Origin of the sequence: Nocardia mexicana NBRC 108244 (assembly GCF_001613165.1) — a bacterium.
Taxonomy (GTDB): domain Bacteria; phylum Actinomycetota; class Actinomycetes; order Mycobacteriales; family Mycobacteriaceae; genus Nocardia; species Nocardia mexicana.
In genome coordinates, this window is the sequence record NZ_BDBV01000007.1 from 57672 (window position 1) to 101974 (window position 44303).

The window sequence follows — 44303 nt, forward strand, 5'->3', positions numbered from 1 at the left end:
GACCGTCGAGATGATGCGGCCGCTGTTCGAGACCAACGTCTTCGGCCTGGTGCGAGTCACCCGCGCCTTCCTGCCGCTACTGCAGCGATCCACCGCACCGGTCGTGGTCAACGTCAGCAGCGGAACGGCCTCCCTGACCCGCGCCACCACCCCGGGCGCCCCCGCCTACGACTACCCCGGCGTCGCCTATCCGGCATCGAAGGTCGCGGTCAACCTGATCACCGTGAAGTACGCCAAGGCATTCCCGTCCCTCCGGATCAACGCCGTGGAACCCGGCTACACCGCCACGGACCTCAACGGTTTCGCGGGCACCCAAACGGTGGAGCAGGGCGCCGAGATCATCGTCCGCATGGCCCGGATCACCCCCGACGGCCCCACCGGCGGTTACTTCGACACCACCGGTCCCCTCCCCTGGTAAGCAGCGGCAAGACGAGCAGTGTGCAGTGCGGTTTTCACGCCGAACAGGACATGTGAGAGAAGTCCACTGTGCATTCATGGAACGAGCTGTGGCGCAATGTGATCGCGAGGACGGTTCCGACAGTCAGGGACCTGTCGGCCGTTTTCAAGAGCGAGTACGACGACACCGCCTTCACGCTGCGCGGAACCGCCGAATCGTTGTCGCACGTGGATCAGGCCGGCAGGCGGTTGATCGACAGCTGTGACGGACCGGAAGTCGGCTCGGGGGCAACCGGATCGCGATTGCGGGTGATAGCCGCCCGGCCCCATCATGAACTGAACACGCTGCTGTCCAAGTACGCCTACTCCGACGACGACGGCTGGACCGGCGGTGACAGTACCTATGTGCGGCGGCTACCCGACGGCCGCCACGTGATGATGTTCTCCGACACGTTCCTGGGGCGGGTGGCGGCCGACGGCACACGGGTGCGCGAAACCCCCTTCGTGAGCAACAGTTTCGTCGTGATCGAGCGCAGCGGAGAGATGCGGACGGTGCTCGGCAGAACACCCGGCGGCCAACTGCGGGCGGTATTGCCACCGGAGGGCGACCAGTTCCATTGGCTCGGCGGGTCCCATGTCACCCGCAGAAACACCCTCGACGTGATGTTCCTGCGTTTCACCGGCGATTCACGGGTCACTGACACCGGCGGCGACTTCGATGCCGAACGCCTCCGGACTGCCCTGATACCGGGAGGACAGGGCGAACTGGAGCACCGGGCGAATCTGCTCGCTCGTTTCGACGCACGGGATCTGAGGCTGCTCGATGTGACTCCGATGCCCTCGGATACCGGGGTGCACTGGGCGTCGTGGGTGGAGCACGACCCCCGCACCGATCATTCCTATGTCTACGGCGTGACGGACGCGGGGGCCGACAAATACATGCACATCGCGCGTGTCCCGGGTGACGACCTCCGGCAACAGTGGGAGTTCTTCGACGGGCAGGGCGGGTGGTCCCCGCGGGAGGCCGACTCGGCACCGCTGATGTCCGGCGTTGCCAACGAGTACAGCGTGGCCCGGTTGGATGACAAGCGCTTCCTACTCGTCACCCAGGACACCACCAGCCCCTACAGCCCGGACATCGTGGGTTACCTGTCGGATTCTCCTACCGGGCCGTTCACCTCGCCGACCCTGTTGTACCGGACGACCGAGTCCGGCCCCCTCGGCTTCTTCGGAGACGGCGACGTTGTCGTCTACAACGCTCACGAGCAGCCCGATCTGCGCAGGGGCAATGAATTGACCATCACCTACAACCTCAACAGCAGTGTCCAGGGTGTGCTCGATGACAGCGCGAAGTATCGCCCGAACGCAGTCAACGTCAAATTCGAACTCGATTAGGGCAGCCCTGGGACATCTCTATGGAACGACGACCTCGAGCGAAGCCGGGATATTGGCCTTGTCCGTTCGCAGGGTGAGCTGGACCCGGCCGGGGCCGGTTTCGGCGAGGACGATGGCCGGGGACAGGCGCTGGCCCGCGGGGACGAAGCGGCTCACGCTGCCCGACTGCCCGGTGTCGAGGTTGCGCCAGTCGACGATCGCGGTCACGTCGCAGGCCAGCAGTTGCGGGCCCCACTCACCCACCGGCGAGAAGCCCTGGGTGATGCACAAGACGACCGAATGCGAGGCCCCGGGCGCCTCGGAGTACTGGTAGAGCGGGCCGTCGAAGGCGGTGCCCCCGGCCGACATCATGCCCGCGCACACGCCGTTCCCGAGCGTGAAGACCGGGCTGAGGTTGAAGTCGGTCTTCACGCACGTCCGCGGTCCGACGTTGGACCAGCCGAGCTGGCACGGCTCGCCGTCGTCGGCGGAGGCGGGTGCGGCCACTGCCAGACCCGCGCCGATGAATGCGGCGGTGGCCGCGCCCAGGAACGTGCGTTTCATTCGTCGTACTCCCTTGTCCAGGCCAGTAGTTCACGAAAAGCATTGCCATGCTAGCGATACCGAGACCAGTGCTGCCGAGGTGTCTCGCTACTTATTGGCAAATCGCACGATTCCGTTACAACAAAGCCCGGGCAGGGTCTGCCCTCCCACCGCCGACGCCGCCGAATTTCAGGAAGCGGTCACCGCGGGCTCGACGATCGCGTCCGGCACGATGGCACGGGTCGGACCCGTTCCGACCGCCGTGGCGTGCGCGTCGATATCCACCACCTCCGCGCCCCGGATCGCCCGCTCGCAGCGGCGTGCCAAGTCGTGACGGTCGGGACCGGGACCTTCGATGGGCAGCAGAACCACCTCGGCGACAACGCCTTTCGAGCGCAGCACGCGACGGGCGGAGTCGGCGAAGGTGTCCAGCCCGACGAAGCCCGGCACCGTCGACAACTCGCCGTCGCGGTCGAGGTAGCGCACCCGGATCGGCTGCACCGGCGTCGCGGTATCGACGGCGGCCTGGAACAGGGCCGGGCGCAACCGGCCGTGCGCACGGCCGCACCAGGTCGTGCCCTCGGGGAACAGGCCGACCCGCTCCCCCGCGGCCAGCCGCGCCGACATCGTGGCGACCACCTCGGGCAGTTGCCGGAGCCGTTCGCGGTCGATCGGGATCACCCGCATCAACCGGGCGAGGGCACCCAGCACCGGCCAATCGATCAAGTCACCGCGGGCGACGAATCCCATGGGTTGCACGGCCGCCAGTGCGAGTACGTCGGTCCAGCCCACATGCCCCGCCACCACGAGCAGCCCCTCACCGGCTGCCCGCGGTGGCGCACCGTCCGCGCCGTCGGTGTCCGGTCGCGCAGGCTCTCGCTCGTCGATGATCCGCAAACGGATTCCGCAGCAATGCAATGCGGCGCGGGCGTAGCGCCGGTGCAGGCGGGTGCGCCGGCCGCGCGGGGTGGCCAGGTTGACCGCCGGGAAGCTGGCGAGCAGCGCGACCACGCCCAGCACCCGCGCCGTCGCGCGCACGGTCCCGGCCGTGGCGGACACATCGACGCAGCGGGGCCCGCACGGGCTCGACGGCATCCAGTCGTGTACCGGCGCGGCCGGTGGGCACGACAGTGCGGAGGAACCGGGTGCTACCAAGGCGGGCATCGCAATCACCGTCCGTCGAAGGTATTCGCGGCGCTCTGTAACCGATCCAGGTAGCGCCGGTTGATGGTCTCCATGCCGAGCAGCGCGACGAAATCCGCGACGCCGAAGTCCGGGTCGTGCGCGGGCTCGCCGCAGATCTCCGCGCCCAGGCGCAGGTATCCGCGCAGCAGCGGCGGAAGTTTCGGCCGCGCGGGCGGTTCCAGCTCGTCGAGGGTGCGGCCGTCGACGACCACCGGATTGCGCGGCAGCACCCGCCGCGCCGGATCGCCGCCGTGCTTGGCCAGCAACAGGTCTCGCACGCCGCGCACGTTCGCGCCGACCGGGTCGGCCGGGCCGTCCTGCATCGGCACCGACACGCAGCCCATCACCCAGTCGTAGCCGGTGAGCTGGATGTAGTGCAGGATGCCCGCCCACATCAGCGTCAGGGTGGAGCCGTTGCGGTGGTCGGGCACGACGCAGGCGCGGCCCATCTCCACGATCCGCTGGCCCTCGGGATCCATTGCGGTCAAATCGAATTCGGTGGCGGTGTAGTACCCGCCCGCGGCGGCCACCTTGTCCGGCGGCAGCATCCGGTAGCAGCCGACGAACTGATCGGTCAGCTCGTCGCGCACCAGTAGGTGGTCGCAGTGCTCGTCGAAACGGTCGGCGTCGAGACCGTCGGCGCTGTCGGGAACGGTGAACCCGGGCTCGGACGCGAACACCTGGTAGCGCAGCCGCTGCGCCGCGCGACGGTGCTCCGGGTCGGAGGATACGACCAGCGAATACTGCGGCCGCTCCACCCCTGTGTCCGTCGTGCGGGCCGGCGCTGTCAACACGGACATTGTTGTCATGTCCCGATGAAGCCAGCCGGAATCGGCCTCGGGGCTACCGCCGAGTGTCCTGCCGATGCCAGTCCGGTGAACGAGACGACGATCACACCCGGCGTTCACCGGCTCGATACGCCGGGTTCGCCCAGTTTGCGTGCCGCACACCTGACCAGCGGTCAGGGCAGCACAGTACCCCGGAACCCGGGCGCCGAGATGCGGCGGGTGTGCCCGACCAGGATGTCGGTGGTGCGGCGCACCCAGTCGATGATGGCCGCCAGCTCGGCGGGGCCGTATCGCGCGGCCAGCTCGGTCATGTCCTGGCCGAAGGGCACGAACACGGCCGCGAGCAACGCGTCGACCTCCGCATTGGGAACGAGCTCGACCAGCACCTTGCGGCGGTCGTGCGGGTCGCGGGTGCGGCGCGCGTATCCGGCCTTCTCCAGCCGGTCGACCAGGCCGGTGACGGCGCCCGTGGTGAGGCCCGTGTGCTCGGCGATCGTCCCGGCCGGAACCGGTCCCAGCAGGCGCAGCGTGTCCATGCACTTGCGATCGGAAGCGCTGAGCCCCAACAGTTTTCCCGTCGCCGCGTGGAAGTTCACCATGGCGGTCGCGAACTCGCGGCCGAACACGGTGGTGTCCGCCGGTGCTTCTTGCGTCATGTCTCCACCTTACCTTAGTCTCTAACTATCTTAGTACCTAAGATATTCTCGGCTGAGGCAAGGCTGAGCGCAGCATCCGCCGGACAGGAACAGGAGAATCCGATGCCGGATATCGACAAGCGCACCAAGGCGTTCTGGATCGCCACCGCCGTCGCCAACCTGGCGGTGGACATCCTGCTTCCGACGCTGGTCTTCGCACTCCTCGCGCCCACCGGGCTGCCCGCCACGCTGCGCCTGGCACTCGGTGGCACCCTGATCGCGGCCAAGGCGATGGGCGGGCGCATCGAGACCGGGCAGTTCCGCTGGCGGTTCGCGGCGGTCGCGGCGGTCGTGCCCACCGCCGCGATCATCGGCTGTCACCTGGCAGGCCGCACGGACACCGCCAGCATGGTCGCGGGTCCGGTCGCCGCCGCGGCGATCGTGGTCGCGGATCTGGCACGGAACCGATTCGGCAGCGGCACAGGGCAATCCATCGACGGGTTCGCCGTGCTGGTGCTCGCGGAGGTGGTGGCGGGCATCGTGCTGACCTCGATCAGCGGCGATCCCCGGTTCGTGCTCGCCCGCAGTTCGTTCTATCTCGCGCTGGCCGGGGCCTTCATCCTCGCGACCACCTGGACCCGGCGTCCGCTCATCCGAGAAGCCCTCAAACCTGTTACCGCGAACGGGGATCCACGGCGGGGCGCGGCCTTCGACCGGCTGTGGGACGAATCGAAGCGGTTCCGGAGGATCTACCGCTGGGTCAACGCCTCGCTCGGCGCGGCCCTGCTCGCCGACGCCGCGGTGCGCACGGCCGTGATCTACGGCTACCCCGCCGACGAGGTCGGGCGCGCCTCGCTCATGTCGCAGCTGCCGTTCGTGATCCTGATCGGCGGATGGTTCCTGATCAACCGCGGACTGGTGATTCCGCGGGCCGTCCGCCTGCTGGACGCGGAGATGTCCGGGCCCGCCGGGGTTCCGGCGGGCTCGGCACGGTAGTACAGCATCGAAAGCGACTGCGGCTCAGGCATTCTCGCGGGCGAAGCTACGGGCACCGATCACCATCAGGACCAGCGCCACGGCCAGGGTGAGGCCGGTCCCCCAGTAGACCTCCGAATCCCCGAAGTCGCCGCGGAACAGCGCACGAGCCGCTTCCACGGTGTGCGAGAACGGATTCACCGTCCCGATGGTCTGCAACCAGGTCGGGCCGACGCTCAGCGGCAGCAGGATGCCCGACAGCAGCATCAGCGGCACGGAGAGGCTGTTCAGCATCGAAGCGAGCGTCTCCTCCGAGCGCGCCCACAGCCCCAGGGCATAGGAGGCCGCCGCCAGACCGGCCCCCATCACCGCGATCAACAGCACCGACAGCACCAGGCCCAGCGGATCCGGCCGCAGACCGAACGCCAGCGCGGCCACCGCGACCAGCAGTAGCGCCTGCACGATCAGCACCGCCATATCCTTCAGCACGCGGCCGAGCAGCAGGGCGCCGCGGCTCGCCGGGGTCACCCGCTGCCGCTCCACGACGCCCGCCCGCAACTCCATGACGATGCCGAACCCGACGTAGATCGCGCCGAACAGGCCGATCTGAATGACCAGCGCCGGTGTCAACACCTCCCAGGGATCGGAATCCGGGCCCAGCGCGGGCGCGATGCCCTTCACCAGCGGGCCGAACAACACCAGATACAGCACCGGCTGCGACAGCCCGATCAGCACCCAGACCGGATTGCGCAGGTTCGCCCGCAGCTGGGACCAGAAGATCAGTCCGGTATCGCGCAGAAATGTCATGCTCGGCTCGCCTCCCGCAATGAGCGCCCGGTGATGGTGAGAAAGACGTCGTCGAGGCTGGGCCGCTTGACGGTGAGCGCGCCGGTCGCGATGCCGCGCTCGTCCAGGGCGCGCAGCAGCGGCACGACCGCGGCATCGCCCTGTTCGACGGTCAGGTGCACCAGCGTCGTCCCCGCCTCGCCCGGCGCCGGGGCACACATCCGCGAGCGGACGTCGAGCACCGATTCGGCCACCTCGAGCGCGAGATCGGCGTGCTCGTCGTCGATTTCGATGCTGACGACATCGCCGGAGATGCGCCGCTTGAGGTCGTCCGGGGAGCCCTCGGCGACGATGCGGCCGTGGTCCATCACGAGGATCCGGTCGCACAGCGCGTCGGCTTCCTCGAGGTAGTGCGTGGTGAGCACGATGGTGGTGCCGCGCGCCCGCAGCCCGCGGATGTGCTCCCACAGATTGGCCCGGCTCTGCGGATCCAGCCCGGTGGTGGGCTCGTCGAGGTAGATCAGCCGCGGGCCGTGCACGAGGCCGAGCGCGATATCGACGCGCCGCCGCTGCCCGCCGGACAGCTGGCCGCACTTGCGGCCGCCCAGGCCGTCCAGGTCCAGGGCGCCGAGCAGGGCCTCGGCATTGCGCCGCGCCGCCGCCCGGTCGAGCCCGAAAAGCCTTGCCTGCAAGACCAGTTCGTCGATCACCAGCTCGGACTCGTTGGTCGCTCCACCCTGCGCGACATAGCCGATGCGCGAACGTACCGTGCGCGGTTCGGTGCGCAGTTCGGCGTCGACGATCGTCGCCTCGCCCGCGGTGGGTGCGATCAGGGTGCTGAGCATGCGCAGCGTCGTGGTCTTGCCCGCGCCGTTGGGACCGAGCAGTCCGACGATCTCGCCGTCGTGCACGTCGAAGTCGACGCCCGCGACTGCCGCCACCGGACCTGTCTTCGTCTGAAACGTCCGCGCCAGCCCCCGAACTCGGATCACCGAGGTGCGGGTGTGGCCACGAAGCGTCGCCGTCGTTTCCATGCCGGTAACGGTAGAAACGACGAGCCAAATAGTCAAGCTTTACTATTCAGTCTTGATTAAGCTAGCCCCGCGCACCGTCCTCCGCCTCGCCACCGCCCACCCGCAGATGCCCCAGCACCTCGTAGGGCTCCCCCGACCACACATCCAATTCGCCGCTTTCGATGCGCTGCAGGGTCTTTCGCGACCACTCCAGATCCGCGCGGGTGTGGTCGGCGGCCAGCCGGATGTTGTCGGCGACGTGATACGGCTCGGCCTCGCGCGGATCGCCGCTGCCGGCCAGGATGCGATCCACCTCGCGCTCGAGATACACGAGATCGGCCTCGAACTTGAGGATCCGGCCCTGCAGCGCGGCGATCACGTCTTCGCGCGGCGCGTACGGGATCAGCGCCACCGCCGCGTAGTACGGATGCTTCGGCGGTTCGGTCGACCACAGCGCCTCGCGCAGCATGTCGCCGAACACCTTCTCCCCCTCGGAGGTCAGCCGGTAGGTGGTGCGCTCGGGCCGCGCCCCGTCCTGCCCCACGCCCTCGACGTCGATCAGCCCGTCCCGCTGCATCGTCTTCAGCGCGCCGTACACCGAACCGGGTTTGATATTCGCCCACTCGTCGGCATGCCACGACAGCAACTCCCGCCGCACGTCGTACCCGTGCACCGGTTGCAACAACCGCACTACCGCCAGAACCAGTAACCGCGTCGTAGGAACAGCCATGCCCGAATTCTGCCCCCACCACCGTGCCGGAGCCCGCACCGCCCGCCTCTGCGATCGATTCAGCGGTGGCGGGAACGGTAATTCGCGACGTTCACGCGATTGCCGCAGATCTCGGGCATACAGAAGCGACGCCGACCCGCCCGGCTGCTGTCGACGAATACGCCGTCGCACACCGGCGACGCACACCGCCGGAAGCGATCGTGCCCGAGAGCGTGCACCACACCGAGCAGACCGGCACCGGCCGCCATACCGATCTCCTCCGACAGCGACACATCGGGCCGGGACACGATCCACCACTGCCGGCGACCGGCCGCGTCGCGAAGCAGCTGCGGCCCGGCACAGCCCGCGGCCACCAGCGCGTTCGCGGCGTCCACCAGCTCATCCTCGGCGGATTCGATGATGGCGCGCAACAGCTTCCGGAGACGATGCACCTCGCGCACCTCGGCGGCGGCGACCCGGCGATCGCCCAGTTCATGAGCGGCGAGGAACTGCGCGAGCGCGGTCGGATCGGGCAGCGCCTCACCGGCGGTGCGGACTCGCGGATCGGTATTCACCAGGTCCGTGGCCAGCTGCGCGCCGGAGGTGTAATCGGATAAGAGTTGTTTCACACCTTACTCCAGAGTTACGGTAAGTGGAGAAATCTCAGTTTACCTATTACCTGGAGAGCGCTGTGCGAACTGCCTGGAACCTTGCGGAGCGAATTCACGTCACCGGCGGCGAGGTCGCCGCCGGCCGGTTCGGCGACGGTCCACCGGTGGTGCTGGTGCACGGCACACCGGCCTCGTCCTACCTGTGGCGCAATGTCGTTCCGGAATTGGCGCAACGGCACACCGTCTACGTGTGGGATCTGCTCGGATACGGAGATTCCCGGCTCGCCGCGGACGCGGCACCGTCGATCGCCCTGCAGGCCCGCACCCTCGCCGAACTGGTCGAGCACTGGGCACTGGACGCCCCGGCGCTGGTCGGTCACGACATCGGCGGTGGTGTCGTGATGCGCGCACACCTGGTCGAGCAGGTCCCGGCCCGGGGGCTCGCGCTACTGGACGCCGCCGTGCTCGGCCCGTGGAACACCGCGTTCACCGAACACATGCAGGGCCATGCGGAGGCGTATCGCACGATGCCACCGGACGTCTTCGCCGACATCATCGGCCCGCGCCTGCGCACGGCGACCCACCGCCCGCTCTCCGACGCCGACCTGTCGGCCTACCTCGCCCCGTGGCACGGTCCCGACGGCCAGCAGCGCTGGATCGATCAGGTGGTGGCCGTCGATCACACCGACACCGCCGCGGCGGTCGCCCGGCTCGGCGAGGTCACCGCGCCCACCCTGGTGCTGTGGGGCGAAAAGGACCGCTGGCTCACCCCGGACACCGGCGCGCGTCTGGCGACCGCCATCGCCGACGCCCGCTTCGAAACCATCCCGGGCGCAGGACATTTCATCGCCGAGGACCGACCTCGTGCCACCGCGACCGCCCTCACCCGATTCCTCGCCCTGCTCTCCGAGCCGATCGGGTGAATCGACACAGCCCGGCCGTGCGTGCCCGAGCAGTGCGCGACACAGCGAAAGCCGGTGCCGCCGAGAAAGTTTCAGAGGAGGTTGTTCGGATCTCGTTCGGGGAGGGGACGTTCCACGACGACCGGGCGGCCGAGCGGGTTGCGGACGCGGCGCTTGGCGGCCTGGTAGACCTGGATGGTCTCGGCGGCGACGACGTCCCAGGCGAAGTCGGCGTTGAGGTATTCGCGGGCGGCGTAGGCGCGCTGCTGGGCGGCGGGCTGGTCGTCGAGGACCGCACATACCGCCTCGACCAGGCCGTTCACGTCGGCCGGTGCGAAGGAGGCGCCGGTGATGCCGTCGATGACGAGCTCACCCAGACCACCGGCGGTGGAGGTCACCAGCGGCGTCCCGGCCGCGGCCGCCTCGAGGGCGACGATGCCGAACGGCTCGTAGCGGCTGGGCAGCACGATCGCGTCGGCGCCGTGCAGCCAGCCCAGCAACTCCGTATGGTCCAGGCGCCCGGTGAAATTCACCGCCCGCATCACCCGGTGTGCCCGGGCGCGCTCGCGCAGCCATTCGAACTGGGTGCCGACGCCCGCGACGGTCAGGGTCGTGCCGGGGTGCGCGCGGCGGATGCGCGGCAGCGCGGCGATCGCGTCCTGCACGCCCTTCTCGTATTCGAGCCGCCCGACATACAGCAGCCGTGGCGGCCCCGAGCGCGGGGCACGTTCGCGAAAGGCCCACGCGCCCACGTCGATTCCGTTGCGGATCACGGTCACCGGCACCAGCTCGGGACCGTAGAGCCGCTCCACCTCGTCCTGCATCGAGGTGGAACAGGTGATCAGCGCGTCGGATTCGCGCGCCAGCCACCACTCCACCGAATGCACCTGCCGGTTGACCCGCCCCGACACCCAGCCGCTGTGCCGACCGGCCTCGGTGGCGTGGATGGTCGACACCAGCGGCACGTCGTAGTGTTCGGCCAGCGCGATCGCCGGATGCGCGACCAGCCAGTCGTGGGCGTGCACCACGTCCGGGGTCCAGCCGTCGGCGATGCCCGGCTTGCTCAGCGCGATGCCCGCGCGCACCATCGCGTGCCCCATCGCCAGGGTCCAGGCGAGCATGTCCTCGCCGAAATCGAAGCACGGCGGATCCTCGGCCACGGCGACCACGAGGACCCGGTCCTCGATGAAGTTGTAGGTCGGATGGGTCGAGGAGTCGGTCCCCATCGGGCGGCGCGCCAGCACCACGACCTCGTGCCCGGCGGCGGCCAGCTCGGTGGCCAGGTGGTGTACGTGCCGACCCAGCCCGCCGACCACTACCGGTGGGTACTCCCACGACACCATCAGAATCTTCATGGACGTCCTTCTGTCACTGCGCGGCGTGCGTCCAGCGCCGGGAACAGCCCGTCGGCCGCGTACCATCCTGCCGCCAACTGCCGGGCTTTGGCGAGTTGGCCCGCACTGACGGCCCCGGAAATCTCCCGGACGGCGTGCGCGTGCTGATGCGCGCGGTCGCGGGCATAGCCGGCGGCGGAGTCCTTGCTGACCATGAACGCCCAGTCGCTGGACACGGTCAGCACCGCCTCGCGCAGCAGCTGGTCGGCCACCGGATCGCGCAGACCGTCGCTGTGCGCCCCCATCTTGTCCAGGGTGTCGAGGGCGAGGCGGACGATGTCGGCATTGAGATCCACCAGGTCCCGCACCTGGTCCCCGGCCCACACCCGCCAGTCCTTGCCCGAACCCCACGAGGAGTCCGCCAGCTGCACCGGTTCTCCGGTGAATCCGTTCGCGCGGGCGTCGGCGAGGGTGCCGACGGTGATCCCGGCCTCGGGCAGCGCGCGCAGCACCTGCTCGAGCCACTGCGGTCCCTCGTGCCACCAGTGCCCGAACAGTTCGGTATCGAACGCCGCGACCACCAGCGCGGGCCGCCCGATCCGCGCGGATTCATCGATCAGCCTGCGCCGCACCGTCTCCACGAAGTCCTCGACATCGCGGCGCACCGCCGTGGCGGCCAGGTCCGGGTCGTAGGGCGCCTTGTCCGGACCGGCGACCTGCTTGCCGGTGACCCGGGCGGGCTTGAGCCCGGTGTCGTGGTCGTAGTGGTGGAAGTCGCGGTAGGCGCCCTGGCCCGGATAGCCGGACTTCGGCGACCACACGCGGTAGCTGACCTGCAGATCCCGCCCGAAGGCGACGACGTCGGAGTCCCACACCGGCCGCCCGAGCGTGGTATCGCCGCGCAGGGCCGGTCCGTCGACCATGAAATGCGTCACATCCGCTGCGGCGTACCCGGTTTCCATCCCCGGCGTGAAGCCGCATTCCGGCGCCCAGATTCCCGACGGCGTATGTCCCCACCGGTGCCGCGCGTCGGCGAGTCCCTCGCCGAGCTCGAACCCGCGCAGCCGCGGATCCAGCAGCGGCTGGAACGGATGCGCCAGCGGACCGCCGAGCAGCTCGATCGCCTCGGCATCGATCAGCTCCCGCCACACCGGCGAGCCGCCGTGCCGCCAGTGCCGCTCGAAATCGGCGAGGGCCGCGGTGGCCAGCCGGTGCTCGTGCCGCCCGAGCGCGAGATTGCCCGCCATCGCCGCCTCGTCGGCGCGTAGTCGCCAGTTGCCCAGCCAGTGATGCATGCCCGACAGACAGTGCGGATCATCGAGCTGAGCGGCCAGCACCGGCGTGATCCCGAAGCTCAGCAGATGCGAACGCCCCTCCGCAGCAAGGGTTCTCAGAACCTTCGCGACGGGAATGTAAGAGGCGGCCCAGGATTGATACAGCCACTCCTCCCCCACCGGCCACCGCCCATGATGCGCCAGCCAGGGCAAATGGGAATGCAGCACCAACGTGAACTGGCCGGGTACACCGCCAGCCGCCCCACCACTTCTCCCGTCGCGAGGTGCCGCCCCAGGCATCCCGCTCTCATTCCCGGCCCCAGGCGCCCCACTTACATTCCCGGCCTCAGCCGCCCCACTTACATTCCCGGCATGCTTTTGGCCGGGATCCTCTCCTGCACTCAAGGCTTCACCGCGATGGCGACCAGGTCGAGACTCGCATCGATCTCCGGATCCCACGCGCCGCTCTCGTCACCGCTCCACAGCACGAAATCATCGGTACGAACCCCCGCGACGTCGACGGCCAGCTCCTCCGGCCACGGCTCGCCCGCCAGCGCGCGCTCGATCTGGGCGTCGATCAGCGATCCACCCCACTTGGCGTCCAGCGCGGCGAGTCCGGGCCCGTGATGCACACCCGCCATCAGGTCGACCCGGAAACCGGCCTCCACCAACAGTTCCGAGAGTTCCGCGCCGTTCAGCTCGCGCGTGTGGAAGGGGTTCAGCGGGGTATCGCGCCCCGGCGAGAACGTGATCCGGTTCGGCGTGCTGATCAGCAACTCCCCGCCCGGCCGCAGCACCCGCAGGCATTCGCGCAGGAACTGCGCCTGATCCCAGAGATGCTCGATGACCTGGAAGTTCACCACGACATCGACCGACGCGTCCTCGAACGGCAGCGCGGCCAGATTGCCCTGCACCATCTCCACGCGCGGATACGCCGCGCGCACGTGCTCGACCGCGCTCTCGTCGTAATCCAGACCGGTCACCTTGGCCGCCACCCCGGCAATCATGTTGGCGCCGTAGCCTTCTCCGGATCCGGCCTCAAGCACGTCCTTGTTCGCGCAGCGCTGCAGCAGGCGGGCGTAGACGATCTCGTGGCGGCGGAACCAGTAGTTCTCCTCCGCGATGCCCGGCACCGTCCGCTCGCCGGTCAGGGGCAGCGGGTCCACCGCGCTGGACTCCCCTGCGGCGGGGGAGAAAACGGCCTCACTCATTCACCCGACGTTAGCGGTTGCCCCTATCACACCGGCGCCCGGAGTGGTGATGCAGAACATCACACCCTAAGTTACCCACGAGTAACTTAACGTAGGGTAATGTCCCGAGCTGAGCTAATCGTGGACGTACGGCCACCCGATCGTGCGACCCCATCCTTACGTGCCATCCAGAACAGGAGGTCGACGAAGACCAATGCCGAACATCGTCGTACTGATCAAGCAGGTTCCCGACACCTGGTCCGAGCGCAAGCTGACCGATGGTGACTACACCCTCGACCGCGAGGCCGCCGACGCGATCCTGGACGAGATCAACGAGCGCGCCGTCGAAGAGGCCCTGCTGATCAAGGAAGCGCAGGGCGGCGAGGTCACCGTCCTGGCCATGGGGCCGGAGCGCGCGACCGAGGCCATCCGCAAGGCGCTGTCCATGGGCGCCGACAAGGCCATCCATGTCAAGGACGACGCGATCCACGGCTCCGACGCCGTGCAGACCGCGTGGGTCCTGGCCGGTGCGCTGGGCCAGATCGAGGGTGTCGAGCTGGTCATCGCCGGCAACGAGTCCACCGACGGCCGCGCGGGCGCGGTCCCGGCCATCATCGCCGAGTACCTGGGCATCCCGCAGCTGACGCACCTGCGCAAGCTGGCCGTCGACGGCGAGAAGATCTCCGGCGAGCGCGAGACCGACGAGGGCGTGTTCAAGCTCGAGGCCAGCCTCCCGGCCATCGTCTCGGTCACCGAGAAGATCAACGAGCCGCGCTTCCCCTCCTTCAAGGGCATCATGGCCGCGAAGAAGAAGGAAGTGCAGACCTTCACCCTCGCCGACCTGGGCATCGACCCGTCGACGGTCGGTGTGGGCAACGCGGGTTCCGCAGTCACCGGTGTCACCCCGAAGCCGCCGCGCACGGCGGGCGAGAAGATCGTCGACGAGGGTGAGGGCGGCCAGCAGATCGCCACCTACCTCGTCGGTCAGAAGATCATCTGATACGCCCCCGAGCCCAACGAACTTCAGGAGAAAGAGCAATGGCAGAAGTACTCGTGCTCGTGGAGCACGCCGACGGTGCGACCAAGAAGGTCACCACCGAACTCCTCACCGCCGCCCGCGCGCTGGGCACCCCGGCCGCGGTCGTGCTCGGCCCGGCCGGCACCGGTGACAAGCTGGCCGACGCGCTGTCCGCCGCCGGCGCCGAGAAGATCTACGTCGCCGAGTCCGACGACGTCGACGGCTACCTGGTGACCCCGAAGGTGGACGTGCTGGCCGGTCTGGCCGAATCCGCCTCCCCCGCCGCGATTCTCGTGGCCGCCTCCGCCGACGGCAAGGAGGTGTCGGGTCGCCTGGCCGCGCGCATCGGCTCCGGCCTGCTGGTCGACGCCATCGGCGTCGACGCCGACGGTTCGGTCACCGGCTCCATCTTCGGTGGCGCGTTCACCGTCGACTCCAAGGCCACCGGCGATGTGCCGGTGATCTCGGTGCGCCCCGGCGCCGTCGAGGCGGCCCCGCAGGCCGCCGCGGGCGAGAAGGTGACCGTCGAGGTTCCCGCGCAGGAAGAGGGCGTCACCAAGGTGACCTCCCGCGAGCCCGTGGTCGGCGGCGACCGGCCGGAGCTCACCGAGGCCACCATCGTGGTCTCCGGTGGCCGCGGCGTGGGCAGCGAGGACAACTTCCACAAGGTCGTCGAGCCCCTCGCGGACGCGCTGGGCGCCGCGGTCGGCGCCTCGCGTGCCGCCGTCGACTCGGGCTATTACCCGGGCCAGTTCCAGGTCGGCCAGACCGGTAAGACGGTCTCCCCGCAGCTGTACGTCGCCCTGGGCATCTCGGGCGCCATCCAGCACCGCGCGGGCATGCAGACCTCGAAGACCATCGTCGCCGTCAACAAGGACGAAGAGGCGCCGATCTTCGAGATCTCCGACTACGGCATCGTGGGCGACCTGTTCAACGTCGCCCCGCAGCTGACCGAGGCGGTCAAGACCCACAAGGGTTGAGGCTGATCCGCCTCTCCGCGATTTCTGCGGGTCGTCGAGCGCGCTGTGCGTTGCGCTGCGGGCCTGCGGAGATCGAGGGGCCGGGTCAGCCCGTCCCCGAGCAGAGTTACCCTCGACTCGCCAAATCCGGGGTTGCGTAGTGCAACCTCGGGTTTGGCGAGTTTTGTTTTCCGGCATGCTTTCGGCCGGAAACTAGTGCCGGTTGGTGAGGATGCCGATGGCGGTCGGGATGCACAGGGCCAAGCCCCAGGGGACCTCGACCCAGAACGGCCAGAAGTAGCCCATGCCGGTGGCCAGCCAGATCAGGATGCACAGCAGGTTGACGAATACCCAGGGGATCCACATGATCACCACCCAGGTCGGGATCCGGCTCTGGGACTTCGCCTCCGGCCCCCGCGAAACCCGTTGGGCGGGAAGGTCCGACAGCAGCGGCGCCAGTTCGCCGTAGGTTCTGGCGGCGTAGACCTGCTGCACCCGCTCGTCGAACTCGTGCAGGCTCAGGCGGCCCTCGTCCATCGCCAGGCGCAATCGGCCGACGTACTTCTCCCGATCGGCGTCCGACGCCCGCAGGTTCTCGTTCCCCACCCCGCCAGAGTAGGTGGGCGACTGTCTTTTCGCTGCCCGACCGGCGCGCGGGCGCAAATTGGTTTGCGGTTCGCGCCGCAGGCCGGAAGGCTGATCGAATGTCGATCACGCTGCCTCCGGAGGTAGAGGAGACCATTCGCACCGTCTTCGAGGAGCGGGGCGAGGACTGGCTGGCCGCGCTGCCCACGGTGGTGGAGAAGCTCTGCGGCGCCTGGGAACTGGAGCTGATCGGCGACTCGTTCTCCGGCGGCACGCACTCGTTCGTGGCCCCGGTCCGGCGCGCCGACGGCTCGGTCGCGGTCCTGAAGGTACCGGTGGTCGACGAGGAGAACGTCGGCGAGCCCGCCGGACTGTTCTGTTACGACGGCGACGGCGCCGTGCGGCTGTACCGATTCGACCCCGGCACCGGGGCCATGCTGCTGGAGTGGGCGCGGCCCGGCACACCGCTGCTGCGGCAGCCGGGCTTCCCGAGCCTGGAGGGACGCCCCGAACACGTGGACAAGATCGAGTCGGCGTGCCGGCTGTATCGCCGGCTGCGCCGCGAGCCGGTCGGCGTGCCGCCGGGCTTTCCGGCGCTGCCCGAGGCCGCCGCGATGGTGGCCGACTGGACCGAGATGTTCACCGATCCGGAACCCGAACTCGCCCAGGAGATCCCGGACGACCTGCTGCGACAGGCCGTCGCCTGGTGCCGCAGGCTCGCCGAACCGGACGGCCCGTTGCTGATCGTCAATCGCGACACCCACCTGGGCAACATCATTGCCGCCGAACGGGAGCCGTGGCTGCTCATCGATCCCAAGCCCTATCTGGGCGAGGCGGCGTTCGACGCGGGCTTCCTGGTCATGATCCAAACCCAGTGCGACCCCACCCCGTCGCACGCCCGCCGGGTCGTCGATCACACCGCCCGGGCGCTGGAGGTGGACGCGGATCGTTCCCGTGGCTGGGCATTCCTGCGCGCGCTGGAGGAGATCGCCTGGGCCGTGGAGGATGACGAGCCCGAGTTGCTGCGGTTGCACCGCGCCGTCGCACAGGCCCTCAGCGAGTAGGCGGCTAACGCCCGCGAGAGCGGAGAATTCAGAGGGACCGGTCGGTCTGCCACGGGAATTGGTGAGTTCCGGTATCCGGGACGGTCGCCCGATGTGCGAACCAGCGAATCTCCAGTTGCCCCTCGATTCGACCCTTCTCCTGGGCGAGTACTGCGAGAATGCCGTGATCGGCTACCGGGCAAGGCATTTGCAACCTTCGCATCGCCACCCACAGATCGCAATGTTGATAACGATTCGGTCGCTGCCACTCAGAATTGCTGATAATGTTTGCCGTCGTCGGGTGCTGGGGCCGATAGGGCCCCCGCCGGACGGGCAAGGTTCGTGCTGAAATCGCCTGTCCGGGAAGCAACTTCGAGGTCCGCCGGGTGGTTCTGACAGCCCGGCGCTGCTCCGGCGCCGACGCAAGCGTCATCCGACCCTGGTGTCTGGTGGTCGGCGAGTTGAGGAAGGACAAGGCGGCCGGGCAGCCGGCGACGAGGGAACCTGATGAATCAATCTACCGCCGTGACGATTTCGTGGATCCTCGCCGCAGTTCTCATATTGGCCGTCGCGGCGGCCGTGTATGCGGCGTACTACGCGCTCCACCAACGGTCCCGTGCCGAGGCAGCCGAACAGGCGCTGCGCGGCACCGAGGACGAGCTCGAGCACTTCACTGCCAGCACAATGCCTTTCGTGGCCGATTCGGTGCGCAGATCCGACGTCACGGTGGACATTCCGGTGGCAGGCGGGCATTCGCGCTTCTCGCAGGCGCTGCGCGCGGTCGCCGAGCGCTACGCCGGCGACCTTCGCCTGGTGCAGGCCGAAACCCGCGAGCGCATCCGCCGGGAGGCCGAGTACGAGGCGCAGCAGGCGATCTCCCGCGCGGAGGCGTCCGTGCGCTCCGAAACCGAGAACGCCTCGCGTGAGGCGACCAGCGCGGCCGTGCGCGCCTTCGGAACCTCCGTGGTCAGCCTCGGCACCGACGTCAGCCAGGTGGTGAGCACCGCGCTGCGCGAGCACCGCGGCGACGAGGTCTACGAGACCCTCACCCGCATCGACCACAGCGTCCAGCAGATGATCCGCCAGGCGCAGTCCTATGTGATCGTCTGTGGTGGTCTCCCCGGGCGGCGCTGGCCACAGCAGTCGCTCACCGATGTTGTCGGCGGTTCCGTCGGGCGTGTGCGCGACTTCACCCGCGTGCGGCCGCATCAGCTCGACCGCACCGTCATCAGTCGCGCGGTGGAGCCGCTGGTCCACACGCTGGCCACGCTGCTCGACAACGCGCTGCGGTACTCGCCGCCCACCTCGTTCGTCGACGTGTCCTTCCAGGAGGGCCATCACGGCGTCACGGTGATCGTCGACGACGCCGGCGTGCGGATGAACTCCGAACAGATGGAGGAGGCCCGCCAGGTGCTCGCCGGCGAGCGGGTCGTCGACATCCACCAGCTCGGACCGGCTCCGCGCGTGGGCTTCCCGGGCATCGCCTCGCTGGCCCGCCGCTACGGCTTCACCGTCTACATCGATGGCCCCAACGCCTACGGCGGTATGCGGGCGATGGTGTACGTCCCGGAGCAGCTGCTGTCGCCACGGGAGCGCACGCCGCAGATGGCCGCGCCCACAGTGATTTCCGCGGTCGCCGAATCGGACGCCACCACCTCGTCGACCCATCGCGCCTTCGGCGGCGACCCGGTGGGCTCCGGCCTGCAGCACGCCGGACCGACGGGAGCTTCGCAGACCGGAACGACCGGGCCGGGACAGGCCGGAACGACGGGGGCAACACACGCCGCAATGACGGGGACGACACAGGGCGGCGCGTCAGGATCCGCGCGCGCCGAGACGACGGAATCCGTATACGCCGCACCGACGACACCCGCACACCCCGGATCGCAGGCCGACGCCGCATCCTCCGCCCCCGAGGGCGCCCACGCCGCGTGGGCCGACAATGCGCGCGGCACGGCCGGGGCGCACGCCGCACCGGCGGAGAGCACGCGACCGCTGACCTCCGGGGGCGCGCACGCCGCACCGGCCGCCGATCCGGCGGATCCGGACGAGGACGCCGACGACTCCGAGTCCATGTCGACCGTCCACGAACTCACCCCGGGCGGATTACCGCGACGCCGCCGCCGCACCGTGGCGGTGTCCACGGTGTCACGCGGAGGCCCGGATACCGACACCGCACTTCCCCGACCCGACGTCGCCGCCGCTTGGCACAGCGGTACCCAGAGCGGCCGCTCCTCCGCCGCACACGAAAACACCGAAGGGATGACATCCTGATGAGCACACCCGGTATAGCCGTCTCCGACGGCAACAAGCTGGCCTGGATGCTCGAGGACCTCAACGTTGCCGGTGTACGGTTCGCCGTCCTACTCTCCGACGACGGGCTGCGCATCGCACAGGTCGGAGAGATCAGTGTCGACGACGCCGAGCGCTTCGCCGCCGCCTCCTCCGGGCTCCGATCGCTCGGCAAGGCTCTCGGCGAGTTCTGCGGGGCGGCGAATACGGTGCGGCAGAACATGACCGAGTACGACGACGGCATGATCTTCATCACCGCCGCCGGCGAGGGCGCGCTCATCGGTGTCTCCACCACCACGCAGGTCGATGTCAGCCTGATCGCGCACCGGATGAACGAACTCGCATTGCGCGTCGGCCGCGAACTCGGCAGCCTGCCGCGCCAGCGGTAACGGCCGCCATGAGTGAGCGCAGCGAGCGAACACATGGCACGGCTGGGCGCCTGCACGTGACGCCGCCGAGCGCTGACGAGGTGACGCATGAGTAGGCATCGGCGCGACCCCGATCTCGTCCGGGCATACGTGCGTACGGGCGGGCGTTCGCGCCCCACCCGGGAGCTGGATCTGGTATCTCTCGTTGTGGCAGCACAGGATCCGGCCCCGGGCGTGAGCCCGGACGGGCGCCGGGTGATGGGCGTGTGCAGCCGCCGCGGGGCCTTGTCGATCGCCGAGATCGCCGCCTATCTCGATCTGCCGCCCTCGGTGGTCAAGATCGTCGCGTCCGACCTGCTGGACAGCGGTCAGCTGGTCAATCCGACTCCGGTGGACCAGGTTCCGCAACTCGCCCTGCTCGAGGAGGTACTGAATGGGCTCCGCGCTCTCGCCGTCTGAGCGCCCGTCTGCCCTCACCGAACGCACCGTCGACTATGTGCCCGAGACCGTCACCCGGTCCGTGAAGCTGTTGGTGGCGGGCAATTTCGGCGTCGGCAAGACCACGTTCGTCAGCAGCGTGTCGGAGATCCGGCCGCTGCGCACCGAGGAAACCATCACCGAGGCCAGCGTCGGCATCGATGATATGGCGGGCCTCCCGGGCAAGGTGACCACCACGGTCGCCATGGATTTCGGCCGCATCACGCTGAATCCGCAACTGGCGCTGTATCTTTTCGGCACCCCCGGCCAGCGCCGGTTCCTCCCGCTGTGGGAGGAACTGGCCCGCGGCGCCCTCGGCGCGCTGGTGCTCGTCGACACCCGGCGCATCGACAAGGCCGACGAGGTGCTGGCGATACTCGAGGAGCGCGGGGTGCCGTACTCGGTGGCGGTCAACGAGTTCGAGGGCTCGCAACGCTTTCCGCTGCACGAGATCCGCGAGGCGCTCGACCTCGAACCCAGTACCCCGCTCACCGCCCTGGATGCCCGCGACCGCGGCCCCTGTCTGCGGTCGTTGATCACGCTCGTCGAATTCCTGTTTCAGCGTCTGGAGTCCCATTCTTGACCCGGCCCCCGGTTCACCCCGAGTCCTGCCCGGTCCTGCACGGATCGCCGATCGACACCGACGGACCGCGGATCCCGCTCCACACACCCGAATTCGCCGCGAATCCCCATGCGGCCTATCGGGATATGCGGAGGCGCTACGGGTCACTGGTGCCCGTCGATCTGGCGCCGGGCGTACCCGCCACCCTGGTGATCGGGTACCGCACCGCCGTGCAGATCCTCAACGATCCCGAGCACTTCCCCGCCGATCCGCGCAACTGGCAGAAGCACGCCCCGACCGACTCGCCCATCATGCCGATGCTGGAGTGGCGGCCGAACGCCATCCGCAGCGCCGGAATCGAGCATGAGCGCTACCGGCAGGCGAATACGTTCGCGATCAACGGAATCGACCTGCACGCCCTGCATTCCACCGTGGAGCGCATCGCGATACCGCTGATCAACACCTTCTGCGAGGAGGGGTCGGCCGAGCTGATCCAACAGTACGCGTTCCCGCTGACCTTCGAGGCGCTCAACGCGATCCTCGGCTGCCCGCCGGATATCGGGCAGCGGGTGGCGCGCGGCATGGCGATGATCTTCGAGGGCGTCGAGGCCGAGCGGGGCAACGAGATGCTCAGCGGCGCCCTGCTCGAACTCGTCACGATGAAGCGGTCCGAGCCGGGCGCCGACGTCACCTCGCGGCTGCTGGCTCATCCGGTCCGGCTGGACGACGTGGAGATGATCCACCAGCTGGTCACCCTCTACGGCGCTGGCATCGAGCCGATGCAGAACCTCATCGTCAACACGCTGCTGCTGATGCTCACCGACGACCGCTTCGCGGGCAACCTGCTCGGCGGCAGCCTGTCCACCCGGGACGCGCTCGACGAGGTGCTGTTCACCGACCCCCCGATGGCCAACTACTGCGTCACCTATCCCCGGCAGCCGATCCTGATCGACGACGTCTGGCTACCGGCAAATCATCCCGTGGTGGTCAGCATGTCCGGCGCCAACAACGATCCGGCCGTCGGTGCGCGCGAATTCACCGACAACCGTTCGCATCTGGCGTGGAGCGTCGGCCCGCACTCGTGCCCGGCGCGCTCGGTGGCCTACATGATCGTGCAGGACGCCATCGATCAACTGCTGGACGCGCTGCCGGACCTGCGCCTCGCCGTGGAGCCGACCGAATTGACCTGGCGCCCGGGACCTTTCCATCGTGCACTGGCGGGCCTGCCGGTCCGATTCCCGAAATCTCCACCGTTGCACGTGTAGTGAGGAGACCACGATGGAGCACAACCCCTTGGTCCTGGATCCCACGGGGGCCGATATCCAGGGCGAAGCCGCGCGCATTCGCGAACGGGGGCCGGTGGTATCGGTCGAGTTGCCGGGCGGCATCCACGCCTGGTCGGTGACCGATGCCGCCCTGTTGAGGACGCTGCTGACCGATTCGCGGGTGTCGAAGGACGCGCGGCAGCACTGGCCGAAGTTCATCAACGGCGAGGTTCCCGAGGACTGGCCGCTGTTTCTCTGGGTCGCGGTGAACAACATGTTCACCGCGTACGGCGGCGAGCACCGGCGGCTGCGCAAGCTGGTCTCCCCCGCGTTCACCCATCGCCGCACCCAGGCGCTGCGACCGCGCATCGAGGAGATCGCCACCGACCTGCTGGACCGGCTGGCGCAACCGTCCGCGGGCGAAATCGTGGATCTGCGTGAGGGTTTCGCCTATCCGCTGCCGATCCGGGTGATCAGCGAGCTGATGGGCGTGCCGGAGGCGCTGAACGCGGGCCTGCGCACGTGCGTCGACGGCATCTTCGATACGACGCTGACACCCGAACAGTCGCAGGCCAACTACATGGAGATGTATCGGATCCTCGGCGAGCTGGTGGCCTTCCGCCGCGAACAGCCCGGCGACGACATGACCAGCCTGCTGATCTCGCACCGCGACGAGGAGGACGGCTCGCAGCTCACCGAGCAGGAGCTGATCGACACCCTGCTGCTGGTCATCAGCGCCGGCCACGAGACCACGGTCAACCTGCTGGATCAGGCCATCTACCTGCTGCTCACCCGGCCCGACCAGCGGGCGAAGGTGGACTCGGGCGAGGTCGGCTGGGCGGACCTCGTCGAGGAGGCGCTGCGCTTCGAGGCCCCGGTGGCGCATCTGCCGCTACGCTACGCCGTCGACGATATCGAACTGGACGGTGTGCGTATCGCCAAGGGTGATCCGATCCTGGCCTCCTACGCCGTGACCAACCGCGACCCGCAGCTGTACGGGGAGACCGCCGAAGACTTCGATGTGACGCGAAAGGTCAAGGACCACTTGGCCTTCGGATACGGCGCCCACCACTGCCTGGGCGCGCCGCTGGCGCGGCTGGAGGCCATGGTGGCGCTGCCCGCGCTGTTCCAGCGCTTCCCCGGCCTCCGGCTCGCCGCCGACCCGTCCGAGCTGGGCACCGTGGCCAGCTTCATTTCCAACGGGCACAAGCGACTACCGGTGTACCTGGGGAGGTAGGTCCGCGATAGCGAGGTGCGCCGCATCGGAATTCCGGTGCGGCGCACGCTTGTTCCCGCTCAGGCGCTGTGCAGAGCGGCCAGCAACGTCGTCAGGATGGGCGAGGAGCGGGCGTCGCTGCGGAGTACCGCCGAGACCGGGATGCGCAGCGGGCGGCCCGGCACGTTCAGGGCCGCGATCCCCTCGGCGGGGGTGTCGGCGTACAGGATCGTCCACGCGTCGGGCCGGTTGATCAGTTCCATAGTGGCGGTGTGGTCCGGCGGGATGGGCGGGCCGTAGGTCGCGCGGGTGGGCAGGTCGGCGAACGCGCGCCGGACCACGGTGTGCAGCAGCACCTGTTCCTGTTCCGGGGGTAGTAGCAACGGGTAATTTCCCAACTCGGCGAGCGTCACATCCTCCCGCCCTGCCAACGGGTGGGCCGTCGAGACGGCGATGACGAGGTCCTCCACCCACAGCTTCTCGACCGTCAGACCGGGCTGATCGACACTGCCCCGGATGAGGGCAAGATCACAATCGCCATCCGCCACCGCGGCGATGCGCTGCCGGAACGGCTTGATCACGAACTCGATCTCCGCACCCGGATGCGCCTCGCGCGCGCCCGCGATGGCCGACAGTGATCTTGTTGCGAAGGACATGTTCGCGGCCAGGCGAATTCGCGGGCCGGAGGCCCGCACAGCTGCGCGAATGGCCGATTCGAGGCTCAGAATTTGCTTCGCAAGGGGAAGTAGCCGAGTCGTTGCGTCCGTCGGAACGACCGACCGTGTCGAGCGTTCGAACAGCTGCACACCAAGATCATGTTCGAGCCGGGCGATCTGATGACTGATAGCCGATTGCGATATGAAGCACCGCTGCGCGGCCCGGCTGAAGCTCAGCTCCTCGCAGACCGCGACGAAATAGGAGAGCTGCCGCAGTTCCATCAAGATCTCCATTCATGAGCGATCGAGATAAGATTCATCAATATTATGCGCCCAGGCAGCTGGAACGTTTGCATTCCGGATCGCGTTTACTAATGACAGAAGGAGGCTGTCATGCAAGACGTGGATGCGGGGATCGAAACCGCTGAGGTAGTCATCGTCGGATCGGGCTTCGGCGGACTCGCCGCCGCGAAGCAGCTGAACAAGTCGGGGGTCAACTACGTTCTCATCTCGAGCACGCCGGAACATCTGTTCCAGCCCCTGCTGTATCAGGTAGCGACGGGTGTGCTCCCCGCCACAGATATCGCCCCGCCGATCGCGGGAATCCTGCACCGGCATCGGAACGCCGATGTGCGCCTGGGCAAGGTCACCGAGATCGACGCCGATGCCGCGGAACTCACCTACGAGACGCCGGAGGGCCCGCGCCGGATCCGCTACGGCTCGCTGATCGCCGCCACCGGCGCCAACCAGTCGTATTTCGGCCGTGACGATTTCGCCCGGAAGACGTTCTCGCTCAAGACCATCGACGACGCCAAGCGGCTGCGCGGTCAGATCGAACGGGTCTTCGCCGAGGCGGAGACCGCCGATCCGGATTCGCGGGCGCGGCTGCTGAGCTTCGTCGTCGTCGGTGCCGGACCGACCGGCGTCGAGGTCGCCGGCCAGCTCAAGGAACTCGCGAAAAGGCATTACCACCAGGAGATTTCGGTCTCGCTGGTAGAGGGCGCGGGCGCCGTGCTGCCGCCGTTCGGCGGGAACCTGTCGGAATACGCCCGGGAGTCGTTGCAGCGCAACGGCGTCGAGGTGCTGCTGGACACCTTCGTGACCGATATCGAGTCGGGCAAGGTGACCGTGAAGACCAAGGACGGCGTGGAACGGCGCATCGGCGCGGAGACCGTGGTGTGGTCGGCGGGCGTTCAAGCGGGCGGTTTCGCCCGGATGCTGGCCGAGGCCACCGGCTGCGAGACCGACCGCGCCGGGCGGCTGCTCATCAACCCGGACTGCACCGTCGGCGGGCATGCCGACATCTACGCCATCGGCGATATGACCTCGCTCAACGGCTACCCCGGACAGTCGCCGACGGCGATGCAGGAGGGCCGCCACGTCGCCGACATCATCCGCCGCAAGAAGCAGCCCGGCACCCCGTTCGTCTACTGGGACAAGGGTTCGATGGCGGTGATCAGCCGGTTCAGCGCGGTCACCAGGGTCAATGACAAGATCAAGTTCACCGGAACCATCGCCTGGGCGGCGTGGCTGGCGGTGCACCTGTTCTACCTGGTCGGCTTCCGCAACCGGTTCGTGGCGGTGATGTCGTGGCTGGTGGCGTTCATCGGCACCGGGCGGCCCGGGTTCACCGAGGACGAGAAGGCCACCGCCGCACCGGTTTCCGAAGCGCCGCGCCGGGCGGCATAGCGCGCACCCGGCAGAACGAGCTCTCCGGTGCCACGGGGCATCGGAGAGCTTCGTGTTCCACGGCCCGCGCCTCGCGTCGCACCTCCGGTTCGTCGCGATCATCGCCCACAGCACATTCGGGCCGTTCGCGGCGCGGCGTCCGGATCGATTCGAGCGAGCGGTTCGCCGAGCGCCGCTGCCGACCCCGGCCGCCGGGGCGACATCCCCTTCGCCTGCGTATCCCACCTCCGAGTTCGAAGTCGCCGTATCCGGGTGCACGGTCGGTCACATCTCCGGCGCACAGTCGGTCACGACATCCGAGCGTGCCGAGCCCACGGCCGATAGGCCATGTCACCAATGCGCGTTCGGCGCCAATGCGAAGCGTGCCATGCCGGGCGATCGGCCTGCGCGCCCGCTGTCACCATCTCGAGTAAGTCGTCCGCGAGCGCGTCCGGAGCCGACCCACTCCGCCTCGTCGGGCTCGAATCCCGCGAAGTGGCAGGTCGCCGGAGGCGCTCTCGCGATCAGCAGACTACCCACCGGGATCCGGTGTCCGCGCACCCCGCGCGCCGAGAGCACGCGCGCCACTCACCATCCCGCGGTACGGATGCCTCACGACCGCTGGGTAACTTCGCGACGCGGTGCCACCGAGCGCGATTTCGTGATAGACGTACGTGTCGGAAAGCCCGCTCTCGAGAGGAACAGCCTGATGATGAAACGCACCGTCGCTGCGGCAACGGCAGCAGTTGCGGCCTCACTCTTCACGTTCGGCCAGTCCTGGGCGCAGGAGTCGGAGAGCCAGTTCCAGGTCTCCGAAAACGTCACCGTGGTCGCCAATGTCGCCAATCCGGCCGACAACACCTGCTACCCGGCCGTGATCAGCGCCGAAGGCCCGCGGACGGTGTACTGGAACAATGCCACCCCGTTCTACGCCACGATCTACGCGCGCGGCGGCGACGGCCCGGAATGCGGTGGACAGGTCTACGAACGGCTCCGCCCCGGCCAGGTTTCGGGCGTCCCGAACACCCTGCACGGCGCGGTCATCGACGTCAGGTTCTCGTCGTTCCAGTAGGTTTCGGCGAGTAACCCGCTCCCGCGGTCGTCTGCTCCGGGTCGATCAGGCCCGGGGCAGGCGGGCGGAGAACAGACCGGCGTCATAGCAACAGGTTCGGAAGTGCGGTTCATCGTAGGCATCGAGCAATTTCGGTCATGCGGTTGCGTTGTGGCGCATGCCAGAGTGGGCCGATGGCGAAATGGAAAGAAGTAGAAACCGCGGTACCCGATCTGGCCGGTGCGGTTCGAGCACGGTTCGAGGCGACCAAGCATCACGTACTGGCCACGCTGCGGAAGGACGGCTCGCCGCGCGTCAGCGGTACCGAGGTGGCCTTCGACGGGGACGAGATGCAATTGGGGTCGATGCCGGACGCGGCGAAGGCCCGCGACTTGCGGCATGACGGCCGCTTCACGATCCATGCCAATCCTGGTGATGGTTCGATGCGCGGCGGTGACGGGAAGGTCACCGGCACCGTGATCGAGGTGCCGAACGAGGGATCCCATCTGTTCCGACTGGATATTCGTGAGGTGGTGCACACGACGGTGGAGAACGACCAACTGGTTATCCGGTGGTGGACACCGGACAGTGGCCTGTGCGAGATCCGACGGACATAGCCACGTGGCCGGATGAATTCGATCCCACGAGCGGTGAAGACCTCCGGCTGAGTCGAATCCGGAGATCTCCACCGCACGCCATGCTCCGGGCTGAACTCGGCTACTCCTTGGGCGGAACCCTGTCGAGGAGCTCCTTCATCATCCCCGAGAGAGCTTGCAGTACAGCGTCCTGTCCATCGAACCTCGCATCGACAGTGTCGAAGCGAGCATCATGCCCATCGAGCCTGGCATCGACAACATCGAACCGCGCATCAGCCCTATCGAACCTGGAATCAACAGCATCGAACCGCGCATCCTGCCGATCGAACCGGGCATCAACAACATCGAACCGCGCATCAGCCCTATCGAACCTGGAATCAACACCATCGAACCGCGCATCCTGCCGATCGAACCGGGCATCGACGGCGTCGAACCTGGCATCAACGTGCTGTTTCAGTTGTGCGGTGTCGGCGTGGACCAAGCCGAACTCCTCCAGGACGGCCTGGTGGCGTTGGTCGGCTCGGGTTCTGAGCTCCGCTACCTGGGAGGCGGTTGCGTTGGTGGCGCAGAGCCTTTCCAGATTGGCGACACGGTCTTCGAGTGGTGCAGTCATCGCTGATCGGTCCTCTCGGTTGCGGGACATACTAACAATCGGCGCCCGCGGGGAGGCGGGCGAAAACCGGGCCGGGATGCCGGACCGGGGCTCAGGTGCGATCGCGGAGTAGCGGGATTCGGACTGCTTCGACGGCCTGTTGGATGTGGGCGCAGTCGGGGGCGGTGAACCCGGCGATCTTGTCATCGATGTTGTTGTGACACACCGTGATCAGGGTGCTGGCCAGGGCGGGGTAGTCGGCGCTGGGGAAGAGTTGGGTCTGTGTCGACCAGTACAGGGCGGCGGCCTTGTCGAGGCCGATGCCGTCGACCTTGCGGCCGCCCAGCGTGCCGCCGTCGGTGATCAGGGCGGCGAGCCTGTTGCCCACGCCGCTGTTGGTGTGGACGCCGCCGTTGTCGGGTGCGCGGTCACGGTCGGAGTGGGTCGCAGGGACCCAGCCCGGCCCTTTGTACGTCTCCGGCTGCGGGTCGGCGGCCGAGCGCGGTGACCTCATGTCCCGGATGACGCCGACATCAGTGCCGTTGCCGATCTTCCAGCGGTCGGCCTTCCTGCCGCGCTTTCCGGCCAGTTCGGTGAACTCACCGAACACGTCCGACATGGATTCGTTGATCGCGCCGGATTCGTTGACGTAGTTCAGGCCGCTGGTGCGTTCGGTGACGCCGTGGGTGAGCTCGTGGGCGACGACGTCGAGACCCAGCACCGCGCTGCCGATCACGAAGCCCTGCTCGTCGGTCCAGTACGCGTTCGCGTACGGACAGGCCTCGGCGCAGACGCGCACGGTGGCGCGCAATGCCTTGCCGCTGCCTGGGACCTCGATGCCGATCAGATCCGTCAGACCGCCCAGTGCGGTGTGGCGGCGATAGAAGTCCTCGGTGTCGCCCATCCAGTCGTAGACCTTGTCGGCGTCCTCGTTCCCCGGGACCCGGGGACCGCCCTCCGTGCGCACCACGGGATAACTGCCCGCCGCGCCGCAGGGCACGGCGAGTGTCCGCTCCGCACCCTGGGAATCGGCATCGCAGACAACACGATCGAGCGCACGCTCCGCAGGCAGGGCGTCGAGCACCGCACCGCCGACGGCCGCCACGAAAACCCGCCACACCGCGGCCCGGGCGCGGATGTCGTACCGGTAGGCCGGGACGGCGACGCGGTCGGGACGTTCGCCGTCGACCAGGCTCGGATCGAACCACGCCGCCGACTCCGAGCGCACCCGCAGCGCGTCGGCGGCGAGCCCGGACAGCTCGGCCACCTTGCCCACGGCGGTGCGCCGCGCCGCCTCGGCCGGCTCGGTGCCACCCGACGGATAACTGCCATCGATACGCTCCGACAGCGCGCCGGTCGCCGACTGCAGCGACCCGTCCGGCCGCAACGCCAGCGCGACACCGGCACCGTGCACCGGGATCGCACCGACCCGCTGGCCGAGCCGGACCGTACTGCCGCCCGCCCGCCCGGCCACCGTCGTCACGACGAGATCGGCTGCGGCGCCGAAGAGTTGCTTGATATCGGCCGAATGCGCGGTGGCCGCCGTCGCGGGATCGGCGAGGCCCCGGCCGCCGGGCACCGCGATCGGCCGATCCGGCACGATCTGACGGACCGCGCCGCGGGAACTCTCCTGCACCCGCTTCGGCGCGGTCGCGAGCGACGGGCCGACGGGCGGCTGAGCCGCCAGTGGCGCCGACAGCAGCACGAGCGAGGCAACCCACAGGCCGCACAGACAGGTCTTCATCGTGTCTCCCCCTGCGATCTTCCGATGGATGTGAGTGAACAACCGCTCTACGCGATCGAGATCCGATCGCGCTCCCCCGAGGCAGCACTCCCCGGTAATCACCATCGACACGGCGGCGCGGCCGCGTTCCCCTCGGACCGTCCGGCGCGGCCGATGTGTACTCCCCGAAGCCCCTTGCCGGAGGGGATCTTTCGCGGCGGAGCGCTAGAGCTTCGCCAGCACCCGCTGCACCGTGAGATAGGTGCGCGTGGTGATGTCCTTGCCGTACACCGATTCCAGCCAGCCCATGAAGTCCGGCGTGGCGGCGGCGGAGTTGTCGATCACCGCGAGGATCGCCCGCGCGGCCTCGTCGTAGCCCACGACCTGCATTCCCGCCGCGAGACGCTCCGGCGGCGGGCCGGGCGGCCCCTGCGCGGCATCCTTCACGAACGTCACCGTCAGGTAGGTGCCGTGGCCGTGCGTGAGCCCCGGGAACGGGTCGGAGTCGACCAGTGCCCGCAATTCCTCGCGGCTGCGGATGATGGTGCCGCCGCCGATGCCGAGTTCGGCATTGAGCGCACGCTGGATGCGCGTTTCCAGCTCGGCGACATCGGTTGCGGCACAGCCGAATACGACATTGCCGCTACTCAGTACCGAACCCACCGCATCGAACCCCAGCCCCTCGAACACCCCGCGCAGCTTCTCGTTGCGCATGTTCGGATTGCTGGGCATGATCCCGCGTAGCAGGGCGGCGTACCGGTTCATATGCCGAACGTACCGCCTGGCTCCGACAAGTTCGGCGAGCTAACCGGCCTGCGGCGTACCCACCCCGTTCTTCTTGCGCTCGATGTCCTCCAGCGCCGCGATGTACTTGGCGCGCTCCTCAGCCCCGGCCTCCCACGCCTCCTTGCGGTTCTTGACCACCTTCGCGGGCGCGCCGACGGCGATGCCGTAGTCCGGGATGTCGCCCTTGACCACGGCGTGCGCGCCCAGCACGCAGCCGCGGCCGACACGGGTCTCACGCAGCACGGTCACCTTGGCGGCGATCCAGGTGTCCGGTCCGATGCGCACCGGGCTCTTCACGATGCCCTGGTCCTTGATCGGCAGGGTGATGTCGTCCATCTTGTGGTCGAAGTCGCAGATGTAGCACCAGTCGGCGACCAGCGTGGATTCACCGATCTCGATATCGAGGTAGGTGTTCACGACGTTGTCCTTGCCGAATACCACCTTGTCGCCGATGCGCAGCGAGCCCTCGTGACAGCGCAGGGCGTTGCCGTCGCCGATGTGCACCCACTTGCCGATCTCCATGCGGCTCAGCTCGGGCGTCGCGTGGATCTCCACCCCGCGGCCCAGGAAGACCATGCCGCGCAGCACGATGTGCGGATTGGCCAGGCGGAATTTGAACAGCCGGTAGTACCGCACCAGATACCAGGGCGTATACGCCCGGTTGGCGAGCACCCAGCGCAACGACGCCATCGTCAGAAAACGCGCCTGCTCCGGGTCGCGGCGGCGCGACCCCCGCCATCGCGAGCGCAACGGCGCGCCCCACATGCTCGTCACGAACTTGCTCCCTAGAGTCCAGCGGGCGACTGCGTCGTCCAGCGGTGTCGTCGTCGAGGTACCAGGGTACTTTCGCGGCGTGCCACGGCAGCGGCTGCCCTCGGACAATCCCGGGTGCGACACGATCCGGCGGACACGCCCGATTCCAAGCTCACCCAGCCCGGTGACAGCGGTGCGGATGTTCTAGTCTCGTGCAGGCCCGTACAAGCAGATGGGAGTCCAGCAGGTGCGTACGCGAATCGGCACGGCCCGCCGCGCCACCGCGGCCCTCGGCGCCCTCGGCATGCTCGTGCTGAGCGGGTGCGGCAGCACCACATTGGACGATATCAAGGTGGGTCCGGGCAAGGGCTGGCCCGCCGCGTACCACGACGCCCGCAACAGCGGCGCCAGCCCGGTCACCGGTTCGCGGCACCTGATCCCGAGCTGGACGCGGCCGCTGGGCGGTCCCGCGGCAGCCTCCACCCTCATCGGCCCGGGCGGGCAACTGTTCGTCACCACGCGCATGCCGGGCGACTGTGTCGGCAAGCCGGGCACCGTCGGCGCCATGTACGCCTTCCAGATGCCGACCGGGCGCAAGCGGTTCTGTAACCCCATGGGGCCGGACGCGATCGCCGCCGGCTCGGCGGTGGACGGACTGGACAATGTCTACGTCGGCGACAACGGCGCCCTGACCTCCTTCAACGCGCTCGGACAACCGCGCTGGCGCACACCGGTCGCGGGCGTGCCGGTATCGGTGCAGTTCACCAGCGACGGCGACGTGCTGTCGGTGACGCAGTCCGGCCAGGTCGACGTGGTGGATCGGCAGACCGGGGACCTGCGGTCGGCCACCTTCCAGGCGCTGGGCGAGCCCGATTTCCTGACCCAGCCCGGACTGCCGCGGCCGCCGGACGGCAAGGGCATCGGCGACTGCGTGACCGGCGGACCGCAGTGCCCGGTGGCGAACGTGTCGGCCATCGAGAAGGATTCGGGACGCTTTTATCTGACCGTCCGGCGGCCGGGCGAACCCATGACGTCGCTGGTCGCACTCCGCTACGCGGACAAGCAGATCCGGCAGGAGTGGAGCGCCGACATCCTCGCCGAGGGCAGCGGGACCGCTCCCACGCTGGCCGCGGACGGCAAGACCGTGTACGTGGGCGACAACAGCGGCCGGCTCCTGGCCGTCGACGCCACCGACGGGCGCACGAAATGGACTCAGCCGCTGGGGTTTTCGCCGCGCGGCGCGGTCTCGGAGCAGGACGGGCTGCTGATTCCGGGCGGGGACGACGGGCATCTGCTGGCGCTGCGCGACGAGGGCGACGCCGCCCGGATCGCCTGGGAGCGCAAGGATCTGCAGCTGCGCGGGCGGCCGGTCCAGACCGCCGGCGACACCGGGTACGTGGTCGCCCCCATGGGTGAGACGCTGAGCCTGGTCACCTTCCAGCCCAGCGACGGCACCACCGTCGCCTCCGCCGAGTTACCGGGCGCGCAGGGCTCCGCCGTCGGCACCGCCGTGAGCGCCAAGGGCGATGTGATCGTGACGACCCGCATCGGCGAACTGTTCGCCTTCAAGCCGGAGTCGTAGCATCTCACCGAAGTAGCTGCGCGACAGCATTTTTCACCGTTGCGCGCGGGAGCGTGCGACGGATTCCAGATTATCGGAGATCCGCTGGAGCTTGCCCAGCAGCGCGCGATAGTCGTCGGGAGTCAGCCCGTCGAGGGTGGCGGCACGTTCGGCATCGATGAGTTCGGACAGCCGGCGATATTCGGCTTGCCCCTCCTGAGTCAGGACGTACAGCCCGTCCGCAGCGACGCTCACCCAATCGCGTTCGATGAACGCCTGAACATGCGGTGCGACAGTCGATTCGGCCGCATCACGGAAGTGCGCATGCGCCCGGTCCAGTCCGGCCAGGTCCGTCGGCCCCCTGGCGATGGTGTTGAGGACCTGCCAGGAACGCCGCACCAGCCCGTGCCCGGACAGCAGGTCGGCGAAGTTCTGCTCGAGCAGCGTGTCGATATGCCGCAGGAAGTAGCCGAGTGGCTTCGCATGTCCCGTTTCCATGACCCCTCCAAATACTTGCACTATTACATATACATGTATTTTAGCAATAAGTTGTACGATGACAAGAGTGACGACGAGCGATCCCTCGACGGCCGCCATCGAGCGGGCAATGGTGGCCATCCGCCGCAGCCAGACCCGGCGCTCCCTCAATCGGATCGGTGCGCGAACCGGCCGTGCGGCCATCGACCCGACGGTGTTCGGCGTCCTGGATGCCGTGCAGGCACACGACGGCGAGACCACCGTCACCGATATCGCGGCCGCGCTGGGGGTGGACCAACCGCGCGCCAGTCGGCTCGTCGGCCGCGCGATCGGCGACGGATTCCTCCGCCGCGAGGCCGACCAGGGCGATGCCCGCCGCGTCCTGCTCCGCCTGACGCCCGCCGCCCGCACCGCACTCGGGCGCGCCCGCGAGGTCCGTCAGGCCGCCTTCGCCCGAGCAACCGCAGACTGGCCGGACGGTGAGCGCACCGAATTCGCCCGCCTACTCACCAAATTCGTCGCCGACTTCGATCGCGTGATCGCAGAATCCGCCGACTGAGCACCCGGGCCCGCACGAGCGAGGACTCCATCCGGAATGCCGTGGGCTCGATCGAGCCGCGCCCGGTCCGGCCGCTCAGCGGGCCGGAGGGGTCTCGCAGACGAAGACCGTCGGGGTGCGGCCGATTCGGGTGATCACCAGGGTGTGGGGATGTGAGCCCCCGGGTTTGAGCCTGGCCCGCAATGCGTCGGGGTCGATATCGACTCCCCGCGTGAGGATTTCGAGCGGGCCACAGTCGCGGCGACGCAGTTCGGCGCGCAGCGGCTTCTCGCGGAAGTCGAGGCGGTCGAGGATATGGAAGCCACGCACGCCGTCGGGGACACGGTCGCCGGTGACGTAGGCGATGCGGGGATCCAGCTGCCACAGACCGTGTCTCGCGGCGTAGTGGCGAACCAGGCCGGCGCGCACCACCGCGCCGTCCGGGTCGATGATCCACTCGCCCGGCCCTTGGTCGGGGATATCGTCCGGCTCGGCGTCCGTGAGAGTCCAGGACGAGCCGCCTGTAGTCAATACGGTGGCGCGCCGGGAGATCCCGGTGTCAGCGAGGCCCGCCGACCACAGGGACGCCTCGCGCACCGCGCCGTCGAGCGAGACCACCTCCACCTCGCCGTCGCGGGCGAAGCTGTCGAAATCCAGTCCGGGAGCACACTTCACGACCAGGTCGCGGCCGTGGTAAGCGTCCAGCAGATCCGGCAGTGGCGGTTGCAGCTTCGCGGGATCGTGGGTGCGGCGGCCGTCGGAGCGCCGGGCCGGATCGGCGATCACGACCGTATCGGAACTGCACGGCGCCAGTGCGTCCGCCTTGGCCAGCAACACATTTCGCGCGTCGGACAGGTTGTGTGCCGCCATGGCCAGCCGCACCTCGTCGAGGTCGCTGCCCAGCACGGCGGGGCAGACCTCGTGCAGCGCGGCCAGTTCCGCGCCGATCGAACAGGTCACATCGTGCACGGCCCGGCCCGCCAGCCGCCGGGCGCGATGGCGCGCCACCGCACTCGGCGTCGCCTGCTGCAGGGCGTCGTCGGTGAACAACCACTCCCCCGCCCCGTCGAGCTTCGCTGCCGCCCGCCGCCGCAGCCGCACCGTCTCCACCAGCGCGGCCGCCCGCTCCCCGTGCTCGCGGCGCACCCGCTCCAGGTCCCCCACCAGTGACGCCGTGGTCAGTGCCAACCGATCCACCTCGGCCAGCGCCGACGACCCGGCGGCACCGGACAGGTACCCGACGTCCTCGCGAGAAATCCGATAACCCACTACCGATCCCCCGGGTCGGGAATCAGATCTCCCCGCCGCGGTGGCCGCACCGCCGACATCGTCGCCACGGTCCACCTGCAGTGGTCACGCCGCCCCGAGCCACCCGGTGGCGAAGGCGCAGCCGACGCCCGCCGGTCGCGCGGACCGCACCGCCCTGCCGGGTTCGGCGGGAGCGCCGCTGCCCATGCAAATCCGCTGCGGCGCACTACTTTCCGGCGGCCAGCGGCTTCACGCCGGTGATCATGGCGTTGTAGAAGAACCGGCGCGGAACCACATGCTTGAGCACGCGCTCGTCCAGCTTGCTCAGGCCCAGCCAGGCCCGGTACTGGGCGATGCGGTAGCGCCAGGTGAGCTTCTCGGCGGGGACCGCGGCCTCGAAGGTGCGCACCGGCCAGCCCCACAACGCGGCGGCGAACTCCTCGGTCTCCGCGTGCGCCTCGACCGCACCGGCCGACCGGGCGATGGCCTCCAGATCCGACGGGTCGAACGTGTGCAGGTCGACCACTGCCTCCAGCGCGGCCGCGCGCGAGGACTCGTCCAGTTCCTCCTGCGGACGCCGCCACTCGCGCAGGAACGGCAGCTTGGTGACCTCGGTGGTGGCCTTCCAGGTGATCTGCCCCAGCTTGCGGGCGTAGAAGTTGCCCACCGTCGTCGGCTCACCGGCGAAGACGAAGCGCCCGCCGGGCTTCAGCACGCGCAGGCATTCCTTCAGCGCCAGCTCGACGTCCGGAATGTGGTGCAGCACCGCGTGTCCCACGACGAGGTCGAAGGTGTCGTCCTCGTACGGGATGGTCTCGGCATCGGCAACCCGGCCGTCCACGTCCAGGCCGAGGTGCTCGGCGTTGCGCAGCGCCACCTTCACCATCCCGGGCGACAGATCGGTGACCGAACCCTTCTCGGCCACCCCGGCCTGCATCAGGTTGAGCAGGAAGAAGCCGGTGCCGCAGCCCAGTTCGAGGGCGCGTCCGTAGGGCAGCGGGGCGTTCGGGACAACGGCGTCGAAGCGGCCCCTGGCGTACTCGATACAGCGCTCGTCGTAGGAGATCGACCACTTGTCGTCGTAGGTCTCGGCCTCCCAGTCGTGGTAGAGCACCTGGGCGAGCTTGTTATCGGTGCGCGCGGCCTCGACCTCCGCCTCGGTGGCGTGCGGGTTCGGCGCGGGGTCGTCAGGACGTGCGGTCATGGTCCGCTAGCGTACTCGAGCGACCAGCACGGCGAGATCAGCGGCCCACGAATTCGGCGGACCCCGGGCCCGCCGCCAAATAAGAACGTGTTCCTATGCTGCGATCTTCGGTCGCGAACAGCTCCGCCCACTCGGCGCGGGCGCGGTCGTGGCCGTGCGTACCGGCCTCGAAGACGCGTTTGGCGGCGGCCAGGGCGCGGGCCGGTCCGCCGGTGAACTGCCGGGCCCAGCGCAGCGCGGCGGTGTAGACGTCGTCGGGGGCGACCACCTCGTCGGCCAGGCCGATCTCCGCCGCCTCGGCGGGCTCGACGAAGCGCCCGGAGTACACCAGATCCTTGGCGCGCGACGGGCCGATCAGCAGGCTCAGGCGGCGGATCCCGGCCAGCGGGATCAGGCCCGCCCGGATCTGCGGCAGCCCGAGCTTCGCGTTGTCCCCGATGATCCGCCGGTCGGCGCCCAGCGCCAGCTCCAGCCCGGCACCGAGCGCGTATCCGCTGATGGCGGCCACCGTCGGCTGCGGGACCCGGGCCAGGCAGCCCAGTGCGCGCTGCAGGTCGCCGACCATCGCCTCCGCCTGCTCGGCCGACAACCGCGCCAGCTCGGTCAGCTCGTCGCCCGCACAGAACACGCGCTCGTCGCCGTAGACGACCACCGACGCGATCTCGGCGTCCCCGGCGATGCGCTCGGCGGCATCCGCCAGTTCGAGCGCCAGCTGCACATCGATGAGGTTCATCGGCGGCCGCGCGAAACGCAGCACGGCAATCCCCGCCTCGGCGCGGTCCACGGTCACGAATTCGGCCACAGCGGGAGCCTACTGGGCATCGGGCTCCGCGCCGGAGGCGGTCGGCGGGCGGTACGACATCGGGAACACGGTCGGCCCGTGCCCGATGGTGATCTCACCGTCCCGCCGGAAGCCGAGGCCTTCGTAGAACGGCACCGTTCCCGCCGTGTTCGACACCAGGAAGCCGTCGGTCCGGAATTCGGCCAGGCGGCGCCGGATCAGCACCGTGGCGAATCCTCTGCCCTGATACTCCGGGAGCGTGCCCACCGCACCCAGATACAGGTGCGGCGTCTCCGGCCGGGCCGCGTCGATCAGCCGGATGGCGCGCACGGCCCGCGGGACCGCCGTACCGAGCGTACGCAGCAGCGTCACCGGTTCGACAAGCGGCGCAACGACATTCGGGGGCTCCCAGAGCGCCACGGCCACAACGTCCTCGCCGTCCCGGGAGATATCCACGATCCCGCGCCGACGACGCGCCTCGATCCGGGTCTCCCAGAAATCGGCCAGCACGCGATGCCTACGCCCGGACCGGGGCCAGATGTGGGCCATCAGCGGATCGTCGGCGAAAGCGGCGGCCAGCACACGCGCTTCGGGACTCGAGGCCATGGTGTCAGTGAAGCACGGAGCCCGCCTCCGCGCCTGGCCGCCGACACCTCCACTTCGAGGCATCAAGTCCCGTCTTCCAGCAGGCCCCGGTCGGCCCGCCAGAATCCATTATTTCCGGCATGCTTTCGGCCGGAATCTGCACCATGGATTCCGGCCGAAAGCATGCCGGAAATGACGATCGGTGGACCTAGCTGGGCCGCTGGGACCCCCGCAGCCGGGAGCCGTCGGGCAGGTCGGCGAAGTAGCGGGCGTTGTTCGGGAACTGGAGCATGGGTTTGCCGTCGACGGTCGAGAACACCGGCTGGATCGGCTCGATCACCGGGGTGGCCGCGAGAATGTCCGCGGTGGAAGCGAATTCGCCGAGCGTGTCCAGCTGTGACCAGGTGGGCGGGAGCAGCACGTCGGTGCCCGCCCGCCAGCGATCCAGGGATTCGGCGGGCGTGCGCCACGCGACCTCGTGCGCCTCGGAGGTGGCACCGTCGGCGCGCTGTCCGTCCGGCAGGATCGCGACGAAGAAGTGGGTGTCGTAGCGGCGCTCCTCGACGACCGGGGTGACCCAGTTCGCCCACGGTCGCAGCAGATCCGCGCGGAGTACCAGATTCTCGCGGGCCAGGAACGACCCCAGGGACAGTTCGCGGCGCTCGAGCTGTCCGCGCGCCTCCCGGTAGGTGGCGGTGTCGGAGACCACGGTGTCGGCGGTCGGGCCCGCCAGCAGCACGCCGCACTCCTCGAACGTCTCGCGCACCGCGGCGCAGACCAATGCCTGCGCTCGCGCCGCACCGGTGCCGAACCGCCCGCCCCACCACGCCGGATCGGGTCCCGCCCAGGCGATCTCGGCCTGCGCGTCGGAGGCGTCCACGCCGCCGCCCGGAAAAACCGTCATCCCCGCGGCGAAGGCCATGGCCTGCACCCGCCGCTGCATGAACACCTCGGGACCGGACGCGCCGTCCCGCACCAGCATCACGGTGGACGCGTCCTTGGGCACCGGGGGCGTCGAATCGGACTCGGCAACAAGCTCGCTCATGCCTCCGCCTCGCTGACGCTCGGCTCCGCCATGCGCGAAGCGCGCTGTGTCATCGGTTCACTCGCAAGCTCGCTCACATCTCGCACCCTAGCGCCTGCTTGGTAAACGTCCAGCGACAGGTGCGCGACGGCCGGTCGGCGGCGTACCCCTCAGGCGCGGCGGTGGCGGCCCAGGCGATGCGAGCGGCGGGCGAAGTAGCGGCCGCCGATGCGATCCAGCGTGATCGACTGGCGGAAGGCCTCGCTGAGCTTCTCCGCGGTCACCACCTCCTCCAGCAGCCCCTGGGCGACCACGCTGCCCTCGTTCAGCAGCAGGGCGTGGGTGAAGCCGGGCGGGATCTCCTCGACGTGGTGGGTGACCAGCACGGTGGCCGGGGCGTCGGGATCGGCGGCCAGGTCGCCCAGCTTCTCCACCAGCTCCTCGCGGCCGCCCAGGTCCAGGCCGGCGGCGGGCTCGTCCAGCAGCAGCAGTTCCGGGTCCGTCATCAGCGCCCGGGCGATCAGCACGCGCTTACGCTCGCCCTCGGACAGGGTGCCGTAGGCGCGGTCGGAAAGATGTTCGGCGCCGAGGCTTTCCAGCATGTCGATGGCGCGGTCGGTGTCGACGTCGTCGTACTCCTCGCGCCAGCGACCCATCACCGCGTAGCCCGCCGACACCACCAGATCGCCGACCTTCTCGTCCAGCGGCACCCGGGCGGCCACCGCCGCGGACGACAGGCCGATGCGCGGGCGGAGCTCGGTGACGTCGGTGCGGCCCAGCACCTCGCCCAGCAGGTTCGCGACGCCCGACGTCGGATGCACCTCGGCGGCGGCCATGCGCAGTAGCGAGGTCTTGCCGGCGCCGTTGGGGCCGAGCACGACCCAGCGTTCGTCGAGTTCCACCTGCCAGGTGACGGGACCCACCAGAGTGTGGCCCGAGCGCCGGACGGTCACCTCGTTGAAGTCGATGAGCAGATCGGGATCCGGTTGCGGCACGGGCTCCATCTTGGCCCACGCCAGCGAATCGTTCTCAACGTGGTCGGTTTGCACGGTATGTGTCATAGTCGGCCGCGCTGCCGGCCGGGTGCGAATTCGTTGTTGCGTCGGTGTGATTCGGAACTCCTGCCGGGGCGGGGGCGCGGGGAGCGGAACAGTCGGCCCAGTACCAGCGCCACCGGTACCGAACACACGACCCAGACGCCGAGCACTATCCACAGTGTCGTCATATCCGTGGTACCTCTCCCGACATCGTGCACCGATCCTGCCGTATTCGGGCCGCCGCGTCGACCGCTGGGCACAGGTGCGTCAGCCCGTCGGCGCGTCGCCACCCGGCGGAACCGCGATAACGGTGATCGACCCGGGCGCCACCTCGGTGAACCCGGCGTCGCGGACCGCGGTCGCCCGACCCTGCCGGACCCGGTCGCACAGCTCCGGCCATCGCCGCGGTCCCGCATCGCGCACCGAGCACCGGAATCCGCGCAGCGACCACGCGTACGCCTGTTCCACCGGCAGCGCACCGGCCAGCAGCATGCTCGCGTGCCCGGCCTGTGCGGCGGCCTTGCCGACAGTCATACCCAATTTCGAATTCACCCATAGCACCGGAAGTTCCGGATCGGGTGGGCCCGGTTCGTCGTGCTCCAGGTCGGTGCCGCCGATCTGCAGTTTCCGGATGCGCGGGTCGATGGCGCCGACCGGGCCGGGAACCAGCGCGCGGGCCTGGGCGCCGTCGACCTCCACGGTAACCCCGTCGACCTCGTTGGCCGCCAGCCACTGCGCGCCCCGGGCCCGCCGCGCGACCTTGCGAATCCGCGACCGCTTCCACGCCAGATACCGCTGCTCCCACTCCCCGTCCGGGCCGACCCGCGGATCCAGGCACAGGGCCGCCGCGGCCGCGGCCGCCGCCGCGAGCAGGGCGCTGCGCGGTGGCGGATCGGCCTTCGGGATGTGCAGCACCATCTGCATCGCCTGCACCAGCGCGGGGTCGTCCGGATCGCCGCTGCCGCCGTACCCGCCCGCCAGTTCCGCGTGCCGCGCGGCGAATGCGTCGTCCAGTCCCCGGGTCACGGCATCGATCGATTCGGTCATCCGCGGGCTCCGCGGATACTGGCCGAGGCGATATCCGTTGCAGACAAACATCTCTCCGATCACGCGCGGACAACCCGTTCCCAGCCTATCGCCGACGGGCGAACGGCCCGCTACTACAGCTTCCGCGCCCGAGCGGAAATTCCCGCCGGGCACCGACCGCGTACCCCCGGGTCGACGGTGATGTGGAGTCGAGGAAACCTGCATGCGGTGTCATCGAGACTCGCGGTGTGCGGGTTCGGTCGCGTTCCGAACCGCAATACGGCCGAGCACGATTCGTGACGTGCGGCATTGCGGCGCTCAGTGGCCGACGGCCACCTTCAGCGTGAAGTGCTCGGCCGGTTCGCTGCCCTGCTCCCACGGGCGGGCGTATCCCATCCGCAGTTCGGTGCCGCCGGGCGCCCGTGCCACGAATCGCCAGATCGAGTTGCCGCCCACGCCCACGGCGTTGCCGGACTCGGCGGCGGGACGAAACTCGGGCTCTCCGACCTGCGCGAGGATGGTCTGGTCGAGTGCGCCCAGCTCCCACTGGTATCCGGTGGTCGGATTGGCCGCGAGCGACACCTCGAGCGTCTGACCGGGCACCAGCGACACCTCCTTGCCGTCGAAGTCCCCGGTGACGGTCATGGTGCCCGGCTGTCCCGGGGCGGAGGTGCCGGGCATCGGGTAGATCCCCCGCGGTTCCACGCGGACGGCGTTCCCGGAGCCCGCCGGGATCTTCGACTCGGGATCCTTACACCCGACCTCGAGATTCGCGGTGGGCCCGGCCGAGATCGCCCATACCGCCACCCATGCGGGATCGCCCTGCGGCGCAGCCGATTCCGAAGCCGGGCGCACGGTGGCCTGCGCGCCGGTCGTGGTGTCGACGGCGGTGCACTGCAACGCGGACGCGGCCTCCCGCCAGGCGGCCGGAACGACGATCATCATCTCGGCGTCGGCCGGTACCGGGACGCGGGCGGTCTGCCCGAGGGGGATCTCGACGCCGGACGACACCGGTTCCGGCGCGGCCGAACTCGTTGCCGCGCTGCCGGAATCGCCGTTCCCGCAGGCGGCGAGCGCCAGGCCGAGCACAAGCATCAGCAGGGGTGTGCGCACACGCATGCCGTCCTCCGGGGGTCGACGCCGACTGGCAAATTCCAGGCAGACCTTACCGGCACGCCCGTGCGGGATGCGTCAACCGCGCCGGGCAACCACTCGGCTCACGCACCCCGCATCCGGCGCCAGGGCGCCGGATGCGGGGAATGGGGGGCATCGCCACTCACGCGGGGAATGGGGGGCATCGCCACTCACGCGGGGAATGGGGGGCATCGCCACTCACGCGGAGAATGGGGCATCGCCACTCACGCGGAGAATGGGGCATCGCCACTCACGCGGGAACGGGAAGCATCGCCCGCCGCGCGGGAGACAGGAGGCATCGCCCCACCACGCGGGAAACAGGAAGCATCGCCCACCACGCGGGAGACAGGAGGCATCGCCCACCACGCGAGAAACAGGAGGCATCGCCCCACCAGGCAGGAACAGGAGGTATCGCCACCCATACGGGGACGGGTCCTTTGCCGCCCTGGGGTCAGTTCAGGGGGACTCGGCGGAGGAGGCCGTCGCGGGCGTCGGCGGCTTCGACCTCGTCGCGGGTGACGCCGAGGATGAACAGGACGGCGTCGAGGTAGGGGTGGGAGAGGGCGGCGTCGGCGATCTCGCGCAGGGCCGGCTTGGCGTTGAATGCGATGCCCAGGCCCGCCGCATTCAGCATGTCGATGTCGTTGGCGCCGTCGCCGACCGCGACGGTCTGCTCCATCGGCACCCCGGCCTCGGCGGCGAACCGCCGCAGCGCCACGGCCTTGGCGGCCCGGTCGACGATCTCCCCGATCACCTTGCCGGTCAGCTTGCCGCCCACCACCTCGAGCGTGTTCGCCTGCACGAAATCCAGTTCCAGATCGTGCGCCAGCGGCTCGATCACCTGCCGGAAGCCGCCGGACACCACGCCGCACCGGAAACCCAGCCGCCGCAGCGTGCGGATGGTGGTGCGGGCGCCGGGGGTCAGTTCGATGCGCTCGGCGACCTCGTCGATCACCGCCTCGTCCAGCCCGGCCAGCGTCGCGACCCGCTGCCGCAGCGATTCGGCGAAGTCGATCTCGCCGCGCATGGCCGATTCGGTGACCTTGCGCACCTCGTCCTCGACGCCGGCGTGCGCGGCCAGCATCTCGATCACCTCGCCCTGGATGAGGGTGGAGTCGACGTCGAACACGATCAGTCGCTTCGCCCGCCGCGCCAGCCCCGCGCGCTCGACCGCGACGTCGACGTTCTCCTTGGCCGCAACCACGGACAGGGCGGTGCGCAGGCGGGTCTCGCCGTCCTGATCCACCGGCGCGGTCACCATCAGTTCCAGGCCGGTCACCGGGTAGTCGGCGATGCCGCGGATGGCGTCGATATTGACGTCCTGCGCGGCGAGCTTGCGCGCGATGGTGCTGAACGCCCGCGCGGTCACGGGACTGCCCAGCACCACGACCGCGTGCGTCGACAACCGCGCCCCCGCCACCGAATTCGCGCCGATCTCGACGTCGACCTCCATACCGACGGTGGCCATCGCGTCCTCGAGCTGATCCTGCAGATCCTCCGGATCGTCCGGGCAGGTCACCAGCACGCCGAGGGTCAGCCGACCACGAATCACGACCTGTTCGACGTCGAGCAGGCTCACCCCGTTGCGGGACAGGGCCGTCAGCAGCACCGAGGTCACGCCCGGCTTATCGGGTCCGGTGACAGTGATCAGCACGGTCGTCTCGGGCGTGCTCAAGCGAAACTCCGTTTCTCGTCATGTCCTGGGCCGCCGACGACGGCCAGCACATTGTCTCAGGTCGGTGTGCGGCGCTCCGCGCCGTCCTGCACCGTAGGAACGACTGCGGCGGCCGTCTTGTCGACGACCGCCGCAGGCTCGCAACTGCTACCTAGCTCGAAACCTTGTGGAGCTCCTTGACGTGGTGTGCCTTCCCGCCCCAGCCGACGTGCGCCTCGGCGCGCATCCGCTCGACCATGTGCGGGTAGTGCAGCTCGAACGCCGGACGCTCCGACCGGATCCGCGGCAACTCGTAGAAGTTGTGCCGCGGCGGCGGGCAGGTGGTCGCCCACTCCAGCGAATTCCCGTAGCCCCACGGATCGTCCACCGTCACCACCTCGCCGTACCGGTAGCTCTTGAAGACGTTCCAGATGAACGGCAGCGTCGAGGCGCCGAGGATGAAGGCGCCGATGGTGGAGATCGTGTTCAGCAGCGTGAACCCGTCCGTGGGCAGGTAATCCGCGTAGCGGCGCGGCATACCCTCGGCACCCAGCCAGTGCTGCACCAGGAACGTGGTGTGGAAGCCCACCATGGTCGCCCAGAAGTGCCACTTGCCCAGGCGTTCGTCCATCATGCGGCCGGTCATCTTCGGGAACCAGAAGTAGATGCCCGCGTAGGTGGCGAACACGATGGTGCCGAAGAGCACGTA

At 69.0% G+C, this 44303-nt stretch carries 46 protein-coding genes (1 of these 46 only partly in view); 19 read left to right on the top strand and 27 right to left on the bottom strand.

All coding sequences use genetic code 11. The features are described from left to right. Both NM1_RS04140 and NM1_RS04145 read left to right on the top strand, forming a co-directional pair. A protein-coding gene (locus tag NM1_RS04140; RefSeq protein ID WP_068014049.1) for an SDR family NAD(P)-dependent oxidoreductase crosses the window boundary here: on the top strand, positions 1 to 418 show its 3' portion. 299 nt of this gene lie to the left of the window's left edge; the window shows 418 of its 717 coding nt (coding positions 300–717); the start codon falls outside the window, past its left edge; the stop codon is at positions 416 to 418. 68 nt (positions 419 to 486) lie between these two features. After that, positions 487 to 1791 carry a DUF5005 domain-containing protein gene (locus NM1_RS04145; protein WP_068014051.1) on the top strand — a complete coding sequence of 435 codons (1305 nt, stop codon included), beginning with the start codon at positions 487 to 489 and terminating at the stop codon, positions 1789 to 1791. An 18-nt stretch (positions 1792 to 1809) separates the two neighbouring features. Here NM1_RS04145 and NM1_RS04150 read toward each other — a convergent pair whose 3' ends face one another. The 4 genes from NM1_RS04150 to NM1_RS04165 all read right to left on the bottom strand — a co-directional run bounded on the left by NM1_RS04150 (position 1810) and on the right by NM1_RS04165 (position 4942). Then, positions 1810 to 2334: a hypothetical protein gene (locus NM1_RS04150; RefSeq protein WP_246011430.1), complete on the bottom strand. Its 525-nt coding sequence runs from the start codon at positions 2332 to 2334 to the stop codon at positions 1810 to 1812. Between the two features lie 168 nt (positions 2335 to 2502). Beyond that, positions 2503 to 3477: a lysophospholipid acyltransferase family protein gene (locus NM1_RS04155; protein WP_246011431.1), complete on the bottom strand. Its 975-nt coding sequence runs from the start codon at positions 3475 to 3477 to the stop codon at positions 2503 to 2505. A gap of 5 nt (positions 3478 to 3482) precedes the next feature. Next, a complete protein-coding gene (locus NM1_RS04160; protein ID WP_068014053.1) occupies positions 3483 to 4307 on the bottom strand; it encodes a GNAT family N-acetyltransferase in 825 nt (274 codons plus the stop codon). Positions 4308 to 4459: 152 nt separating this feature from the next. After that, entirely contained in the window at positions 4460 to 4942 is a 483-nt protein-coding gene (locus NM1_RS04165) for a MarR family winged helix-turn-helix transcriptional regulator (RefSeq protein WP_068014059.1), read from the bottom strand. A 102-nt stretch (positions 4943 to 5044) separates the two neighbouring features. Between NM1_RS04165 and NM1_RS04170 the strand changes: the two genes are divergently transcribed. Further along, positions 5045 to 5917 (top strand): VC0807 family protein, encoded by an 873-nt coding sequence (locus NM1_RS04170; protein WP_068014062.1) that lies wholly within the window; start codon positions 5045 to 5047, stop codon positions 5915 to 5917. Positions 5918 to 5941: 24 nt separating this feature from the next. Here NM1_RS04170 and NM1_RS04175 read toward each other — a convergent pair whose 3' ends face one another. The 4 genes from NM1_RS04175 to NM1_RS04190 all read right to left on the bottom strand — a co-directional run bounded on the left by NM1_RS04175 (position 5942) and on the right by NM1_RS04190 (position 9033). Further along, positions 5942 to 6703: an ABC transporter permease gene (locus NM1_RS04175; RefSeq protein ID WP_068014064.1), complete on the bottom strand. Its 762-nt coding sequence runs from the start codon at positions 6701 to 6703 to the stop codon at positions 5942 to 5944. After that, positions 6700 to 7716 (bottom strand): ABC transporter ATP-binding protein, encoded by a 1017-nt coding sequence (locus tag NM1_RS04180; RefSeq protein WP_174556835.1) that lies wholly within the window; start codon positions 7714 to 7716, stop codon positions 6700 to 6702. The genes NM1_RS04175 and NM1_RS04180 overlap by 4 nt, the downstream gene beginning before the upstream one ends. Positions 7717 to 7777: 61 nt before the next feature. Next, entirely contained in the window at positions 7778 to 8425 is a 648-nt protein-coding gene (locus NM1_RS04185; protein ID WP_084519145.1) for a PadR family transcriptional regulator, read from the bottom strand. A 59-nt stretch (positions 8426 to 8484) separates the two neighbouring features. After that, on the bottom strand, positions 8485 to 9033 hold the full coding sequence (locus NM1_RS04190; RefSeq protein WP_068014068.1) for a CGNR zinc finger domain-containing protein: 549 nt from the start codon (positions 9031 to 9033) through the stop codon (positions 8485 to 8487). Between the two features lie 62 nt (positions 9034 to 9095). Here NM1_RS04190 and NM1_RS04195 point away from each other — a divergent pair, with 62 nt between their 5' ends. Beyond that, positions 9096 to 9938, top strand: a complete 843-nt coding sequence (locus tag NM1_RS04195) for an alpha/beta fold hydrolase (protein WP_246011432.1) — start codon at positions 9096 to 9098, stop codon at positions 9936 to 9938. Positions 9939 to 10009: 71 nt separating this feature from the next. Here NM1_RS04195 and NM1_RS04200 read toward each other — a convergent pair whose 3' ends face one another. The 3 genes from NM1_RS04200 to NM1_RS04210 all read right to left on the bottom strand — a co-directional run bounded on the left by NM1_RS04200 (position 10010) and on the right by NM1_RS04210 (position 13736). Beyond that, positions 10010 to 11272: a glycosyltransferase family 4 protein gene (locus tag NM1_RS04200; protein ID WP_068014070.1), complete on the bottom strand. Its 1263-nt coding sequence runs from the start codon at positions 11270 to 11272 to the stop codon at positions 10010 to 10012. After that, positions 11269 to 12825 (bottom strand): 1,4-alpha-glucan branching protein domain-containing protein, encoded by a 1557-nt coding sequence (locus NM1_RS04205; protein WP_068014072.1) that lies wholly within the window; start codon positions 12823 to 12825, stop codon positions 11269 to 11271. Before NM1_RS04205 ends, NM1_RS04200 begins: the two co-directional genes overlap by 4 nt. Positions 12826 to 12926: 101 nt before the next feature. After that, positions 12927 to 13736: a class I SAM-dependent methyltransferase gene (locus NM1_RS04210; RefSeq protein WP_068014073.1), complete on the bottom strand. Its 810-nt coding sequence runs from the start codon at positions 13734 to 13736 to the stop codon at positions 12927 to 12929. A gap of 193 nt (positions 13737 to 13929) precedes the next feature. Here NM1_RS04210 and NM1_RS04215 point away from each other — a divergent pair, with 193 nt between their 5' ends. Continuing rightward, complete coding sequence (locus NM1_RS04215) at positions 13930 to 14715, top strand: electron transfer flavoprotein subunit beta/FixA family protein (RefSeq protein WP_068014074.1); 786 nt, start codon at positions 13930 to 13932, stop codon at positions 14713 to 14715. 38 nt (positions 14716 to 14753) lie between these two features. Beyond that, positions 14754 to 15713 carry an electron transfer flavoprotein subunit alpha/FixB family protein gene (locus NM1_RS04220; RefSeq protein ID WP_068014075.1) on the top strand — a complete coding sequence of 320 codons (960 nt, stop codon included), beginning with the start codon at positions 14754 to 14756 and terminating at the stop codon, positions 15711 to 15713. A 192-nt stretch (positions 15714 to 15905) separates the two neighbouring features. Here the strand turns inward: NM1_RS04220 and NM1_RS04225 are convergent, their stop codons facing one another. Beyond that, positions 15906 to 16298 (bottom strand): DUF1707 domain-containing protein, encoded by a 393-nt coding sequence (locus tag NM1_RS04225; RefSeq protein WP_068014076.1) that lies wholly within the window; start codon positions 16296 to 16298, stop codon positions 15906 to 15908. Between the two features lie 98 nt (positions 16299 to 16396). Here NM1_RS04225 and NM1_RS04230 point away from each other — a divergent pair, with 98 nt between their 5' ends. The 7 genes from NM1_RS04230 to NM1_RS04260 all read left to right on the top strand — a co-directional run bounded on the left by NM1_RS04230 (position 16397) and on the right by NM1_RS04260 (position 23521). Next, entirely contained in the window at positions 16397 to 17341 is a 945-nt protein-coding gene (locus NM1_RS04230; protein WP_068014080.1) for an aminoglycoside phosphotransferase family protein, read from the top strand. A 504-nt stretch (positions 17342 to 17845) separates the two neighbouring features. Beyond that, a complete protein-coding gene (locus NM1_RS43770) occupies positions 17846 to 19594 on the top strand; it encodes a sensor histidine kinase (protein ID WP_246011433.1) in 1749 nt (582 codons plus the stop codon). Then, entirely contained in the window at positions 19594 to 20001 is a 408-nt protein-coding gene (locus NM1_RS04240; protein ID WP_068014083.1) for a roadblock/LC7 domain-containing protein, read from the top strand. Before NM1_RS43770 ends, NM1_RS04240 begins: the two co-directional genes overlap by 1 nt. Before the next feature lie 87 nt (positions 20002 to 20088). Next, entirely contained in the window at positions 20089 to 20439 is a 351-nt protein-coding gene (locus NM1_RS04245) for a DUF742 domain-containing protein (protein WP_068014085.1), read from the top strand. Beyond that, on the top strand, positions 20414 to 21040 hold the full coding sequence (locus NM1_RS04250; protein WP_068014086.1) for a GTP-binding protein: 627 nt from the start codon (positions 20414 to 20416) through the stop codon (positions 21038 to 21040). The genes NM1_RS04245 and NM1_RS04250 overlap by 26 nt, the downstream gene beginning before the upstream one ends. Continuing rightward, positions 21037 to 22284 carry a cytochrome P450 family protein gene (locus NM1_RS04255; protein WP_068014087.1) on the top strand — a complete coding sequence of 416 codons (1248 nt, stop codon included), beginning with the start codon at positions 21037 to 21039 and terminating at the stop codon, positions 22282 to 22284. Before NM1_RS04250 ends, NM1_RS04255 begins: the two co-directional genes overlap by 4 nt. Positions 22285 to 22297: 13 nt before the next feature. Continuing rightward, complete coding sequence (locus NM1_RS04260) at positions 22298 to 23521, top strand: cytochrome P450 family protein (protein WP_068014088.1); 1224 nt, start codon at positions 22298 to 22300, stop codon at positions 23519 to 23521. Positions 23522 to 23580: 59 nt separating this feature from the next. On the opposite strand, the gene NM1_RS04265 is transcribed toward NM1_RS04260, so the two are convergent. Beyond that, positions 23581 to 24438, bottom strand: a complete 858-nt coding sequence (locus NM1_RS04265; protein WP_068014161.1) for a LysR family transcriptional regulator — start codon at positions 24436 to 24438, stop codon at positions 23581 to 23583. Positions 24439 to 24549: 111 nt separating this feature from the next. Here NM1_RS04265 and NM1_RS04270 point away from each other — a divergent pair, with 111 nt between their 5' ends. From NM1_RS04270 to NM1_RS04285, 4 genes are all read left to right on the top strand, one after another. Further along, the gene (locus NM1_RS04270) at positions 24550 to 25845 is read left to right on the top strand and encodes an NAD(P)/FAD-dependent oxidoreductase (protein WP_068014090.1); all 1296 of its coding nucleotides are present in this window, start codon (positions 24550 to 24552) and stop codon (positions 25843 to 25845) included. 688 nt (positions 25846 to 26533) lie between these two features. Continuing rightward, positions 26534 to 26896, top strand: coding sequence for a hypothetical protein (locus tag NM1_RS04275; protein WP_068014091.1), 363 nt, complete (start codon positions 26534 to 26536; stop codon positions 26894 to 26896). Positions 26897 to 27069: 173 nt separating this feature from the next. After that, on the top strand, positions 27070 to 27492 hold the full coding sequence (locus NM1_RS04280) for a pyridoxamine 5'-phosphate oxidase family protein (protein WP_068014095.1): 423 nt from the start codon (positions 27070 to 27072) through the stop codon (positions 27490 to 27492). A gap of 154 nt (positions 27493 to 27646) precedes the next feature. Further along, positions 27647 to 28090, top strand: coding sequence for a hypothetical protein (locus NM1_RS04285; RefSeq protein WP_068014097.1), 444 nt, complete (start codon positions 27647 to 27649; stop codon positions 28088 to 28090). 85 nt (positions 28091 to 28175) lie between these two features. Here NM1_RS04285 and NM1_RS04290 read toward each other — a convergent pair whose 3' ends face one another. The 3 genes from NM1_RS04290 to NM1_RS04300 all read right to left on the bottom strand — a co-directional run bounded on the left by NM1_RS04290 (position 28176) and on the right by NM1_RS04300 (position 31346). Next, complete coding sequence (locus NM1_RS04290; protein ID WP_068014099.1) at positions 28176 to 29807, bottom strand: M4 family metallopeptidase; 1632 nt, start codon at positions 29805 to 29807, stop codon at positions 28176 to 28178. Positions 29808 to 30011: 204 nt separating this feature from the next. Next, the gene (locus NM1_RS04295) at positions 30012 to 30551 is read right to left on the bottom strand and encodes a DUF1697 domain-containing protein (protein ID WP_068014101.1); all 540 of its coding nucleotides are present in this window, start codon (positions 30549 to 30551) and stop codon (positions 30012 to 30014) included. Between the two features lie 39 nt (positions 30552 to 30590). Then, positions 30591 to 31346 carry an acyltransferase gene (locus tag NM1_RS04300; RefSeq protein WP_068014102.1) on the bottom strand — a complete coding sequence of 252 codons (756 nt, stop codon included), beginning with the start codon at positions 31344 to 31346 and terminating at the stop codon, positions 30591 to 30593. A gap of 226 nt (positions 31347 to 31572) precedes the next feature. On the opposite strand from NM1_RS04300, the gene NM1_RS04305 reads away from it, so the two are divergent. After that, complete coding sequence (locus tag NM1_RS04305) at positions 31573 to 32907, top strand: outer membrane protein assembly factor BamB family protein (protein WP_246011435.1); 1335 nt, start codon at positions 31573 to 31575, stop codon at positions 32905 to 32907. A 33-nt stretch (positions 32908 to 32940) separates the two neighbouring features. Here the strand turns inward: NM1_RS04305 and NM1_RS04310 are convergent, their stop codons facing one another. Beyond that, on the bottom strand, positions 32941 to 33384 hold the full coding sequence (locus NM1_RS04310) for a MarR family winged helix-turn-helix transcriptional regulator (RefSeq protein WP_068014104.1): 444 nt from the start codon (positions 33382 to 33384) through the stop codon (positions 32941 to 32943). A 67-nt stretch (positions 33385 to 33451) separates the two neighbouring features. Between NM1_RS04310 and NM1_RS04315 the strand changes: the two genes are divergently transcribed. Next, complete coding sequence (locus NM1_RS04315; RefSeq protein ID WP_246011436.1) at positions 33452 to 33922, top strand: MarR family winged helix-turn-helix transcriptional regulator; 471 nt, start codon at positions 33452 to 33454, stop codon at positions 33920 to 33922. A 75-nt stretch (positions 33923 to 33997) separates the two neighbouring features. Here NM1_RS04315 and NM1_RS04320 read toward each other — a convergent pair whose 3' ends face one another. The 10 genes from NM1_RS04320 to NM1_RS04365 all read right to left on the bottom strand — a co-directional run. Then, on the bottom strand, positions 33998 to 35170 hold the full coding sequence (locus NM1_RS04320; RefSeq protein WP_068014110.1) for a THUMP-like domain-containing protein: 1173 nt from the start codon (positions 35168 to 35170) through the stop codon (positions 33998 to 34000). A 205-nt stretch (positions 35171 to 35375) separates the two neighbouring features. After that, positions 35376 to 36353 (bottom strand): class I SAM-dependent methyltransferase, encoded by a 978-nt coding sequence (locus NM1_RS04325; protein WP_068014112.1) that lies wholly within the window; start codon positions 36351 to 36353, stop codon positions 35376 to 35378. Between the two features lie 37 nt (positions 36354 to 36390). Beyond that, positions 36391 to 37155: an enoyl-CoA hydratase-related protein gene (locus NM1_RS04330; RefSeq protein ID WP_068014115.1), complete on the bottom strand. Its 765-nt coding sequence runs from the start codon at positions 37153 to 37155 to the stop codon at positions 36391 to 36393. Between the two features lie 9 nt (positions 37156 to 37164). Continuing rightward, positions 37165 to 37740, bottom strand: a complete 576-nt coding sequence (locus tag NM1_RS04335) for a GNAT family N-acetyltransferase (protein WP_169814191.1) — start codon at positions 37738 to 37740, stop codon at positions 37165 to 37167. 187 nt (positions 37741 to 37927) lie between these two features. Next, entirely contained in the window at positions 37928 to 38764 is an 837-nt protein-coding gene (locus tag NM1_RS04340) for an NUDIX hydrolase (RefSeq protein WP_068014120.1), read from the bottom strand. Positions 38765 to 38913: 149 nt separating this feature from the next. Then, positions 38914 to 39747: an ABC transporter ATP-binding protein gene (locus NM1_RS04345; protein WP_068014164.1), complete on the bottom strand. Its 834-nt coding sequence runs from the start codon at positions 39745 to 39747 to the stop codon at positions 38914 to 38916. Positions 39748 to 40047: 300 nt separating this feature from the next. Beyond that, a complete protein-coding gene (locus NM1_RS04350) occupies positions 40048 to 40827 on the bottom strand; it encodes an aminoacyl-tRNA hydrolase (protein WP_068014165.1) in 780 nt (259 codons plus the stop codon). 297 nt (positions 40828 to 41124) lie between these two features. Continuing rightward, positions 41125 to 41925: a protease inhibitor I42 family protein gene (locus NM1_RS40770; RefSeq protein WP_084519147.1), complete on the bottom strand. Its 801-nt coding sequence runs from the start codon at positions 41923 to 41925 to the stop codon at positions 41125 to 41127. A gap of 466 nt (positions 41926 to 42391) precedes the next feature. After that, positions 42392 to 43615: a phosphoserine phosphatase SerB gene (gene serB, locus NM1_RS04360; protein WP_068014122.1), complete on the bottom strand. Its 1224-nt coding sequence runs from the start codon at positions 43613 to 43615 to the stop codon at positions 42392 to 42394. A 151-nt stretch (positions 43616 to 43766) separates the two neighbouring features. Further along, on the bottom strand, positions 43767 to 44303 hold a 537-nt coding region (locus tag NM1_RS04365), incomplete at its 5' end, for a cbb3-type cytochrome c oxidase subunit I (protein WP_174556836.1).

Bases quoted from the DNA above. Each gene is read 5' to 3' on its own strand.
- NM1_RS04150 (WP_246011430.1), bottom strand. From the start codon at position 2,334: ATGAAACGCACGTTCCTGGGCGCGGCCACCGCCGCATTCATCGGCGCG.
- NM1_RS04155 (WP_246011431.1), bottom strand. From the start codon at position 3,477: ATGCCCGCCTTGGTAGCACCCGGTTCCTCCGCACTGTCGTGCCCACCG.
- NM1_RS04160 (WP_068014053.1), bottom strand. From the start codon at position 4,307: ATGACAACAATGTCCGTGTTGACAGCGCCGGCCCGCACGACGGACACA.
- NM1_RS04165 (WP_068014059.1), bottom strand. From the start codon at position 4,942: ATGACGCAAGAAGCACCGGCGGACACCACCGTGTTCGGCCGCGAGTTC.
- NM1_RS04170 (WP_068014062.1), top strand. From the start codon at position 5,045: ATGCCGGATATCGACAAGCGCACCAAGGCGTTCTGGATCGCCACCGCC.
- NM1_RS04175 (WP_068014064.1), bottom strand. From the start codon at position 6,703: ATGACATTTCTGCGCGATACCGGACTGATCTTCTGGTCCCAGCTGCGG.
- NM1_RS04180 (WP_174556835.1), bottom strand. From the start codon at position 7,716: ATGGAAACGACGGCGACGCTTCGTGGCCACACCCGCACCTCGGTGATC.
- NM1_RS04185 (WP_084519145.1), bottom strand. From the start codon at position 8,425: ATGGCTGTTCCTACGACGCGGTTACTGGTTCTGGCGGTAGTGCGGTTG.
- NM1_RS04200 (WP_068014070.1), bottom strand. From the start codon at position 11,272: ATGAAGATTCTGATGGTGTCGTGGGAGTACCCACCGGTAGTGGTCGGC.
- NM1_RS04205 (WP_068014072.1), bottom strand. From the start codon at position 12,825: ATGCCTGGGGCGGCACCTCGCGACGGGAGAAGTGGTGGGGCGGCTGGC.
- NM1_RS04210 (WP_068014073.1), bottom strand. From the start codon at position 13,736: ATGAGTGAGGCCGTTTTCTCCCCCGCCGCAGGGGAGTCCAGCGCGGTG.
- NM1_RS04215 (WP_068014074.1), top strand. From the start codon at position 13,930: ATGCCGAACATCGTCGTACTGATCAAGCAGGTTCCCGACACCTGGTCC.
- NM1_RS04220 (WP_068014075.1), top strand. From the start codon at position 14,754: ATGGCAGAAGTACTCGTGCTCGTGGAGCACGCCGACGGTGCGACCAAG.
- NM1_RS04230 (WP_068014080.1), top strand. From the start codon at position 16,397: ATGTCGATCACGCTGCCTCCGGAGGTAGAGGAGACCATTCGCACCGTC.
- NM1_RS04240 (WP_068014083.1), top strand. From the start codon at position 19,594: ATGAGCACACCCGGTATAGCCGTCTCCGACGGCAACAAGCTGGCCTGG.
- NM1_RS04245 (WP_068014085.1), top strand. From the start codon at position 20,089: ATGAGTAGGCATCGGCGCGACCCCGATCTCGTCCGGGCATACGTGCGT.
- NM1_RS04250 (WP_068014086.1), top strand. From the start codon at position 20,414: ATGGGCTCCGCGCTCTCGCCGTCTGAGCGCCCGTCTGCCCTCACCGAA.
- NM1_RS04260 (WP_068014088.1), top strand. From the start codon at position 22,298: ATGGAGCACAACCCCTTGGTCCTGGATCCCACGGGGGCCGATATCCAG.
- NM1_RS04265 (WP_068014161.1), bottom strand. From the start codon at position 24,438: ATGGAACTGCGGCAGCTCTCCTATTTCGTCGCGGTCTGCGAGGAGCTG.
- NM1_RS04270 (WP_068014090.1), top strand. From the start codon at position 24,550: ATGCAAGACGTGGATGCGGGGATCGAAACCGCTGAGGTAGTCATCGTC.
- NM1_RS04275 (WP_068014091.1), top strand. From the start codon at position 26,534: ATGATGAAACGCACCGTCGCTGCGGCAACGGCAGCAGTTGCGGCCTCA.
- NM1_RS04280 (WP_068014095.1), top strand. From the start codon at position 27,070: ATGGCGAAATGGAAAGAAGTAGAAACCGCGGTACCCGATCTGGCCGGT.
- NM1_RS04290 (WP_068014099.1), bottom strand. From the start codon at position 29,807: ATGAAGACCTGTCTGTGCGGCCTGTGGGTTGCCTCGCTCGTGCTGCTG.
- NM1_RS04295 (WP_068014101.1), bottom strand. From the start codon at position 30,551: ATGAACCGGTACGCCGCCCTGCTACGCGGGATCATGCCCAGCAATCCG.
- NM1_RS04310 (WP_068014104.1), bottom strand. From the start codon at position 33,384: ATGGAAACGGGACATGCGAAGCCACTCGGCTACTTCCTGCGGCATATC.
- NM1_RS04325 (WP_068014112.1), bottom strand. From the start codon at position 36,353: ATGACCGCACGTCCTGACGACCCCGCGCCGAACCCGCACGCCACCGAG.
- NM1_RS04335 (WP_169814191.1), bottom strand. From the start codon at position 37,740: ATGGCCTCGAGTCCCGAAGCGCGTGTGCTGGCCGCCGCTTTCGCCGAC.
- NM1_RS04340 (WP_068014120.1), bottom strand. From the start codon at position 38,764: ATGAGCGAGCTTGTTGCCGAGTCCGATTCGACGCCCCCGGTGCCCAAG.
- NM1_RS04345 (WP_068014164.1), bottom strand. From the start codon at position 39,747: ATGGAGCCCGTGCCGCAACCGGATCCCGATCTGCTCATCGACTTCAAC.
- NM1_RS04350 (WP_068014165.1), bottom strand. From the start codon at position 40,827: ATGACCGAATCGATCGATGCCGTGACCCGGGGACTGGACGACGCATTC.
- NM1_RS40770 (WP_084519147.1), bottom strand. From the start codon at position 41,925: ATGCGTGTGCGCACACCCCTGCTGATGCTTGTGCTCGGCCTGGCGCTC.